The organism is Anaerostipes hominis (ex Lee et al. 2021), assembly GCF_002270485.1.
Classification (GTDB): Bacteria; Bacillota; Clostridia; order Lachnospirales; family Lachnospiraceae; genus Anaerostipes; species Anaerostipes hominis.
In genome coordinates this window covers 173,014-230,684 of record NZ_NQOG01000002.1, presented here as the reverse complement: position 1 = coordinate 230,684, position 57,671 = coordinate 173,014, and the positions used below count along the sequence as shown (strand labels likewise).

60 protein-coding genes and 1 pseudogene (2 of these 61 only partly in view) are annotated in these 57,671 nt (G+C 44.7%); 11 read left to right on the top strand and 50 right to left on the bottom strand.

Annotation, left to right across the window (positions count from 1 at the left end; genetic code table 11):
- The 6 genes from CI597_RS03600 to CI597_RS03575 all read right to left on the bottom strand — a co-directional run.
- Positions 1-89, bottom strand: partial view of a calcium/sodium antiporter gene (locus CI597_RS03600; protein WP_009288779.1) — the start only. 847 nt of this gene lie to the left of the window's left edge; the window shows 89 of its 936 coding nt (coding positions 1-89); the start codon lies at positions 87-89; its stop codon lies beyond the left edge, outside the window.
- 16 nt (positions 90-105) lie between these two features.
- A complete protein-coding gene (locus tag CI597_RS03595) occupies positions 106-666 on the bottom strand; it encodes a manganese efflux pump MntP family protein (RefSeq protein ID WP_006568826.1) in 561 nt (186 codons plus the stop codon).
- 100 nt (positions 667-766) lie between these two features.
- Positions 767-1,537, bottom strand: a complete 771-nt coding sequence (locus tag CI597_RS03590) for a polysaccharide deacetylase family protein (protein WP_024728058.1) — start codon at positions 1,535-1,537, stop codon at positions 767-769.
- Between the two features lie 145 nt (positions 1,538-1,682).
- A complete protein-coding gene (locus CI597_RS03585) occupies positions 1,683-3,803 on the bottom strand; it encodes a glutamine synthetase III (RefSeq protein WP_024728059.1) in 2,121 nt (706 codons plus the stop codon).
- Between the two features lie 203 nt (positions 3,804-4,006).
- Positions 4,007-5,650, bottom strand: coding sequence for a hypothetical protein (locus tag CI597_RS03580; protein ID WP_034549632.1), 1,644 nt, complete (start codon positions 5,648-5,650; stop codon positions 4,007-4,009).
- 85 nt (positions 5,651-5,735) lie between these two features.
- The gene (locus tag CI597_RS03575; protein WP_095142878.1) at positions 5,736-6,518 is read right to left on the bottom strand and encodes a polysaccharide deacetylase family protein; all 783 of its coding nucleotides are present in this window, start codon (positions 6,516-6,518) and stop codon (positions 5,736-5,738) included.
- A 272-nt stretch (positions 6,519-6,790) separates the two neighbouring features.
- Here CI597_RS03575 and mgtE point away from each other — a divergent pair, with 272 nt between their 5' ends.
- On the top strand, positions 6,791-7,834 hold the full coding sequence (mgtE, locus tag CI597_RS03570) for a magnesium transporter (RefSeq protein WP_024728104.1): 1,044 nt from the start codon (positions 6,791-6,793) through the stop codon (positions 7,832-7,834).
- Positions 7,835-7,923: 89 nt separating this feature from the next.
- Here the strand turns inward: mgtE and CI597_RS03565 are convergent, their stop codons facing one another.
- The 9 genes and pseudogenes from CI597_RS03565 to CI597_RS03525 form a co-directional block, all read right to left on the bottom strand.
- On the bottom strand, positions 7,924-8,727 hold the full coding sequence (locus tag CI597_RS03565; RefSeq protein WP_081723872.1) for an alpha/beta fold hydrolase: 804 nt from the start codon (positions 8,725-8,727) through the stop codon (positions 7,924-7,926).
- A 21-nt stretch (positions 8,728-8,748) separates the two neighbouring features.
- A complete protein-coding gene (locus CI597_RS03560) occupies positions 8,749-9,510 on the bottom strand; it encodes an N-acetylmuramoyl-L-alanine amidase (RefSeq protein ID WP_024728106.1) in 762 nt (253 codons plus the stop codon).
- A gap of 71 nt (positions 9,511-9,581) precedes the next feature.
- Positions 9,582-10,385 (bottom strand): annotated as a pseudogene (locus CI597_RS03555) (DUF6179 domain-containing protein).
- Positions 10,386-10,582: 197 nt separating this feature from the next.
- Positions 10,583-10,852, bottom strand: coding sequence for a hypothetical protein (locus CI597_RS03550; protein ID WP_235824533.1), 270 nt, complete (start codon positions 10,850-10,852; stop codon positions 10,583-10,585).
- 19 nt (positions 10,853-10,871) lie between these two features.
- The gene (locus CI597_RS03545) at positions 10,872-11,273 is read right to left on the bottom strand and encodes a HEPN domain-containing protein (RefSeq protein ID WP_024728107.1); all 402 of its coding nucleotides are present in this window, start codon (positions 11,271-11,273) and stop codon (positions 10,872-10,874) included.
- On the bottom strand, positions 11,270-11,638 hold the full coding sequence (locus tag CI597_RS03540; RefSeq protein ID WP_024728108.1) for a nucleotidyltransferase domain-containing protein: 369 nt from the start codon (positions 11,636-11,638) through the stop codon (positions 11,270-11,272). The genes CI597_RS03545 and CI597_RS03540 overlap by 4 nt, the downstream gene beginning before the upstream one ends.
- On the bottom strand, positions 11,638-13,026 hold the full coding sequence (locus CI597_RS03535; RefSeq protein ID WP_034549638.1) for an MATE family efflux transporter: 1,389 nt from the start codon (positions 13,024-13,026) through the stop codon (positions 11,638-11,640). Before CI597_RS03535 ends, CI597_RS03540 begins: the two co-directional genes overlap by 1 nt.
- Before the next feature lie 10 nt (positions 13,027-13,036).
- Complete coding sequence (locus tag CI597_RS03530; protein WP_024728110.1) at positions 13,037-14,203, bottom strand: cation diffusion facilitator family transporter; 1,167 nt, start codon at positions 14,201-14,203, stop codon at positions 13,037-13,039.
- A 38-nt stretch (positions 14,204-14,241) separates the two neighbouring features.
- Positions 14,242-15,135 carry a LysR family transcriptional regulator gene (locus CI597_RS03525; protein ID WP_024728111.1) on the bottom strand — a complete coding sequence of 298 codons (894 nt, stop codon included), beginning with the start codon at positions 15,133-15,135 and terminating at the stop codon, positions 14,242-14,244.
- Positions 15,136-15,241: 106 nt separating this feature from the next.
- Between CI597_RS03525 and CI597_RS03520 the strand changes: the two genes are divergently transcribed.
- Both CI597_RS03520 and CI597_RS03515 read left to right on the top strand, forming a co-directional pair.
- On the top strand, positions 15,242-15,820 hold the full coding sequence (locus CI597_RS03520; RefSeq protein ID WP_024728112.1) for a chromate transporter: 579 nt from the start codon (positions 15,242-15,244) through the stop codon (positions 15,818-15,820).
- Entirely contained in the window at positions 15,811-16,368 is a 558-nt protein-coding gene (locus CI597_RS03515) for a chromate transporter (protein WP_024728113.1), read from the top strand. The genes CI597_RS03520 and CI597_RS03515 overlap by 10 nt, the downstream gene beginning before the upstream one ends.
- 531 nt (positions 16,369-16,899) lie before the next feature.
- Here CI597_RS03515 and CI597_RS03505 read toward each other — a convergent pair.
- The 5 genes from CI597_RS03505 to CI597_RS03485 form a co-directional block, all read right to left on the bottom strand.
- Complete coding sequence (locus CI597_RS03505) at positions 16,900-17,541, bottom strand: hypothetical protein (RefSeq protein ID WP_024728115.1); 642 nt, start codon at positions 17,539-17,541, stop codon at positions 16,900-16,902.
- Between the two features lie 184 nt (positions 17,542-17,725).
- The gene (locus tag CI597_RS03500) at positions 17,726-18,970 is read right to left on the bottom strand and encodes a 3-isopropylmalate dehydratase large subunit (protein ID WP_024728116.1); all 1,245 of its coding nucleotides are present in this window, start codon (positions 18,968-18,970) and stop codon (positions 17,726-17,728) included.
- Position 18,971: 1 nt separating this feature from the next.
- Entirely contained in the window at positions 18,972-19,463 is a 492-nt protein-coding gene (locus CI597_RS03495; RefSeq protein ID WP_024728117.1) for a 3-isopropylmalate dehydratase, read from the bottom strand.
- Positions 19,464-19,475: 12 nt separating this feature from the next.
- The gene (locus CI597_RS03490) at positions 19,476-20,717 is read right to left on the bottom strand and encodes a 3-isopropylmalate dehydratase large subunit (protein WP_024728118.1); all 1,242 of its coding nucleotides are present in this window, start codon (positions 20,715-20,717) and stop codon (positions 19,476-19,478) included.
- 3 nt (positions 20,718-20,720) lie between these two features.
- Positions 20,721-21,197, bottom strand: a complete 477-nt coding sequence (locus tag CI597_RS03485) for a 3-isopropylmalate dehydratase small subunit (RefSeq protein WP_024728119.1) — start codon at positions 21,195-21,197, stop codon at positions 20,721-20,723.
- Positions 21,198-21,287: 90 nt separating this feature from the next.
- Here CI597_RS03485 and CI597_RS03480 point away from each other — a divergent pair, with 90 nt between their 5' ends.
- Positions 21,288-21,998, top strand: a complete 711-nt coding sequence (locus CI597_RS03480; protein ID WP_024728120.1) for a lysoplasmalogenase family protein — start codon at positions 21,288-21,290, stop codon at positions 21,996-21,998.
- Here CI597_RS03480 and CI597_RS03475 read toward each other — a convergent pair.
- The 5 genes from CI597_RS03475 to CI597_RS03460 form a co-directional block, all read right to left on the bottom strand.
- Complete coding sequence (locus CI597_RS03475; protein WP_024728121.1) at positions 21,955-23,442, bottom strand: TrkH family potassium uptake protein; 1,488 nt, start codon at positions 23,440-23,442, stop codon at positions 21,955-21,957. The genes CI597_RS03480 and CI597_RS03475 overlap by 44 nt on opposite strands.
- Positions 23,443-23,464: 22 nt before the next feature.
- The gene (trkA, locus tag CI597_RS03470) at positions 23,465-24,826 is read right to left on the bottom strand and encodes a Trk system potassium transporter TrkA (RefSeq protein WP_034549644.1); all 1,362 of its coding nucleotides are present in this window, start codon (positions 24,824-24,826) and stop codon (positions 23,465-23,467) included.
- Between the two features lie 115 nt (positions 24,827-24,941).
- Positions 24,942-25,076 (bottom strand): hypothetical protein, encoded by a 135-nt coding sequence (locus CI597_RS18910; protein ID WP_268876101.1) that lies wholly within the window; start codon positions 25,074-25,076, stop codon positions 24,942-24,944.
- 201 nt (positions 25,077-25,277) lie between these two features.
- Entirely contained in the window at positions 25,278-27,425 is a 2,148-nt protein-coding gene (gene feoB / locus CI597_RS03465; protein ID WP_095142877.1) for a ferrous iron transport protein B, read from the bottom strand.
- Positions 27,426-27,444: 19 nt separating this feature from the next.
- On the bottom strand, positions 27,445-27,678 hold the full coding sequence (locus CI597_RS03460; protein WP_024728123.1) for a FeoA family protein: 234 nt from the start codon (positions 27,676-27,678) through the stop codon (positions 27,445-27,447).
- 113 nt (positions 27,679-27,791) lie between these two features.
- Here CI597_RS03460 and CI597_RS03455 point away from each other — a divergent pair, with 113 nt between their 5' ends.
- Positions 27,792-28,244, top strand: coding sequence for a metal-dependent transcriptional regulator (locus CI597_RS03455; RefSeq protein WP_024728124.1), 453 nt, complete (start codon positions 27,792-27,794; stop codon positions 28,242-28,244).
- Between the two features lie 20 nt (positions 28,245-28,264).
- Here CI597_RS03455 and CI597_RS03450 read toward each other — a convergent pair whose 3' ends face one another.
- From CI597_RS03450 to CI597_RS03410, 9 genes are all read right to left on the bottom strand, one after another.
- Positions 28,265-28,870 carry a manganese catalase family protein gene (locus CI597_RS03450; RefSeq protein WP_024728125.1) on the bottom strand — a complete coding sequence of 202 codons (606 nt, stop codon included), beginning with the start codon at positions 28,868-28,870 and terminating at the stop codon, positions 28,265-28,267.
- Between the two features lie 3 nt (positions 28,871-28,873).
- Positions 28,874-29,134, bottom strand: a complete 261-nt coding sequence (locus CI597_RS03445; protein WP_006568793.1) for a spore coat protein CotJB — start codon at positions 29,132-29,134, stop codon at positions 28,874-28,876.
- Positions 29,131-29,397 carry a spore coat associated protein CotJA gene (locus CI597_RS03440; RefSeq protein ID WP_024728126.1) on the bottom strand — a complete coding sequence of 89 codons (267 nt, stop codon included), beginning with the start codon at positions 29,395-29,397 and terminating at the stop codon, positions 29,131-29,133. Before CI597_RS03440 ends, CI597_RS03445 begins: the two co-directional genes overlap by 4 nt.
- Positions 29,398-29,550: 153 nt before the next feature.
- Positions 29,551-30,066, bottom strand: coding sequence for a ferritin (locus CI597_RS03435; protein ID WP_024728127.1), 516 nt, complete (start codon positions 30,064-30,066; stop codon positions 29,551-29,553).
- A gap of 67 nt (positions 30,067-30,133) precedes the next feature.
- Positions 30,134-31,651 (bottom strand): sodium/proline symporter PutP, encoded by a 1,518-nt coding sequence (gene putP, locus CI597_RS03430; RefSeq protein WP_024728128.1) that lies wholly within the window; start codon positions 31,649-31,651, stop codon positions 30,134-30,136.
- A gap of 102 nt (positions 31,652-31,753) precedes the next feature.
- A complete protein-coding gene (locus tag CI597_RS03425; RefSeq protein WP_006568789.1) occupies positions 31,754-31,942 on the bottom strand; it encodes a PspC domain-containing protein in 189 nt (62 codons plus the stop codon).
- A 13-nt stretch (positions 31,943-31,955) separates the two neighbouring features.
- Positions 31,956-32,717 carry a DUF4097 family beta strand repeat-containing protein gene (locus CI597_RS03420; protein ID WP_024728129.1) on the bottom strand — a complete coding sequence of 254 codons (762 nt, stop codon included), beginning with the start codon at positions 32,715-32,717 and terminating at the stop codon, positions 31,956-31,958.
- Positions 32,714-33,394, bottom strand: coding sequence for a DUF1700 domain-containing protein (locus CI597_RS03415; RefSeq protein ID WP_024728130.1), 681 nt, complete (start codon positions 33,392-33,394; stop codon positions 32,714-32,716). The genes CI597_RS03420 and CI597_RS03415 overlap by 4 nt, the downstream gene beginning before the upstream one ends.
- The gene (locus tag CI597_RS03410; protein WP_024728131.1) at positions 33,387-33,713 is read right to left on the bottom strand and encodes a PadR family transcriptional regulator; all 327 of its coding nucleotides are present in this window, start codon (positions 33,711-33,713) and stop codon (positions 33,387-33,389) included. The genes CI597_RS03415 and CI597_RS03410 overlap by 8 nt, the downstream gene beginning before the upstream one ends.
- Before the next feature lie 482 nt (positions 33,714-34,195).
- Here CI597_RS03410 and CI597_RS03400 point away from each other — a divergent pair, with 482 nt between their 5' ends.
- Positions 34,196-34,624, top strand: coding sequence for a helix-turn-helix domain-containing protein (locus tag CI597_RS03400; RefSeq protein ID WP_024728132.1), 429 nt, complete (start codon positions 34,196-34,198; stop codon positions 34,622-34,624).
- Positions 34,621-35,229 (top strand): ATP-dependent Clp protease proteolytic subunit, encoded by a 609-nt coding sequence (locus tag CI597_RS03395; RefSeq protein ID WP_024728133.1) that lies wholly within the window; start codon positions 34,621-34,623, stop codon positions 35,227-35,229. The genes CI597_RS03400 and CI597_RS03395 overlap by 4 nt, the downstream gene beginning before the upstream one ends.
- 98 nt (positions 35,230-35,327) lie before the next feature.
- Here CI597_RS03395 and CI597_RS03390 read toward each other — a convergent pair whose 3' ends face one another.
- The 3 genes from CI597_RS03390 to CI597_RS03380 form a co-directional block, all read right to left on the bottom strand.
- Positions 35,328-36,629 carry a glycoside hydrolase family 10 protein gene (locus CI597_RS03390; protein WP_034549655.1) on the bottom strand — a complete coding sequence of 434 codons (1,302 nt, stop codon included), beginning with the start codon at positions 36,627-36,629 and terminating at the stop codon, positions 35,328-35,330.
- Positions 36,630-36,729: 100 nt separating this feature from the next.
- The gene (gene aroA / locus CI597_RS03385) at positions 36,730-38,010 is read right to left on the bottom strand and encodes a 3-phosphoshikimate 1-carboxyvinyltransferase (RefSeq protein ID WP_024728135.1); all 1,281 of its coding nucleotides are present in this window, start codon (positions 38,008-38,010) and stop codon (positions 36,730-36,732) included.
- Positions 38,011-38,012: 2 nt separating this feature from the next.
- Positions 38,013-39,122, bottom strand: a complete 1,110-nt coding sequence (locus CI597_RS03380) for a prephenate dehydrogenase (RefSeq protein WP_024728136.1) — start codon at positions 39,120-39,122, stop codon at positions 38,013-38,015.
- Positions 39,123-39,292: 170 nt separating this feature from the next.
- Here CI597_RS03380 and CI597_RS03375 point away from each other — a divergent pair, with 170 nt between their 5' ends.
- Positions 39,293-39,874: an HD domain-containing protein gene (locus tag CI597_RS03375; protein ID WP_024728137.1), complete on the top strand. Its 582-nt coding sequence runs from the start codon at positions 39,293-39,295 to the stop codon at positions 39,872-39,874.
- A gap of 57 nt (positions 39,875-39,931) precedes the next feature.
- Here the strand turns inward: CI597_RS03375 and CI597_RS03370 are convergent, their stop codons facing one another.
- From CI597_RS03370 to CI597_RS03310, 12 genes are all read right to left on the bottom strand, one after another.
- Positions 39,932-40,717 (bottom strand): ZIP family metal transporter, encoded by a 786-nt coding sequence (locus CI597_RS03370; protein ID WP_024728138.1) that lies wholly within the window; start codon positions 40,715-40,717, stop codon positions 39,932-39,934.
- A 116-nt stretch (positions 40,718-40,833) separates the two neighbouring features.
- Positions 40,834-41,619 carry a phosphonoacetaldehyde hydrolase gene (gene phnX / locus CI597_RS03365; RefSeq protein ID WP_024728139.1) on the bottom strand — a complete coding sequence of 262 codons (786 nt, stop codon included), beginning with the start codon at positions 41,617-41,619 and terminating at the stop codon, positions 40,834-40,836.
- On the bottom strand, positions 41,616-42,713 hold the full coding sequence (gene phnW / locus CI597_RS03360; RefSeq protein ID WP_024728140.1) for a 2-aminoethylphosphonate--pyruvate transaminase: 1,098 nt from the start codon (positions 42,711-42,713) through the stop codon (positions 41,616-41,618). The genes phnX and phnW overlap by 4 nt, the downstream gene beginning before the upstream one ends.
- Before the next feature lie 15 nt (positions 42,714-42,728).
- A complete protein-coding gene (locus CI597_RS03355; RefSeq protein WP_034549660.1) occupies positions 42,729-43,736 on the bottom strand; it encodes an extracellular solute-binding protein in 1,008 nt (335 codons plus the stop codon).
- The gene (locus CI597_RS03350) at positions 43,733-45,415 is read right to left on the bottom strand and encodes an ABC transporter permease subunit (protein WP_034549664.1); all 1,683 of its coding nucleotides are present in this window, start codon (positions 45,413-45,415) and stop codon (positions 43,733-43,735) included. Before CI597_RS03350 ends, CI597_RS03355 begins: the two co-directional genes overlap by 4 nt.
- 15 nt (positions 45,416-45,430) lie before the next feature.
- Complete coding sequence (locus tag CI597_RS03345) at positions 45,431-46,213, bottom strand: ABC transporter ATP-binding protein (RefSeq protein WP_024728141.1); 783 nt, start codon at positions 46,211-46,213, stop codon at positions 45,431-45,433.
- A 160-nt stretch (positions 46,214-46,373) separates the two neighbouring features.
- On the bottom strand, positions 46,374-47,966 hold the full coding sequence (gene hcp, locus CI597_RS03340) for a hydroxylamine reductase (protein WP_024728142.1): 1,593 nt from the start codon (positions 47,964-47,966) through the stop codon (positions 46,374-46,376).
- 92 nt (positions 47,967-48,058) lie between these two features.
- A complete protein-coding gene (locus CI597_RS03335) occupies positions 48,059-48,736 on the bottom strand; it encodes a YoaK family protein (RefSeq protein ID WP_024728143.1) in 678 nt (225 codons plus the stop codon).
- A 14-nt stretch (positions 48,737-48,750) separates the two neighbouring features.
- Positions 48,751-50,019, bottom strand: coding sequence for a M18 family aminopeptidase (locus CI597_RS03330; protein ID WP_024728144.1), 1,269 nt, complete (start codon positions 50,017-50,019; stop codon positions 48,751-48,753).
- A 26-nt stretch (positions 50,020-50,045) separates the two neighbouring features.
- A complete protein-coding gene (locus tag CI597_RS03325; RefSeq protein WP_024728145.1) occupies positions 50,046-50,531 on the bottom strand; it encodes a hypothetical protein in 486 nt (161 codons plus the stop codon).
- A 502-nt stretch (positions 50,532-51,033) separates the two neighbouring features.
- The gene (locus CI597_RS03315) at positions 51,034-51,447 is read right to left on the bottom strand and encodes a MarR family winged helix-turn-helix transcriptional regulator (protein ID WP_024728147.1); all 414 of its coding nucleotides are present in this window, start codon (positions 51,445-51,447) and stop codon (positions 51,034-51,036) included.
- Positions 51,448-51,663: 216 nt separating this feature from the next.
- Positions 51,664-52,806 (bottom strand): acyl-CoA dehydrogenase family protein, encoded by a 1,143-nt coding sequence (locus CI597_RS03310; RefSeq protein ID WP_024728148.1) that lies wholly within the window; start codon positions 52,804-52,806, stop codon positions 51,664-51,666.
- A 308-nt stretch (positions 52,807-53,114) separates the two neighbouring features.
- On the opposite strand from CI597_RS03310, the gene CI597_RS03305 reads away from it, so the two are divergent.
- From CI597_RS03305 to CI597_RS03295, 3 genes are read left to right on the top strand one after another with little or no spacing between them, the layout of a single operon-like run.
- Positions 53,115-53,891, top strand: coding sequence for an enoyl-CoA hydratase-related protein (locus CI597_RS03305; protein WP_009288832.1), 777 nt, complete (start codon positions 53,115-53,117; stop codon positions 53,889-53,891).
- A gap of 21 nt (positions 53,892-53,912) precedes the next feature.
- A complete protein-coding gene (locus CI597_RS03300; RefSeq protein ID WP_009288833.1) occupies positions 53,913-55,472 on the top strand; it encodes an acyl CoA:acetate/3-ketoacid CoA transferase in 1,560 nt (519 codons plus the stop codon).
- Between the two features lie 26 nt (positions 55,473-55,498).
- The gene (locus tag CI597_RS03295) at positions 55,499-56,806 is read left to right on the top strand and encodes a GntP family permease (RefSeq protein WP_024728149.1); all 1,308 of its coding nucleotides are present in this window, start codon (positions 55,499-55,501) and stop codon (positions 56,804-56,806) included.
- A gap of 40 nt (positions 56,807-56,846) precedes the next feature.
- Here CI597_RS03295 and CI597_RS03290 read toward each other — a convergent pair whose 3' ends face one another.
- On the bottom strand, positions 56,847-57,671 hold the 3' portion of the coding sequence (locus CI597_RS03290) for an electron transfer flavoprotein subunit alpha/FixB family protein (RefSeq protein ID WP_034549674.1). Its footprint extends 156 nt past the window's final position; the window shows 825 of its 981 coding nt (coding positions 157-981); its start codon lies off the right edge, out of view; the stop codon is at positions 56,847-56,849.

Genomic DNA, 57,671 nt, shown 5'->3' with positions numbered 1-57,671 from the left:
ATAGATGCCCCTTCTACAAAATAATCCGCGCCCTTCATCAGCAGAATAAAGCCTGCCGCTAAAAAGGCTATGTGTGGCAATAAATTCATAAGTGTTCCTCTTTTCTCAAAAAAATAAATGCTGTATTAAAATTTTACATCCGAGGATGATTAAAATCAACCCTCCCATAATCTCTGCTTTTTCTTTCAGTTTGTCCCCAAATCTGCTTCCGATGGCAACTCCTGCCAGTGATATGGCAAAGGTAACACTCCCTATGACCGTTACAGCTTCTAAAAGATTGACGCTCAAAAATGAAAACGTGACTCCTACCGCCAGTGCATCGATGCTGGTCGCGACCGCCAAAATAAAAAGCTCCCGGAAAGAAAATCCGCAGTCCTGTGTTTCCTCTTCATCATCGGATATCCCTTCTTTTACCATATTGAAGCCGATCATCACCAGCAGGAAAAATGCGATCCAATGATCAATCTGCATGATCTTTCCCGCAAACTGCTTGCCTGCCAGGTATCCTGCCACTGGCATCAGAGCCTGGAATCCCCCGAAAAACAAAGCGATCCAAAACATTTCATTTTTCCGGATCTTTCCCATATTGAGACCTTTTCCTATAGACACAGCAAACGCATCCATGGAAAGGCCCACACCTATCATCACTACTTCAATTATGTTCATTTTTTAACCCCATTATGTACATTATCGCGTCAGATGGACCAGAGGCCCGACGCCTCCGGTCCATTTTCCACACTTGATACTCATTCTAAATTACCTGCATTTATTTGTCAACGGACACATGGTGTATCTGCTGCGTATATTTTGTAATCGGCAGAATCTGATAGCCCTCTTTTTTCAAAGTCTTGATCAGAGAGTCCAAACTTTTTACCGTGTTTTCTGCCTCCGCCAGGTCATGCATCAGTACAATGCTGACCTTTTGTTTTTTTACATCTGCTAAAATATTCTGGTTCAGCCTTTCAGGACTCAGGTTAAAATTCACTGCATCTCCGCTTAACGCATTCCAGTCAAAGTATAAAAGCCCTTCTTTGTCGATATACTGAATATAAGGTTTGATATCTCCGGCACAGGAATTACTGCTTCCACCCGGAAAACGGTATATGGTGGGCTTTACATCTGTTATCTCATACAGCATCTCCTGCAGCTTCTTGATGTCCTTTCCGAAGGCTTCTACGGAAGAATAAATCTGGTCATAGTTATGGCTGTAAGAATGCATTGCCAGGGTATGTCCTTCAAGTACGATCCTTTGATACTGCTTCCTGGCCTTCTCCGTCTTCTTTCCCACTACGAAGAACGTCGCTTTCACCTTGTTCTTTTTCAGAATATCCAGGATCTCATCGGTATTTTCAGACGGCCCGTCATCAAATGTCAGATATACCTTTTTATTTGTAATCTTGCTGCCGGCCATCAGTCCGCCTTCTCCTTCTTTCTGGCTCGCTATAAAAAGTCCGTCAGAATGATCCGCCGCATACCGCAGGATGAAACCGATAAAAAATAATGCGCACACAACTGCAAAATAGGTTTTTCGTTTCATAAACTCGCTCCCTCGCTTTCAAATATAGGATGTGAGGAAGCAAAAAAACTATGCTGGCATTTTATAGATAATTAAAAAAATCCTGCAGACGTGTTTGAGGTGTGAGATGTCCCCAATTCCGTCCGCGGGATTTTTATTTTAATATTTAAACTTCAAAGATCAGATCTCCGTAGCTTGGCATCGGCCAGTCTTCTTTCGCCACAAGCATTTCAAGCTTATCCGCCGGTTCACGGACAGCATTCATGCATCCGAACACTACATCGTGATAGAAACGTGCCTGTTCGTTTACTTCTCCGATGGACTGTGCTTTGACAGTTTCACTATCCAGAATACCGATTGCCGTGTATAATTTCTTCAGATTCTCTGTGATTTCGCCGAGCAGGGATTCCTGTACACCCGTATCCATTCCTGTAGCCTTTAAAACAGCGACTGAATCGGCCAGCGTCTTCTGATATTTCATCACAGCAGGAACGATCTGTTTTTTAGCAATATCCAGCGTTGCCAACGCTTCGATATTGATCGTCTGAGCATACTGTTCAAACAGGATTTCTACACGGGATTCCAGCTCTGCCTTCGTAAATACACCGAACTTTTCAAACATCTTGACTGATTTTTCCGTGATCAAAGCCGGAATTGCCTCAACCATGGACCTGATGTTCGGAAGGCCTCTTCTCTCTGCTTCCTTTACCCACGCTTCAGAGTATCCGTCTCCGTTAAATATGACTCTCTGATGATCTGTAAGCATCTTTTTCGTCAGCTCATGGGCTTCCATCATCACATCCTGCAGATCTCCGTCTACCTTCTCCAATTCATCGCAGACCTCTGAGAGTGCATCTGCAACGATAGTATTCAGCACCACATTCGGGTCAGAGATAGACTGGGTAGAGCCAACCATGCGGAACTCAAATTTGTTTCCGGTAAACGCAAACGGGGATGTCCTGTTACGGTCCGTGGCATCTTTTTCAAAGTCCGGAAGGGTATGTACGCCTGATGCGAGCTTATCCCCGTGTTTGGATCTGGTAGCCTCTCCTCTTGTGACCAGCTGTTTTACCACGTCCTCAAGCTGCTCTCCGAGGAAGATAGAAATGATGGCAGGAGGTGCCTCATTGGCTCCCAGGCGGTGGTCATTTCCAGGTGTAGATGCGGCCATACGGAGCAGATCTGCATGCTCATCTACAGCCTTGATAATGGCTGACAGAATCAGAAGGAACTGCTGATTGTCATGCGGGGTATCGCCCGGTTCCAAAAGATTCTTTCCTGTATTTGTCACGATGGACCAGTTATTATGTTTCCCGGAACCGTTGATTCCCTGGAACGGCTTTTCGTGGAGAAGGCATTTCAATCCCTGGCGTTCTGCCACACGCCGCATCGTTTCCATCAGAAGCTGATTGTGGTCCGTCGCTATATTATTGCTTGCATAGATCGGCGCCAGTTCGTGCTGGGCAGGAGCCACCTCATTGTGCTGGGTCTTTGCTGTGATGCCCAGTTTCCAGCTCTCCTCATTGAGCTCTTTCATGAACTTTCCGATCCTCTCACGGATGATTCCGAAATAGTGGTCATCCATCTCCTGTCCTTTCGGAGGCATTGCCCCGAACAATGTCCGTCCTGTAAAGATCAGGTCTTTTCTCTGCAGATATTTTTCTTTGTCTACAAGGAAGTATTCCTGTTCCGGTCCCACAGAGGTATTGACATTTTTTACATTCTTCTTTCCAAGCAGGTGTAAAAGCCTTGTAGCCTGGATATCCAGCGCCTGCATAGATCTCAAAAGAGGAGTCTTTTTGTCCAGCGCTTCTCCGGTATAGGAACAAAATGCCGTAGGGATACAGAGAATCGTAGAATCCGGTGTCTCTTTAATAAAAGCAGGTGAAGTACAGTCCCACGCAGTGTATCCTCTGGCCTCAAATGTTGCCCTCAGTCCTCCTGACGGGAAGGAAGAAGCATCCGGCTCACCCTTAATCAGCTCCTTTCCGGAAAATTCCAGGAGCACTTTTCCGTTTTCCGTCGGAGCGATAAAAGCATCGTGCTTCTCCGCCGTCACACCGGTCATCGGCTGGAACCAGTGGGTGAAGTGGGTTGCACCTTTTTCAAGAGCCCATTCCTTCATCTCGTTGGCAACTACGTCTGCGATGGCAGGGTTTAATTCTGTTCCCTCTTCGATCGTCTTCTTAAGGTCTTTGTAAACTGCCTTCGGAAGCCTCTCCCGCATAACACTGTCGTTAAACACGTTACATCCGAACATTTCTGACACACTTCTTTTTTCGCTCATAAGATATTTCTTCCTTTCCTGATTTGGACTTCAAATTATAAGAATTTAACCTGCCGGAAACCTGTGACAGATTAAAAAAATAGACGCCAAACAATCCTCGAATCGTTTGACGCCTTTGTCATTACTTCGCTAGGTATAAGATACAATGATTCTTTCTAAAAATCAAGTACTTTTTTGTATTTTGTCAAATACAAAGCCGCCAGCTATTGTGTTATCTGATAAATGCCGCTCTCGTCTTCTTCGTAGGAAATCTTGATCTTATCCCCGGCATTCCATCTGATCGCACCTTCATTTTTTGAAAATTCTTCTTTATAGACATTGCCTTCCTTGTCGGTGATATACACGTAAGTATTGCCTTCGATCGGTATAAAATCAACCTTTTTGATCGTGATCTCCTTTGTCTTCATTGACTCTGCCGTGGCAGCTTCTTTGGCAGAGATAATCCCCTGCTCCTTTAGAAGTCTCTTATATTCCTTCTGGACTCCATTTTGAGTGGGAGAAGTTGCCACAATGTTATACTTTCTTACATTGACCATGGCAAACATCTTCACAAGCCCGCCTTTATCCTTCAGAATCATGACATACGTCGGCTCTCCGTTTACATTGATCAGAGCCGGAAATGCCGCAGAATACCTGAGGTTCTGTACCTGCCCCTCGGCCGCTTTCATGGCCGACTGCTCATTGGCTCCGGAAACCGTGTAGTATTTGGATTCGGAAGTTCTCATGTTCATAAGAACAAATGCGATATTAGACTGATCTCCATTTACGGATGTGACACCGGTATAAGCCCAGATGTCTCCGTCTATGGCCCTGTATCCGTAGTCGTCAGTTGCGATCTTACAGCCCTTCTTGCCGAATACACTGTTAATATAGCCGTTGGAGAGGAGTCCTTTCCAATTATATTTTTGGAGGAGCAGCCTGCCGTCATATACATGATCCACCCATCTCGGAATATTTTTTGCGTCATAGTATGTGCTCTTCCCGGTGACCGGATCACTGATCACGGCTCCTTTGACATCTTTAGCCCCGAAAAATCCTGCGTTTGCCTTCAGCACCGGACAGATATAATAGGGATTTCCTTTATTGTCGATCTCAAAATAGTAGCCCTGGAAAATTGCTGTGGGATACTGGAATCTCAGATGTCTTTGAAGGTTCCTGGAAAAGTATGCGGATGTAGAATACTGCATCGGCTTTTTGAGCTTTACATACTTTGCCTCATTGCTGATAGGATCTACCTGTACATAACCCGGAATCCCTGCTTTGCGGTTTGTCATATACCGGATGAAGCTGGCGTAATTAAGAGGTGCCACTTTCATCGGCTGCCCGTTATAATCAATCTGGGTGTAGTCGTCACTGACCTCATACTGGCTGACCACATCGGACAGAGAGCCAATGGCGCGGTCGCCGATGATCCTTGCCCCTTCCGTGTCCATCAGGGCGATATCTGTGATCTTTTCCGTCTCTTTCATGTCTGTCTCAAATTTCTTATTTTCTATCTTCAGCCTGCCTGCATATTTTTTAGAGGATACCAGCTGGCTTGAAAGAATCATCCCTCCAAGAAAACCGACAATTACAAGGACCAGCAGAGCAGAAAACAGCGAAAACAGTTTCGTCTTCTGTCCCATCCCCCTCAATGCGGCCCACGCCGTCAGCACTCCTAAAACTGCGATTAGAACCATCCATATGCCGGTCTCCTGAAAATTAATTGCAGGCAGCGCCACATAATAGTACAGTCCCACTAAAATCAATGCAATGAGGATTCCCACTGCCGCCGTTTTCTTTTTCATCTTACCGACTTTAAAATTTTTGACCCGGTTCAGATCGTTCATATCAAACCGAAATATCATCTAAGTCACCTTCTAATCTTGTATTTCACAGTGTTTCTGCGATACCTAGATGTTATCATATTTCGCATAAAATTGGTATAAAAATTTATTTTCTGCGCTGTTTGCCCTCCGGGTCTATATAAAAGTTTTTGGTCAGGATCATCTTGGAGACCGGCACAAAGGTATATCCCTCGGACTTTAACCGTCTTATGATTACCGGAAGGGCCTGTTTCGTGTAGACAGTTCCAGTGTGCATCAGGATGATTGCACCGTTTTCCAGCTTTTTGTTATCGCAGACACGGTCAATGATGTCCTGCCTGGAAATGTCCTTCCAGTCCAGGCTGTCTACGGACCACTGAATGACTTCATAGTTTAACTGTCTGGCCGTTTTTACCACATTTTCATCATAGTCTCCGTAGGGAGGCCGGAAAAGTTCCATCTGCTCTCCTGTCACGGCCTGGACTTTGCTGTGAGCCCCCAGAATCTCTTTTTTCTGCTCATCAGAAGACAATCTGGTCATATATTTGTGGTTATCCCCATGGTTGCCAATGTCATGGCCTGCTTTGGCAATCTTCTTTACATCCACAGGAAACCGCTGTACCCAGTCGCCGGAAAAAAAGAAGGTTGCTTTCACATTTTCTTTTTTTAAGATTTTGAGAACCTGGTTGATGTCCTCATTTCCCCACGCTGTATCAAAGGTGAGGCTGATTTCCTTCTTTTTTGTATCCACACAGTAAATCGGAAGTTCCTTATTCTCTGCAGGATTTAAGATCCTCACATTTTGATTCCAGACAGAAAGGGCTGCATTGCCCCCGCCGAGCAATGACAGCCCTAAAACAACAATGCAGATAAAACCCGTGATCAGATTTTTCTTATTCACTCTGTCCATCCCCTGTTCATCTTCTATGTACTATTTATATGGAATGAAAGATTGTCTCATTCTGATTTCCTTGACATGTTCTTTGCTTAAAGGTATTCTGATAAAAGCGTTGAAACCTGTAAACTGTAAAAAAGAAAGGATGTGAGAGTATGGATTCGCCCCGAAGTCAATACAGCATGAATGAAAAATCCAAACCTCCTTCACATTATTTCATAAATACAGGGAAGGGTTTTTTATTCATGTTTTAATCTTCAAATTTCTATATAAAAGGAGAAAGAAACATGAGAGAAAAAAATATCAAAGCTTTGCTTTTACGGCGGGAATATCCTGTTTTAAAAGTTATGCTCAATTCTATGAATAACGTCGATCTGGCATCATTGCTGGAAAATTTCACCGAAAAAGAATACACAATTTTATTTCGTTTAATCCAAAAAGAAAAGGCAGCGGAAGTATTTACCGAAATGTCCTCTTCCATGCAGGAGACCTTGATCAATGCCTTTACCCGGACCGAGATCAAAGAACTGTTCGACGACATGTATATGGATGATACGGTCGATATCATTGAAGAAATGCCTGCCAACGTTGTTGAGCAGATTTTAGATGTGACTGACAAAGAAACACGCCAGACCATCAACCGTCTCTTAAACTATCCGGAAGACAGTGCCGGGAGCATCATGACGGTGGAGTATGTGGATTTGAAAAAAGAAATGACTGTGGAGCAGGCGCTGAAAAAGATCAAGCGGGTAGGCATTGATCAGGAGACCATTTATACATGCTATGCGATCGAACAAAAACGGCTCATCGGGATTGTGACAGCTAAAAGCCTTTTGCTCAGCGAAAGCCATGTGCTCATAAAGGATATCATGGAGACCAATCTGATCTATGTGAACACTCACGAGGACAAAGAAAATGTCAGCAAGCTGTTCCATAGATACGGCCTCCTGGCAATCCCTGTAGTAGACTTTGAACACTGCATGGTAGGCATTGTAACCTTCGACGATGCCATGGAAGTCTGGCAGGATGAGGTGGAAGAAGATATGTCCATCATGGCGGCTATGCAGCCCAATGAGGAATCCTATTTCGGCACCTCTGTCATCAGCCACGCCAAACACAGAATCTTATGGCTGCTTTTCCTTATGCTGTCCGCCACCATTACCGGAGCCATTATCACCAAATATGAGAATGCATTTCAGACTCTGCCTCTGCTGGCAAAAAAGATCGGTCTGGACCCGGCCATCATGGCGGCTCCCCTGATCACCACCCTGGTAGACACCTGCTCCATCTTGATATATTTTAATATTGCAACCCATCTGTTTTCGCTCTGAACACAGATACATAAACGGCTGCGAGACCGCCCGATTAAACTGTGGTCCCGCAGCCGTTCCGATTCTTCTCTTCTTTTGCTGCTTTTCATTTATGCTCTGACAGCTTTTAAAAAGTACTTATTAAATAACTCCAGCTGATCGTACACAATGCCGTGTCCGCTTTCGTCCAGCTGAATCAGCTTGGAACCGCAGATTTCATCATGCTGTATCCTCACCAGATCATTCGACACCACTACATCCTTTTTCCCGTGAATGATCCATGTCGGCACATGGACGGCCTGCAAGTCCTCTCTTCCGTCTTCATCTCTCAGGGAAACTGCAGCCCGGACCGTTCCAAGTCCAGAAGCGGAAAGTGCGATCTGTTCAAACCAATTCACTGCCGGTTCAGACTGAGGACCTGCAAACAGCTGCTCATGACTGAAATTAAAGCAGAGCTGAGGCCTGTCAGTTTCCGCCAGTTCGATCAGTTCATTGACATATTCTCTTGTCAGTCCATACGGAAAGTCTCTTCTTTTTGTCCATGATGGAGCTGCGGCTGCCAAAAGAATCAGTTTTTTAACTCCAAACCCTTTAAATTTTCTCATATATCTAAGGACAATCGCGCCGCCCATTGAAAAACCTGTAAGAGTAAAATTCTTAAGTTTCAGTCTTCTGATCACCTGATAGATATCCTGGGACATTTGATCATATGAATAGCCGAAGGCCGGGGCGTCAGAATTTCCAAAGCCTCTCAGATCCAGTGTCACCACCCGGTAACCCTGCCTACATAAAAGTTCCGTCTGGTATTCATACATCAGATGGGATAAAGGCCATCCGTGAATTAAAACGACAGTCTCCTCCCCAAAGGGATTGTAGTCATAGACTGCAATCTTTATTCCATCCGTTGATCTCACATAAAACAAATCACAGCCTCCTTATTTTTTGACCACCAGGGTATCATAGCCTCGCTGCTTCAGCTCATTTTCCAATTGGACTGCTTCATCCAGCGTTCTGAATTCTCCAAGCTGTACGGCATAATATGGCTCCTCATACACGATATCTCCGTCAAAGCCCTGAGCCAGCGCTTCATTCAGCGCGTACTGCGCATTGGAGAAATTGCGGTACAGTCCGATCTGCACCCGGTAGGTGCTGCCAAGCTCCTGTTGTCCTGATCCAATCGTGTCAACAATCCCGTCTGCAATGGCATTTGCAATGTCGTTAAATCTTGAATCGAAAAGCTCATTATCTTTTACCGTATTGATGAAGCCAGCCTCGATCAATATTGCAGGGATATTCGTCCGTCTGAGAACCGCAAGTCCCGGCCGCTCCTTGACTCCCAGGTCATTAAATCCAACCTCGCTTAATCTGCGGTTTACATTCCTGGCCATCTCGGCCTTAATACCGCTGTCGTTGTAAACCAGAGTCTCCACTCCGCTGTATGTGTTGGGAAGCGGGCTTGAGTTTCTGTGTATAGAGACAAAGTAATCGGCCCCGCTCTCATTTCCGATTCTGGCCTTCTCAATCGGAGACTGATAGACATCGGTCTGTCTCGTATACTGTACCGGGACTCCCTTATCTCTCAGCGCCTGACCCACTGCCAGAGTCAGTCTTAATGTATCGTCTTTTTCCCTTCTTCCATTAAACTGGGCACCATTGTCATAACCGCCGTGCCCGGCATCCAAAATTACGCCTGCCATAAAATTCCTCAAATCAACTTTCTTTTGCTAATATATGCAGACAGTCATAAAAAGTGTCCTGAAAAATACAATCAAACATAAAATAATGCATCCAGTGCGTCATATTTGATGGCATTATAAATCCGAACAGCGAATTCTTTCCCCTCTCTTTGAAAATATTGTTTCCAAGGCTCCATTCCGGCCCTTTGTACGATAAACCCGATCATTTCCTGTAATTTATCCTCTATCGTTTCTGCCGGGTCACCTGAAAAATATTTCCGTACCTCTTCTGTATCTGTTCCCGTCAAGGTTAAATCCGTAAGCTGTTTTTTTGAAATCAGACATCCGAGAGATTGGAGCAGGACCAGAGAACATATATTTTCCATATAATCAACGTCCTGCTTTCTTTCCACATGCCTTAGGAGAGCTGTGATGATGCGGCTGTCGAAACATCTTAAAAGTCTCTGTTCTCACTCTGCGCCACATAAATATTCATAAATAAGCCTTATCCCGCTTTTCTTCCCATACCTGTTCATCGTTGGATAATCCAGTGTCAGGATATGATCCTGAGGACAGAATCTGGCATCATAGCGCAGAAAAAACTGCGGCATGCCGCTGACTATTGTATCCCTGTAATTGACGCATCCATAATCTTCAAAATCCATGGCCAGACGATCATAGACAGCCTTTGCCTCATATGTTTTTTCTATTACCTTTTCATACCCAATGCTGTACGCCTCCTCCGCACGAAGGCCCCTTTTGGACCGCAGCGCTCCTCCGTAAGATTCTTCGCACAGGCCGATACAATATATAACTGCCTCCATCAGCATCTGTGCCGTCTCATAGGTGACAGAACTGCTTTCTTTTTTTAGACTTTCATTCCTCCCCGCGATCAATTCTCTCGCCTGTTCTTTTGACAGACTCAGCCCAAATCTCCCATCTGTCTTCTCGCTGCACGCTTCAATGACTCTTAGTTCCTCTACTGCCGCCGCTTTAGGATCACAAGTCTTGAAAAATTCGTCATTTTATGGTAATATAATATTAGAAAAAGGAGCAGATATGCGTATATCTGCTCCTTTTTGATTCTTTCATCTTATTCCTTATTCGAAAATTCCTCCAATTCCAGCCTGCGGATCTGGCTTCGTTTGAGTCTCTTCATTTCTTTTATCTCCGGGTCTGAACTTCCCTTTAAATATCCGATCTGTTCAATCAGAAGTTCCCCCTCCGTCAGTGTCAGAACATAATCATTGGCCAGCCGCTCGCCGGAAGGATCAGACAACAGATGAGAGACCGCATTAGAAATGGCATTTGCGATCGCCTGTTTGTTTGAAATCTCTTGATAAGCTTTTAACACAATCGGCATATAATTCACCTCACGCCATTTAAAAATTTTTAATTGGAATCTCTTTCAGTTTTGAAATAGTATCGTACATAATTTTCTTACATTTATCAAATTCTTCTTTCGTCACTGTATAAAAATCGTCGCCGGGATATCTGGCATCATAATAAAAATCTGTCAAATAGGCCAGACCCACTGTATCCAGCTTTAAATCCGGCTTCCACTGATTCATTCTGACTGCAATCTTTTTCATATTATGCTTTCTTAATAAGTCCGAAACATCTTCATCTAAAAAGCACAATTCCAGGTAGCCTTTCAGAAATTTCTCTGTTACCTGCTGACACTGTACTGCAAGCTGATTATAGAAAGTACTCCCCACAGCGAGGATAGATTCAAGATACTCCAAGTCATTTTTTGCAATGTCCAGGTAGTTATTTTTAATCATTTCATCACCTCCAGTATTAACTTTTTATCTCTGTTCAATATTCTCTTAAAAATAGTATTTTCCTTTATGGACTCCTCGTTGGTATAGACTACATCCGTGGATATACCGGATATCTCATCATCTAAGGTCCATCTGATATCCGCCGCCAATGCCCTGTCTTCCAATTTTTGTTCTGTAAATATAAGCAGGTCTATATCACTGCCATTTCGGATATTTCCCCGCGCACAGCTGCCGAATAAGTACACTCCTTTTAAACCGGGAATATCAGCTTTTATCAAATAGTCAAGATCCGATTCAATTTTATCAACAAAACGCTTGGGCAAATGCTCATAATTTTCCCGGTAAATCTTTATCTTTGTCATCATTATATACTTTCCCCCGTCTCTTTACAATCTTTCTCCCGCTCCACAATTCCTTTTTCCTTCCACTTGCCGCTTCGATATCTCAAGGTTCCGATCGTAAATGCCGCAGCCCATCCGATCGGGATAGACCACCAGATTCCGGACGCTCCCAGAAAATGAGCCAGGATATAAGCAAATATTACCCTGCATCCGAAATTGCAGAGGGTGCCCGCCATAAATACACCCACATCTCCTGATCCACGGAGAACCGCATTTACCACATTCATAAGTCCCATCAGTGCATAAAACACAGATACGACCCTTAAATAATCCACACCTATGGCAATGACTCCGGCATTGGACGTCTCATCCACAAACTGGGCAACCAGCACATCCCCCTTAAAAAACAGAATTCCCGTAATGACAGCCGCGATGCCTGCTGCCATGAGCCTTCCCGCTCTCAGCCCTTCTCTGATCCGTTCCGGTTTTTTCGCCCCGATATTCTGCGCCGTAAACGTAGACACTGCATTCCCCACATTTACCATCGGCATGATCGCAATCGAGTCAATCTTCGTAGCCGCCGTATATCCTGCAAGCACCACAGATCCGAAACTGTTGACAAGACTTTGTACAAACACCATGCCGAACGAGACGATAGACTGCTGCACCATAGACGGTACTGCAATCCGTCCCATCTGGACAAGGATCTTTCGGTCAAATAAAACCGGCTTTTTTTCTGTCTCTATCTTCTTAAGACGGAACAGCAGATTGATAAACGAAATGACTGCCGCCAGCCCCTGTGCGATCAGAGTTGCCCATGCAACCCCGGTCACTCCCATCTGAAGCCGGATCACAAAATACAAATCCAGCACAATATTCAAAATTGAAGAGCCTGCCAGAAAATAAAGAGGAATTTTTGACGCGCCAAGTGCATTATAAACCGCATTTAAAGTATTATACATAAATAAAAACACAAGGCCGAACATATAGATTCTCAGATAATTGGCGGCATCCCGGTAAATATCCGCCGGTGTCCTCATCAATACGAGGATTCCTCCTGTACCGGCCACACCGATAATCATTAAAATCAGTCCCAACACAAATGTGGAAATTAAGGCCGTATAGATCGCCGTCATCATCCGGTCCTGATCCTTTGCCCCGAACAGCTGAGAAATGACAACAGAATAACCGATGCTGGAACCGGTCGCAACTGCTACAAATAAAAAAACAATGGCCGTCGATGCTCCGACGGCGGCAAGTGCCTGTGCACCGACGAATCTTCCCACTACCATAGAATCAATAATATTATAAAGCTGCTGAAATAAATTGCCCAGCACAATGGGAACCGCAAAGAAAAATAACTTCTTTGCGGGATTTCCTACACTCATGTCATTGGTCAGCTGTTCCTTCATCTTTCATTGTTCAGATATAACTCCGGTCCACTTTGATCACTGCAAAGTAATTTTCCCGGTGCCTTCTGATCTCCTTTCTGATATAAGTCGTAATATCCCCCACTTCCTGGTCACATTCATAGGGCACCACCAGGTCAAAGATCAAGTTGTTGTGCGTTTTTCCCTCTACCATTCTGAAATCATGGATAGACAGTTCGGTTCCGCATTCTTTTACGATCTTTTCCACCATCATTCTTGCCTCGTTTGTCTCCTCATCATCCGTGACAACCGGATCCATATGAATGGTGGCGTCACAATTAAACTTATGCATCAGATGATATTCAATGTTGTCAATCACGTCATGTGCCTCCAAAATATCAACATTGTACGGCACCTCGGCGTGAAGAGAGATCATCCGCCGGCCCGGGCCGTAGTCATGTACGATGATATCATGCACCCCTACGATCAGCTCATTATTTAAAACCTCATTTTGTATGTTCTCCACCAGTTCCACATCGGGAGCGGTTCCAAGCAGAGGCGAGAGAGTATCCTTTGCCGCTCCGAATCCGGCCCACATAACAAATCCGGCCACTAAAATACCTACATATCCGTCCACGTTGATCCCGGCAAACCTGAAAATCAGCATCCCGCCCAGAACTGCCGTTGTAGCGATACAGTCGCTTAAGCTGTCTGTGGCTGTGGCCTTCATGGCCTCTGAGTCGATCAGATTTCCGACCTTTTTATTGAAAGCTGACATCCAGAATTTCACCAGAATGGATACAATAAGAATCCCTATGGACACCGGACGGAACATAATGTCTTCCGGGCTGAAGATTTTATTAACAGAAGATTTTAATAATTCAAATCCCATTAACAGTATAGCCAAAGAAACCAGGAGTCCTGAAATATATTCGATTCTTCCATGTCCGAACGGGTGATTCTTGTCCGCCGGACGCCCTGCCATGTGGAAACCAACCAGTGTGATGATGGAAGATGCCGCGTCAGAAAGGTTATTGAAGGCATCTGCGGTGATGGAAATGGCCCCTGTGAGAATCCCCGCAGTCAGTTTCCCTGCAAAGAGAAATATATTGCAGAATATACCCACTGCTCCTCCCATTGTGCCATAGGCCTGACGGACTTTATGGTTTTTTAAATCATCCTTATTCTTAATAAATGCCGATATCAATAATTCTGTCATAATTTTTCATCCCCTTGTGTCAAATATTTTCCATTGTATCACAAATCACTTATATTTTCATTTCCCTCAAGCAAAATATTGATGAATTCTTTCATAGGCCCTGTCCGGTATTTATCCTTATGGACAACGATATGATTCTCATTCTTGAGTTCTATGCCCCTGATTTCTATTTTCTTTAATTTTCCTTTTGAGACTTCCTCTGCCGCAAGGCGTTCCGGCAGCACGGTGATTCCGAGCCCTTCCTCTGCCGCACGAATCAATACCTGAGAGTTTACACTGGTCCAAAAAGGATCGGCCCTCAGATCATGTAAAAGAAGTACGCTATCCAGCACGTCCCTGGTCGCACTTCCCTTTTCACGAAGCAGAAGCGGCTGTTCCAGAAGTCTTTCAAGTTCAATGTCCTTAACGTTTGCCCATGGATGGTCCGGAGAACAAAAAGCAAACAGACGAAACGAAGAAAAGACCGTGCTGTCCAGCGTACTGTCTGAGACAGCGCCCTCGATCAGCGCCAGATCGATCTCATTATTGTGGAGCATGGAAAGGACATCCGAAGCCTTGCATACCTGAACACTGACCGGCGTTCCGGGATATGTATCCTGAAATCGTTTCATAGCCCCGGGCAGCCAGAAGCTTGATATGGTTATGCTGGCCCCTACACGGAGTACAGCCTGGTTCTCCAAGTCATACACTCCTTTTTCCAGATCCTCATAAAGCTCCAGGATGCGGACTGTCTTTTTTAATAATAATTTGCCCGTCTGGTTTAAAAATACTTTCTTTGATATACGGTCAAACAGCACAGTGCCAAGTTCTTCTTCCAGTTCATGGATCACATGTGATACTGCCGGCTGGGTCATATAGAGCTTCTTCGCAGCCCCGGTGACACTTCCTTCCTCGCATACTGTTTTAAAAATATATAAACGCCTTATCGTCATGGCTTTCCCTCCTATCATTACTATTTTAACATGTTATATATAAAATAATATAATTTTCTTTATGTTTCGAAAAAACGTATACTGTTAAAAAAAGGGGAAATCCGTTATGAATAAAGATATACTAAAACAATATGCCTGGCTGTTCCGTGTCAATTTGATTGTCAGTGCTTTTACTTTTGGCGGCGGCTATGTGGTCGTTCCCATGTTAAAAAAACATTTTGTGACAAACCGTCATGTTTTATCCGAGAAGGAGCTTTTTGATATCGCAGCAATTGCCCAGTCTTCTCCTGGAGCCATCGCGATTAATCTTTCGGCTCTCACAGGATACAGGATAGCCAGATTAAAAGGAGCAGTCATAAGCTGTATCGCGGCCATCCTGCCGCCGCTGATCCTGCTTTCCATAATTTCCGCAGGATATCAGGCTTTCAGGAGCAGTCACATCGTATCCGCCGTTCTCCTTGGCATGCAGGCAGGAGCGGCGGCACTGATCGTTGACTATATCACAGATATGTGCCGCATAATTCTGAAAAAGAAGTCTCTTTTTCTTACCCTCATGGTTCCTGCTGCTTTTTTATCCAACCTCGTCTTCCACATCAATGCCATGCTGATTTTAATCTTATGTTCTGTGCTTTGCCTGTTTAAAGTATGGCTCCATAAAAAAAGGAGGTGTCAGACATGCTCTTAAATCTGGTCCGTTTGTTCAGTACATTCTTTAAAATCGGCCTGTTCAGCATCGGCGGAGGCTATGCGATCCTCCCGATGATCAAAGAACAGGTCGTACTGGCAAAGCATTGGCTTACCAGTCAGGATTTTACCGATATCATTACGATCTCACAGATGACGCCCGGTCCTATTGCAGTCAACACTTCCTCCTTCGTGGGTATCCGCGTAGCCGGAATCCCCGGCGCAGTGGTGGCAACCGTAGGATGTGTGATCTCAGGATTTACCATCTCCATCCTTCTATACCGGTTTTTCCAGAAGAAAAGTGATTCATCCTATATGTCCGCTGTACTGGACGGTCTGAAGGCATCTTCCTCAGGGCTTGTACTTTCCGCTGCTTTTTCCATCTTGCTGCTTACCCTGTTTGGTACGGATGAGCATGTCGTCCTTTCATCTTTTCAGCTTCCTGCGGCCATTTTATTCGGGACCGCTGTACTTCTACTGAGAAAGTTTAAAAAGCCTCCTGTATTTGTAATTGTGTTTACGGGAATTGTTGGGTTGCTTATCTATTGATCTTTTTATACAAAAAAGCTCCTGTAAAGACAGGATTTTGTATTCCTTCTGTCTTTGCAGGAGTTATAATATCATTGTTGAATCTCTCTATGAATGTCTTAAATACAAGTAAATCTTACGGATCAGTAAACTACATGCTATTATAATTAAAATTGATTCTAATGTATAAGTACTAGTGTCTATGTATTTTGCAAAATACAGCAAGCTACTTCTGATCAATACAATATAGCATCCACACAATGCACAGATTATGATAAAAATATTTGAAATAATGGTTAGCTTCGTTTTATCCCTGATAACCCACAAAATATAAATAAGCACTCCAATTGCCCATATTCCATTGGTCACAAAATCTTTTACGAGATAATATATAGCATCTCCATCCAGATATCCGGTATAATAATGTTGGCTCAAAAACAATATCTTAAGGAAAGGAATAGCCAAAGTTAGCAGCACCGGAAGAAACAAACCACATAATATAGCTGAAATTTTATTTAGTTTTTTGTTCAAAATTTGTTCTCCTCTTATGGATTACTTTAGATTGTCTAAAATATCGCTCCCACTAATTTTTAATTCAATCTGAGCTTTTGAATTCATTCCACCAACTCTGCCTACTGCGTTCATAATCATGCCTGTTCCTGATAAACTGGATTGAGGTACATAAGGCTTATATCCCCATTTAGTATTATAACTAAAAGAATTTTTACTAGGTCTTTTTTTCATATGTTGTCCATCTCCGCCATGAAGAACTACTTCACGATTTGTTACATATACTCCCTGCAGTTTGGGTTTCCATGATCCTGAACAGCTAGACACCTTTACTTTATCTGGATATTGGGTTGTATAGTTAAATTTTCCTGTAACTTTAACCTCTTTTTTGGTTGCAGTTTTACTAATACTATCACTTGCTAAAGTAGTAGCCTCTGTGTTAGGTATCTCAATTACCACCTCATAACTCTTTTCTATCTCCCCTTGTTTTGATTTCTGTTGTAAAGTTGTTGAACAAATTCTTTTTGGAATAACTACAGTTTTCTCTCCTGATTCTAGATTTGTTATTACTGCCAATGTTTTGTCATTTTCGTTTGTCGTACTAGCATTGGGCGATGCATAAACATGCCCTTGAATTGTAAAAATCATTACCAAACTTAAAAATAAACAGTTGATTTTCCTCATATCTTCCTCCTTATCAAATTTTTGTTATTCACTATCTATATAGTTATATTATACTATGTAGAATTATTTGTCAATAACTATTTTTATAATTTGTTTTTAAACAATAAAAAACTTGCTCGAAATACTTCTTTCATAACGTATTTCGAACAAGTTTTAACTTTTATTTTAATATCAAATGAGCTTTCTACTCAGCCGCCACAATCTTCCCAGCCACAGCAGATGCCGCAGCCGTCTTCGGTGACCCGAGATAAATCTCAACCTTCGATGTTCCCATTCTTCCAAGAAAATTTCTGTTATTGGTGGCTAGAATCTTCTCCCCGTCGGTGAGGATTCCCCCAGCTCTTCCACAGCAAAGCCCGCATCCCGGCTGGGTGATAATGGCTCCTGCCTCAGCAAGAATTTTCAGATAGCCGGCTTTAGATGCCTCCATATAAATTTTCCTGCTGGCAGGGGTCACGATCAGCTTCACAAAATCAGCAACCTTTTTCCCATCGAGGATTTCTGCCGCTGCTTTCAAATCTTCCAATCTTCCGTTGGTACAGGAACCGATGAATACCTGGTCAAGTTCTGTACCTCCAACCTCAGATACTGGTTTGATCTTATCCACCTGAGACGGACATGCGACCACTGGAACCAGCTCCTCTGCCTTATAGACAACCGTCCTGCAATACTCGGCATCCTCATCTCCGTAAATCCAATCCACATCGGAAAACTCTACTTCAGAATACTCTGCTGTCTTCTCATCCGGCGCAAACAAAGCCGCCTTTGCCCCAGCCTCGATGGCCATATTGGAAATTGTCATCCTGGAAGCCACACTCATCTCTTCCACTGTGCTCCCGGAAAACTCCAGAGCCTTGTAAGTAGCCCCGTCGGCCCCGAGGTCTCCGATCAGTCTGAGGATAATATCTTTCGAAGATACATTGTCCGGAAGTTTGCCGTCGATGACAACCTTGATCGTTTCCGGTACTCTGACCCACATCTCTCCGGTCCCTAAGATCGAAGCCATCTCCGTGTACCCGATGCCTGACGAAAAGCAGCCAACGCATCCGTAAGTGGTCGTATGAGAGTCAGTTCCGAATACAATGTCTCCTGGTTTGGCATACCCGCACTCTGTCATGAGCTGATGGCAGATCCCATCGTTTCTGTGAATGTTTTTCAGTCCGTATTTCTTTACAAACGCATCACCAATCTTAAAATGCCGGATATCTTCCACCGCACTGGCCGGAACCAGATGATCATAAATCAAAACCACCCTGTCCGAATCCCACAGCTTTGTAAATCCCATCTCCTCAAACTTTTCTGCAACAAACGGGATAAAAATATCATGGATCATCACGCGGTCCACATTGACTGTCACGATCTGTCCCGGGGAGACTGTCGGGGCCCCTGTATTTCTTTTAATAATCTTTTCGATAATTGTATTTCCCATGCTATTTCACCCCATTTCTTTTTTTCATTGCTTCCACCAGTCCTCCGGCTTCTATAATGTCCATCAGATTCTGAGGCAGCGGCTGGATCGGATACTCCCTGCCGTCATACACAACAGACTCGCCCAGCGTTACATCAAGAGTATCCCCTTCCTTCACCTTCTCCTGAATCTGGTCATTTTCGATGAGCAAAAGCCCGTTATTGATGGAGTTGCGGAAGAAAATCCGCGCGAAGGATTTGGCAATGACACATTTGACGTTCAGTGCCTTAATGATCTCAGGAGCCTGCTCTCTGGAGGAGCCGCAGCCAAAGTTTTTTCCGGCCACGATGATATCGCCTTCCTTTATCTGAGATGCCAGCTCCGGACGCAGCGGAGAAAATCCATACTGCTTCATGTCTTCCACGGTCGGAAGCGCCAGATACTCTGTAGGAATGATGATATCCGTATCGATATCATCGCCCAGCACCCATACTTTTCCAGTAAACTTTTCCATATGTAAACTCCTTTATCTTTTCACGATTTTCCCTGCGATGGCAGACGCTGTGACGGTCGCCGCAGATCCCAGATAGACATAAGAATCCGGATGTCCCGCACGTCCTTTGAAATTTCTAGTACCGGTGGAGATCAAAACTTCCCCTTCACCGATCACACCCTGACAGCTTCCCCAGCACACACTGCAGTTGCTGTTCATGACCATGGCTCCGGCTTCCATGAAGATGTCGATCAGTCCCTCGTCCAACGCCTGCATATAAACTTCATTGGAAGCAGGTGCGATCAGGAATCTGACGTCCTCATGAACCTTCTTTCCTTTCAGTATCTCAGCCGCCAGACGCAGCTCATCAATCCGTCCGTTGTTGCAGGAACCTAAAAATGCCTCGTCAATTTTAACGTCTCCGGCTTCTTCAACCGGCACGACATCATCGATCAAATGCGGCCTCGCAACCACCGGCTCTATCTCATCCAGGTTGATATGGTAAACTTTTTCAAAACGGGCGTCCTCATCGCTCACAAACAGGTTTTCTGCCTTACGGCCCCTGGATTCCACATATTCCACAACCTTTTCGTCAGGCTCCACGATTCCGGTTTTAGCTCCTGCCTCCACCGCAAGGTTACACAATACCAGACGCTCATTAATACTTAAGTTGTGTGCCCCTTCTCCTGCAAATTCCATGATCTTATAGTTACATCCATTGGCTCCTACCATGCCGATGATTGAAAGGATCAGATCTCTGGCATATACGCCTTCTCTTAATTTTCCGGTCAGCTCAAAGCGGATCGTCTCAGGTACCATGACCCAGGAGGTCCCTGTGACCATGCCGTATAAAAAGTCCGTACATCCGATCCCTGTTCCGAAGGCGCCAAGCGCACCGTATGTACAAGTATGGGAATCGGCTCCCATGATCAGCTCTCCCGGACATACATAATCCTCCACCATGATCTGGTGGCAGACTCCCTTTCCTTCATAAAAGGCGATGTCATGTTCCCTGGCGAAGTTCCTCATTTTCCTGTGGGCCTCCGCAGTTTTTGGATTCTCCGCCGGAATATTGTGGTCAATAATGAAGACCAGTTTGTCTTTATCTGCAATCTTTGGATGTTTTAAATCATTGTGATACATATCGATCGTCAAATGTGTCGTCCCGTCATTGCTCATCAGGCGGTCAAGCTCCACTGTATGGATTTCTCCCGCTTTCACTTCCGGCACCTTTGCCGCCCTCGCGATAATCTTTTCTCCGATTGTCATTCCCATAATCTACACCTCGCCTTCATTCAGAAAATTAATTAATCCGCCGTGATCCAAAATATTCTGCATATAAGGCGGCAGTTTTGTGCAGGGCAACGTCTCATCTTTCGTCTTGATCACGCCTTCAGACAGATCCAGTTCGATCTCGTCAAGCTGCTCTACTTTGTCATAGAGTTCCCCGCTTACAACGACCGGAAGTCCGATATTGATGGCGTTGCGGTAAAATATCCTGGCAAAGGATTTGGCAACGATGGCTTTTACCCCCAGGGCCTTTAACACACTCGGCGCCTGCTCTCTGGAGGAGCCGCATCCAAAATTCTCCCCGGCAACAACGATGTCGCCTTCCTGCACCTTCTTTGAAAAATCCGGATCGATAGATTCAAAGGCATATACTTTCATTTCCTCAATATTCGGCAGCAGTAAATACTGGGATGCTATAATCTGGTCCGTATCCACATCATTGTGGAACTTAAATACTCGACTCATAATCAACCTCCTTGTATAAATTCTCATTTTAATAAGAATACTATAAAACAGGCAAAAAATCCATGGCGTTTTCAGAAAGGAAGGTGCAAAATGAAAAAAACAGACCCCGCAGGGTCCGCTGTACTTCTTTTCGTTTTAACAGAATGTATTCTTTATGTTTCCTTCTTAGTGCTGGATCTCACATCTTCCTCAGGCCTTTTAAGCACCATTCTGAAATACTGCTCCATCCTGCTGTGCTTCTTCTTCGGTTTAATGTATGGCAAAACTAAGGACCGCATACTGGTAATATCCGCCCTCGGACTGACCGCCGCTGCCGATGTATTTCTCCTGGTCCTTGACACAAATTATCCGGCCGGTGTCCTGTGTTTCTGCGGAGTCCAGATGCTGTATTACTGCCGTCTCCTCCGGGCCGGAGGCTTTGCCTTTCTTCCGTTTCTGCCCGTTCGTTTTCTTCTCACAGGATGTATGTTTGTGTTTTTAGGAATTCTCCATACATGGAATCTTCTCACGGCGGCCGGAGTCTTCTACTTCACCCAGTTACTCTTCAATGCGGCAGAAAGCCTTGCCGTACGCCGTATAAATCTTCAACACAGATTGTTTAGTGCAGGACTCATTTTATTTCTCTGCTGTGATATCTGCGTAGGACTTTTCAATCTTTCCCCCGCAGCTCCCTTTTCTGTACCGGAATCGGTTTTATCCTTTGCACAAAACGGAATGTGGTTCTTTTACCTGCCATCCCAGGTTCTGATTACACTTTCTATACTCCAGGACTATCCTTCCTGTACTTCGGAATCTTCTTAAACACCTTGGTATCTCTCCATGTAATCGGACTTATGAGGACCAGCATCGGGAACAGCTCAAGTCTTCCTGCCAGCATATCAAACATCAGGACCACTTTGGAAAAATCAGAAAACATACCAAAATTGCTGGTTGGTCCCACCAGCTCAAGCCCCGGTCCGATATTGTTCAGAGTCGCCACGACCGCAGTAAAATCTGTGATCAGGTCAAATCCATCCAAAGCGATCAGCAGTGTAGAAAATGCCAGAATCATCATATAGGTGATCAGAAAAATATTGATGGAACGTATTACCTCATGCTCGACTACATGCTGATTAAATTTTATTTTCCGGATACTTCTGGGGTGTATGTAAAAATACATCTCTTTTTTTACCGTCTTCAGCATCAGAATCACTCTGGACACTTTAATCCCTCCCCCGGTGCTTCCGGCACAGGCTCCGATAAACATCAGCATTACCAGAATCACCTTGGAAAATTCCGGCCAGACATTAAAATCTACGGAGGAATAACCGGTAGTCGTAATAATGGAGCCTACCTGAAAGAAGGCATGGCGGAATGAAGATTCCAGGGTTGGAAACAGGTCCCTGATATTGTAGGTAATACATATGACAGCAGCCGCAATGACAAACAGATAGTATTTCAGTTCTTCAAACTTCCATGCGTCTTTAAACTTTCGGATCAGAATAAAATAATATACATTGAAATTTACACCGAACAAAATCATAAAGACTGTCACCGTATATTGAATATAGGGAGAATAGTCGGCCAATCCGGAGTTAAGAATAGAAAAGCCTCCGGTACCGGCACTTCCGAAAGAAAGCAGCATGGAATCAAACAGAGGAAGTCCTCCAAACATGAGCAAAACGATCTCTATCAGCGTCATAAAACAGTAGATTCCATAGAGGATCTTGGCGGTCTGCCTTACCTTCGGCACCAGCTTTCCTACGGACGGGCCCGGACTCTCCGCTTTCATCAGGTGCAGATTTTGTCCTCCTCCCATCGGAAGGATTGCCAGGATAAATACAAGAACACCCATACCCCCGATCCAGTGGCTGAAGCTTCTCCAAAACAGACTGCACTTTGCCAGCACTTCGACATCGGACAAAATACTGGCTCCCGTGGTGGTAAATCCTGAAATCATCTCAAACATTGCATTTGTAAAGGATGGGATGTCTCCGTTAAATACAAAAGGAAGACACCCGAAAAAACTCAGCAGAATCCAGCTCAATGCAACGGCCGCAAATCCCTCTTTGGCATAGTACTGCATATTTTTGGGTTTCTTATGGCTCAGTAAAAATCCGACAAAGAAACAGAGGAGCATAACTGCAAAGAAAGGGATGCCTCTGGCTTCCCTGTAAATCATGGCTACAATGCACGGCAGTGACAGAAAGGCACCCTCAAACAGGATGACCAATCCTAATATGTATCGGATAACAGCGTAATTCATTTTCTTTTTTCTCCAATCATCTCTATTCTTTTTTCAGTATATCACTGATGTCGTGCAGGCCTGTCTTCGTGGTCACAACGATCACGGTGTCTCCCACCTGTATCATATCCTGTCCTGTTGGAATCTTCACCGTTCCGTTCCGGTTAATACTGCAGATCAGGATCTGGTCCCTCAGCGGCAGTATCTGGAGCGGAATACCGATGACCGGTGCATGTTCTTCAATATGAAACTCCAGGGCCTCTGCCTTTCCGTCCACAATCTTATACAGATTCTCTATATTGCTCCCGATAGAATTCTGTTTTGCCCTGACATACTGAACGATATACTGAGCCGTGATATATTCCGGATATATAAGACTTCCCAGGTCAAGACCGTCGATAATATGATTATAGCTGACACGTTTCACCTTTGTGATCAGCTTTGCGGGTGTCTGCCCTTTTACAAAGAGAGATAAAAACACGTTCTCCTCGTCAAAATTTGTCAGTGCCACAAAGGCATCTGTCTCCAGGAGCCCCTCTTCCAGCAGGACTTCCTGGTCACTTCCGTTTCCGTGGATAATGACCGCTTTGGGAAGCAGTACGCTCAGTTCCTCACACCGATCAAAGTCCTTGTCTATGATCTTTACCGATATCCCTATTCTGAGCAGCTTTTTAGAAAGATAATACGCTGTTTTGCTGCCTCCTACGATCATGACGTTCCTGACAGGGTTCATCTGGACACCGATTTTCTGAAAAAACTTGCTGGCACTCCTCGGGGAAGCCACAATCGAAATCCTGTCGTTTTCCTGTAAAACAAAATCCCCGGAAGGAATGAAAACATCCTTCTGCCGTTCCACTGCACAGACGAGAACCTCACCGCGCATTCTCTCGCCTATTTCTTTCATCTTCATTCCATTTAGGATGGAACTCTTTCTCAGAACAAATTTTAACAGTTCTACTTTCCCTTTTGCAAAGGAGTTGATCTCCATAGCCGTGGGAATCCTTAAAATTCTGGACATCTCGGAAGCGGCTGCGAGCTCCGGATTAATGATCATGGAAATCCCCATCTCTTCTTTGATAAAATTGATCTCATCAAAATAAACCGGATTGCTGACTCTTGCGATGGTGGCACATTTTCCGGCTTTTTTAGCGATCAGGCAGCACAGCAGGTTTAATTCATCCGAATTCGTCACCGCAATCAAAAGATCGGCCTCTTCCACTCCGACTTCCGTTAAAACATTATAGCTTGCCCCGTTTCCCACAATTCCAAATACATCATACATATCTACCATTGACTGAACGACGTATGCCTTTGGATCTACAATGGATATATCATGATTCTCGCTGCTTAACTGTTCTACCAAAGAACGGCCGACTTTTCCGCAGCCTACGATAATGATGTTCATATTCCCCTCATCTTTCCCATACTTCTTTCTTTTTCGCTAAGATAACAGTATCGTAACAAGAATTCACCAGAGAAGCAACAAAGAAATGCCATGAAAACCAAATATTTGTTAGTTTCTATTTCTTATTGCTTTTCAGTGTCACTGCATAAGTATAGACATTCAAAGGATAAGTACCATTTCGAATGGTCTCTTTAGAGGGCTTGACCCCATTGACAGAAAGCATTTCGATGTGTGGATTCACAACCAACATCAAGTCTTCCTCCTCCATAAACCAAAACAAAAGCTCCGGCAATCAAGTAATCAAAAAATCGGAAAAAAGCTGTATGGTGCAGCTGCTATGCGAATCATAGAACCCAGACACCATACAACCCATCCCGCAAATCCCCAGACTTCTGTCATGATCAGATTAAATCCAGCTCAGAAAAGCTATTTTAAGGCCTGGTTATATTTATCATAAAATATAATGAACAAGCTGAGTCATATTCTTTACGAAAAAGCAGCACAGACAGCCGGCTGCGGTGGGGAGCAGAAAAGCAGCAAACGTCCACTTGAGACTTCCTGTTTCCTTTTTAATGGTGAGGAGCGTCGTGGAACACGGCCAGTGCATCAGAGAAAACAGCATCATACACAGGGCCGTCGTCTGTGTCCAGCCGTTATGTATCAGAAGCTGACGGATCGTCTCCACACTTCCGGGTTCTGTAATTATCCCCTGAGACAAATATGCCATGATCATCACCGGCACGACAATTTCATTGGCTGGAAACCCGAGGATAAACGCAGCCAGGATCACTCCGTCCAGTCCGATCATTCTCGCGAACGGGTCCAGCAGCTCCGTAAATCCGCAAAGCAAGGTTGTTTCCCCTATTGAAATATTGGCCAGAATCCAGATCAGCAGTCCTGCCGGTGCAGCCACTGCCGCCGCACGGCCCAGGACAAATAAAGTCCGGTCAAAAATAGATCTTACGATGACTTTCCCGATCTGAGGCCTCCGAAACGGCGGAAGTTCCAGCGTAAAAGATGCCGGCATTCCTTTGAGCACCGTTTTTGACAACAGTCTTGAAACTGCAAGGGTCATAAATACCCCCAGCAGAATCAACAGCGTCAGCAGCACCGCCGAGCCGATGGAGGCGGGCAGTCCGTCTCCTGTCCCTACAAAAAACAGGGTGATCATAAGGATCAGCGTCGGAAATCTGCCATTGCACGGTACGAATGAGTTTGTGAGGATCGCTATGAGCCTTTCCCTGGGCGAATCAATGATACGGCACCCAACGATCCCTGCGGCATTGCATCCAAAGCCCATACACATAGTAAGTGCCTGTTTTCCGCATGTACAGCATCTTTTAAAGGACCGGTCCAGATTATATGCGACTCTCGGAAGATATCCTGCGTCCTCCAGAAGTGTAAAAAGAGGAAAAAAGATTGCCATGGGCGGCAGCATGACGGATACGACCCAGGCTAAAACCCGGTAAACTCCTGAGAACAGCATACTGCAAAGCCATGCAGGCAGTCCCGCATTAAGAAACAGCCCGGCAAGGCGGTCTTCCGCCCAAAACAGAACCTTTGACAGCAGTTCTGAAGGATAGTTGGCTCCAACGATCGTAACCCACAGTACCATGGCCAAAAGTCCGATCATCACCGGATATCCGGTTTTCCTGCTGGTCAGAATATCATCCAGCTTCCGGTCCCTTTTTATATAATCTTTTGTCCCGAACAGGACTGTATCGGCACAAATGTCCTGAGCTGTTTTTACCAGCCCTGAGACAATCCTGTCTTCCAGATCCTCTGTTCCGTCTTCTGAAAGAATCTGTTCTGCTTTTTTAACAGCCTGTTTCATATCCGGATCTTCTCTTAGCTCGGTGCCCAGCCGCTGTTCTATCTCCAGAAGCAGAAAAGGATCTGACTCCAGAAGCATAAGTGCAGACCAGCGGCCCGGAAACCTGCCCGATACCTTTTGGTCCACCACCGGCTTGAGATTTTTCAGTGCTTCCTCTAAACAAGAATCATACAATGGTTTTACAGGCTTTTGATCCCATCTGCCGTCGGCAACGGCATCGACGGCATTCATCAGTTCCGCAAGGCCCTCTCCGCTTCTGGCAGCCGCTGCCACCACCGGAACCCCCAATTTGTCTGAGATCGCCCGGACATCGATCGAGATTCCCTTCTTTCCCGCCTCATCCATCAGGTTGATACAGACTACGACCCGGTCTGTGATCTCCATAGTCTGGAGTACCAGGTTTAGGTTTCTCTCCAGACAGCAGGCATCACATACAACGATGACCGCATCCGGTTCTTCAAAACAAATAAAATCTCTGGCAACTTCCTCTTCCGCGGAATGTGCCATCAGAGAGTAGGTGCCGGGTATATCGATCATGACATAGGAATTCTTCTCTGTTTTGCAGTACCCCTGTGCATTTGCCACTGTCTTTCCCGGCCAGTTCCCTGTGTGCTGTCTCATTCCCGTCAAATTGTTGAACACCGTACTTTTCCCCACATTGGGATTCCCCGCTATGGCAACAATTTTGTCCTTTGGATTCTGTTTTTTTACGTTCAGCCCCGAATCTACGGATTTCATTCCGGTGGAATGACTGGTCAGTCCCATCGCATTATGTCCTCCTGTTTTAAATCCTTACTACAATATCTTTCATATCTTCAGACCGTATCGCGATCACCGCACCCCTGATCAAAAAGGCCGCCGGGTCTCCTGCCGGGCTCTTCCCGACGCACTCTACCTTAGTGTCCTTCACCAGTCCAATGTCCAGAAGCCTCCTGCGGATGCTCCCCCTGATCTTAAGTTCTTTTACCACCGCGATTTCACCCGGATTTAATTCATTTAAACTGCAATTCTGACTCATAAAACGATTCACTCCTTAATATCCATTAGGATAGGGAAACTTTATTTCTCAATGCTATTATATTGAGGGACAAAATAAGGCGTTACAATATTTTTATGAAAAGGAAGCGGCTCATGGAAAAAAAAGAAGGATTTTATACACTGAAAGGGTATCAGAACGGAGAGGCCCACAATATGACGGCCTCTATGGAAGACTATCTGGAAATGATCTGCCGCCTGCTCCTGACAGAAGAAGTCGTCAGGGTAAACCAGCTGGCCCACATGCTCCATGTCAAGCCTTCCTCTGCATCAAAGATGGTAAAAAATTTAAAGGACCTGGGATATCTGTTATCTGAAAAATACGGATATATCCGGCTCACCGACAAAGGCAGAAAAGCCGGGGATTATCTTTTATTCCGGCATGATATCCTGAACCGGTTCCTGTGCATGATCAATGAAAGCGAAGATGAACTGGAACAGGTAGAAAAAATAGAACACTTTATAAATGAAAAGACCATTTATAATATAGAGAATTTCTTAAAAATTCACGAAAAAGAAAAACGGCAGAACAAAGGTCCTGCCGATTAAAACGAGAAAAAACTTCGTAATTATTTGGTTTTGCAGTCGAAAGCGGGGTTGAAAGCGTAGAAGTTTTTAGAATCAAGATGATCCTGAACTCTCCTCAGAGCTTCACCAAACCGCTGGAAGTGGACAATTTCTCTCTCTCTGAGGAAAGCAATCGGATCTCTGACATCCGGATCTTTAATCAGACGGAGCAGGTTGTCATACGTTGTTCTTGCTTTCTGCTCAGCAGCCAAATCTTCTGTCAAGTCTGTAATTGGGTCTCCCACAGACTGGAAGAAATCTGCGGTAAATGGTTCTCCGCTGGCTGCCTGTGGCCAGATACCGGTTGTGTGATCTACATAATACTGGTCAAACCCGGCTGCCTGTATTTGCTCGGGCGTAAGGTCACGTGTAAGCTGATGAACAATGGAACAAACCATCTCCAGATGGGCAAGTTCTTCTGTTCCCACATCTGTAAGCACGCCGCATACTTCTTTATAGGGCATCGCAAATCTCTGTGACAGATAGCGCATAGAAGCGCCCAGTTCACCGTTCGGTCCGCCGTATTGAGTGATGATCACTTTCGCAAGCATCGGATCACATTTTCTGATGTTGACTTTATATTCCAAACGTTTTTCATAATTCCACATAGGCTAACATCCCTCCTTCTGCCAAGGCCATTTCGTGGTTGCCCAGGTGAAAGTGTCAGTAATCTCTGCAGAATCAATTGTTAATGGCTCAAAGTATTGGGAATACTCTTTAACAGCCTTATTTCTGGCACACTGGTACTGATTAAAGTGACTGATTGCCTCCTGGTCATCCGGATGGGTATCCAGGTACAGTGTCGTATCAATCAAGGCAAAGCTGACTGCATCAATATATCTCAATAATTTTTCCTGATCATATTTATTCATCGTCTGCACCCCGCTTTCCCATAAAATGGTTTGTTAAGTTCCGGGAAAATGGTACCGCATGCCAATCCCTCTTCAGGGCAATAGATCTGATCCCAATGCTGCCACGGCACATATGCCATTGCGAGTGCCATGGAATCCACGCCGTCGTGGCGGTGACCGTAATTACCATTTCTCTTCATTTTTGAATTGTACCCGCAGGTACGTTCCATCTCATATGGTGCCGGCTGTCCGCATGAGCATCTATGCTGATTGTATTTTTCCAACGAAATATCTCCTTTCATTTCTGTTAATATCAGTTTATGTGAACATCCATAGAATGTGCAGATCAGCTTTTATTTATATTATGGAATCAGAGTCATGAACGCCAAAAAAAGGATTGCCTAACAAAAAGGCAATCCCGGAAAATTTTATGAAATTTATAAAACAGTCAGTGACGGAGCGGCATAGACTCTTGTCTGAAGCTCTGCGTCCAGCATATATAAGCCTTTCGGATCAGTCCCAAACATTTCAAATTTTTGAACGAGGGAATCGGTATTATTCTCCTCTTCCATCTGTTCTTTCACAAACCAGTCCAGGAACTGCATACTCCTGAAGTCCTTGCACTGATATGCCGCATCATAAATATTGTTGATCAGAGAAGTAACATACTGCTCATGCTCCAATGCTGCTTTGAGCGGGTCCATCGGTTCTTCAAAGCTCTTATCCGGTTTTGCGACTGCCTCCAGTGTTACTTTGCAGCTGTTTGCCTGAAGATATTCCATAAATAAAATGGCATGATCTCTTTCTTCCTGTGCCTGAATCTTAAACCAGTTGGCAAATCCGTCCAGATTTTTGTCCACATAGTAATTGGACATATCTAAATACAGATAGGAAGAATAAAACTCCTTATTGATCTGATCGTTCATCAATTGTGCTACTTTTTCATTTAACATACTGCTTTTTCCCCTTTCTTTATGTAAAACTTACCATATCCATATCATAACGCATAATTTTCAAACTTTAAAGAGGCTTTCTTGCTTCTTCAAATTCTTCCTGCATTTCTTTGGTCGGTTCTTCTGTCAAAAGGCTGACAACGATGATCATCAGAGAAGACACGATAAATGCAGGCAGCAGGCAGTAAATTTCAAAAATCCCGCCAAGCTTTGCAAACGTATACGGCCAAACAAGGGCGATGACACCGCCGCTGACCATTCCTGCAACTGCTCCTTTTAAATTGGTGCGTTTCCAGAACAGTGCAAATAAGATCAACGGACCAAACGCTCCGCCAAATCCTGCCCATGCATTTTCCACCAGCTTAAATACGGAGCTGTTTTCATCCAGTGCAATGATAACTCCGATGGCCGCGATGACAACTGTGGTAGCCCTGGAAATGATAAGAATTTTTTTCTCGGAAGCTTTTCTCTTAAAGAATCCCTGATACATATTCTTCGCGACACAGGAAGAAGCGATCAATAGCTGGGAATCTGATGTACTCATGGTTGCTGCCAGAATTCCTGACAAAATAATACCTGCAAAAAGCAAAGGAATAATTCCTTTAAACAGGTGCATCGTCATATAGATAAAAATCCTCTGGTTTCCGCTGCCTGCAAGCTCCGCTACGTTCGGATAAAGAGCCGCTCCGGTAAATCCGATGCACACAGCCACAGTCAGTGAGATCATCACCCATACCATAGCAATCCTTCTGGATTTCTTGATCTCATTTACATTCTTGATGGCCATAAAACGTACCAGGATATGCGGTACGCCGAAGTATCCAAGTCCCCATGCAAGTCCTGAAAGGATGGGAATTACACCCTGGGATACGGCATGTCCGGTGGCCGGATCATGATATTTCATGACATCAAAGAATCCTTCCATAGCCTTGCCGTGTTCCACAACATTTCCGACGCCTCCCACAGCCGCAACTCCCACGATCAGGACTGTGACGATCGCAAAGGACATTAAAAGCCCCTGGATCAGGTCTGTAGTACTGGCGGCAAGGAATCCGCCGATCGATGTATAGATGACGATAACTGCCGCGCAGGCGATCATGCTTGCCTGGTAATTGAGCCCGAATACTGAATTAAACAGAGTTCCGCAGGCCGCAAATCCGGATGCTGTATATACCGTAAAACAGATCAGGATCATGATGGATGAGACAAACATTAAAATCTTCTTCTCATCTTTGAAACGGTTGCTGAAAAAGTCGGGAACCGTGATAGAGTTGTTGGAAACTTCCGTATAGCGGCGGAGACGTTTTGCAACGATCTTCCAGTTTAAATAGGTTCCTAAAATCAGGCCGATGGCAGTCCATCCCGCCTGGCTGAAGCCGGATGCATAAGCCAGTCCCGGAAGCCCCATCAACAGCCAGCTGCTCATGTCGGAAGCCTCGGCGCTCATTGCCGTAACCCAGGGACCGAGTCCTCTTCCTCCCAGAAAATAGTCTTCAGAAGTCTTATTCTTCTTGCTGTAAATCACTCCGATGTACACAACCATTGCCATGTAGGCAATCATGGCGATCAAAATTGGTGTTTTCATATGATTTCTCCTCTTTGTCAAAATATAAGACCAAGCCTTTTGACTTGGTCTTTTTCGGATAATATTATATCATAGCTTTGACAACAGATGCAATTACTATTTTTAATACCTTCTCTCGGGTATGATGACTGCCGCCACGATGTAAACCAATATTCCGGTTCCTGAACAGCCCAACAGTACGGCGCCCAATCGTACCAAGGTCGGGTCCACATCGAAATATTCTGCGATTCCTCCGCATACGCCGCAGACCATTTTGTCCTCTCTTGATTTATATAATCGTTTACTGCTCATGAAAATCTCCTCCTTATACATTGTTCAAAAAGTTGATGTCGATATCTCCGCTTCCACATTCAACACCTATGAATTTCGTCCCATTTCCCCAGGAACCCTCTTTATTGCTGTGTTCCAGTTCGTGTCCGTCAAAGACCACATCTCCGCTTCCCACACTAATATTATATTTGTAGTTCTCTCTGCCGTCCCATATATCTGCGTCCACATCCCCGCTTCCACACTGGATATCAATATTATCAGACCTGAGACCAGACAATTTGATGTCTCCGCTTCCGCACTGGATCTTCATGTTTTTGGAAGACAACTCCTCTGATGAAAAATCTCCGCTTCCTACATCCACACTGAAAACATCCAGATTCATATCTTTTGGTATGCTCAAAACTGCCTGTTCATATCCATAATCAAAGAAAAAGGGACGGTGAACCGAAGATTTTGACCGGATGGTCAGTTCATTGAGACCTTCATCAAGCCGGGATTGAAACAATTTTCGGCTTCCTTTTGTTGTGAACACAATTTGACTCCCCTCTCCTCTGACGATGGACAAATCCCTGCTTCCAACCGCTATTTTTATCTTCTTTACTTTGGCTTTCGGAAATTCCAGCCGCTCTGCCTCATCATTTTCATATCTGCCTGTGTACCCGTTTATTTTGTCTCTGACATAGTCATAAGTATCCGTGAAGGAAAAACCCATAGCCGCCGCTGCGATAATGCAGCCAGCTCCTGCAACAGTAAATACCAGACAGATGATCAGGCAGATCTTATAAAATTTTTTCATGCTTCTTCTCCCCCTTTATGAAACAGCCTCCGGATCAGATCTACGACTCCTCTGATCAAAGGAGGAAATACTTTTACGAGTATCCAGACAAAAAGTACACAGAACAAGAGGCCCACTGCCATCATGATCAAACCGCCGCCGCACATCATAAATCCTGTGGGAAGCTTCGTGAACATCTTTACGATTCCGGCAGCGAATACACCGAACCCTCCTGCCAGAAGCCCCACACTGATTCCGGCAACCCCGGATATGAAGCCGAAAAATATACCGACGATCCCGACCGCAGTTCCTCCAATCACACCGATCAGGGGAAGACCGAGTACCACTGTGCCCACAACGATCAAAACGATAAGGATCAGATTCCGGTCCCGGTTCCCTTTGAAATGAAATCCTGATTCTTTCTTTGCCTTCTCAGGCATTTTCGTGTTCTCATCATATCTCTGGTTGTGATATCCGTTTTCTGTATATTCTTCTTCTCCGGTCGTCCCGTTCAGTGAGTCCCGGATCATGGCGGCAATTTTTTCAGGGCTCCCCAATTCCTCGATCACCTGCTGCTCACGTTCCGGTCCCGCCTCCTCAAAATAATCCACATAATATCCAATTGCATCATCCCGTTCTTCCGGCGCAATGTCCTGAAGCAAATATGCCAGTTGGTCCAGAAATTCTTTTTTACTCATGGACTGCCCCTCCTTCAAATATTTTCGTAATTTTAAATGAGTAAGATTTCCACTCTGTCCTATATAAGTTCAGTTGAATCATACCCTGACTGGTCACTTTATAGTACCTTCGGTTTCTCCCGTCGCACTGCCTGTCGTAAACCTCCATGCAGCCTTCTTTTCTGAGTCTGCGCAACACGGGATACAAAGTAGACTCTGATACATCCAGGACTTTTCTTACATCCTGGGTAATCTTATACCCATAGGATCCTTCTTCTTCTTTTGAGACTACTGCCAGGACAATGGCGTCCAGCAAAGCAGCTCCTGTATTAAATACCATAGACACGCTCCCATATTATACTTTTATTAATACTATATGATATATAATATACTCTTTCTTATAATATGTCAATGCAAATACTTTTTTGTCCGTGAAAAAGGAGCATATCACACAGGTTATTTTATGTGATATGCCCCTTTTAGATGTTGTCTTCCAATCATACGGCAGTCCATTTTTTAGTTTTCCAGCATTCTAAGCACTGTTTTATCTTTCCGTGTCCCTGTTATAAATGATGTTACGTTGATAACCGGACAAGGGACTTCACAAAGCATTTCAGGGAAATCCGGTCCGTGACGTTGACCTGCTGATCACAGATTCCGATATTTTGGCTGAGGATGCCAAAAGTATTCAAAACAGTGCGAAAGAGATGATTGTTGCAGACTTGTGACATATCATGAAAAAGTAAAGTGGGCAGTAAAACAGCATTTTTTATTAAGACACGGAAACTCATACTAATTATAATGATAGAAGGAGGTGAAACTATGAAACAGCAAAAAGAGGTTGTAGAAAAAGTCGTGAATTACATTGAGGATAATATCAAAAGAGAAATTAGTGTAGATATAATTGCTAAAAATGTTGGTTACTCAAAATTTTATCTGAATCGCATATTTTCTGAACGTACCGGAATTACCATTTATAAATACCTGCAAAGCCGCAGGCTTACCATTGCTGCGGAAAAACTGATAAAAACAAACGAGCCTATTACAGAAATTGCTTATGAAGCCGGATATGACTCTCAGCAGGCATTTTCACTTGCATTTAAGCAGTTATATGTATATCCGCCCAAAATTTATAGAAATAAAAGGGTTTTTGTGCCAAAGCAAAATAGAATATTCTTGTGTGGAAATTTCTATTTTGCACAAAATATTAGATTTATCAGTAGGATTAAAGAGAAGGAGCTGGCTGCATGAGTACAATTCCTTATGTCATTGAGCAAACGAACCGGGGAGAACGAAGCTATGATATTTTCTCACGTTTGCTGTCAGACAGAATTATTTTTCTAGGTGAAGAAGTAAGTGATACTTCTGCCAGTTTAATTGTAGCACAAATGCTCTTTCTGGAAGCCCAGGACCCAGGCAGAGATATTCAATTCTATATTAACAGTCCGGGAGGTTCCGTAACTGCCGGCTTTGCAATCTATGACACCATGAAATACATTAAATGTGATGTTGCCACAATATGCGTTGGTTTAGCTGCAAGTTTTGGAGCTTTTTTGTTAGCCGGAGGCACACAGGGCAAGCGCATGGCGTTACCCAATGCTGAAATTATGATACATCAGCCGGCTATACATGGTAATGGTATTCAAGGACAAGCAAGCGATATAAAAATAATGTCTGATTATATGCAAAAAAACAAACAAAGATTAAACAGAATATTAGCTGAAAATACAGGACGCAGTATCGAAGAAATTGAAAGAGATACTGACAGGGATCATTTTATGAGTGCTGAAGAAGCACTAAAATATGGTCTGATTGATTCTGTTATTTCCAGAAGGCAGAAAAAACAGCACCGCTGATCTTTGTGAAGAAGACCGGGCACAGCATCGATCTATATTACAAAAAAAGAGATTATTCAGAATTTTATAATTCTGAATAATCTCTGAAAATTTTTTCTTTACTTTAATACTGTCTTCAGCTGGTTCACTGCCTTTCTGCTTGCCTTGCTCTTAAGGTCCTGGTAATCAAAAAATGCGAATCCGTCCACTTTGTACTTGCGGCCATACTGTACCTGTTTTTTCAGCACCTTCGTGTCACTCTTCCATTCTTTTCTCTCTGCCCGGTTCTGTCCCGCATTGTGGCCTGCCCGGTAGACTCCGATCCCAATATAGAGCTTCACTTTTTTCTTCTTTGCAGCCTTCACCCATCGTCTCGTCACTTTGTCAAATGCAGCCGTCGGATGTTTGAATCCCCAGTAGATCTGAGGACAGATATAATCCACATAAGCCGTGGAGTTCAGCCACTTATAAATATCTACATAGTAAGAATACTTGCTGGTCAGATTGTCAATGTTTCCAGCCGGACTGATGCCGTAGGTCACGTTCGGGTCCACGCTTTTGATCGTCTTTTTCATCCTCTTGACCAGGTTATTTACCTGAGCCCTTCGGTATGTATAAATGCTTTTTTTCTTCTTTTTGTAGGAAGACTTGTTGTATTCTTTTGCATCGAATGCTTTCTTGACATTCTTCTTTGTAAAACTCGGATAGAAGTAGTCATCCATATGGATACCGTCCACATCATACTTCTGGACGATCTCCTTTGCCCCGTTCACGATCAGGTTCTGAACGCCCTTTTTGGATGGGTTGTAATAAAGGCTTCCTCCGTAGGAAAGTACATTCCTCCTTGTAGATTTTTTTGCATTCCACTTTCTGGCCGGGTTGTTCTTTGACAGCTTTTTATAGCTGGTGCTGCCCTTGGTCACCCTGTAAGGATTCACCCATGCCTCAATAGCCATTCCTTTGGAATGTGCCACGGATACCATAATCTTCAACGGATCATATCCCGGGCTTCTGCCCTGTTTTCCTGAAATATATTTGGACCATGGGAAGTACTTGGACTTGTAGATGGCATCACCGAACGGCCTTACCTGAACGATCACACGGTTCATGCCAAGGCTCTTTCCCTTGTTTACAACTTTTGTAAAATACTTTTTGAAATTTGATGCGTTATTCTTTTTATAGGTGTCACGATATTCATCGTAATCATAAAACGAGAACCAAAAAGCCTTATATTCTTCTGATGCTTTTGTTGTCTTTGCCTTCTGTTCTGTTTCTGTCACAGCGGTCTTTGGCTGTACTTTTGCGATCCTGTTTCTTCTCTGGGCAGCCCGCACCACTGCCTCACTGCTTAAACTGACAAACATGGCACTGGCAACCAGCCACGCTGTCAGACGCAGGATCTTCACTCTTGATTCTTTCATACTCTGCGATCCTTCCCTTCCCACTATTTGATTCTGTCAATTTTCTGTCACTGCTGTCTCCATTGTATGAAGAATTTTCCAGCTTGTCAATGGAAGAATCCTATTGTCCGGCGAGCATATGTAACTGCTCATAAAAGTTGGGATATGACACGTCCACACACTCTGCATCCTCAATGACCGTCGTTCCCTGTGCATTGATCCCTGCGACAGAAAATGTCATGGCGATCCGGTGGTCATATTTGCAGTGGATAGACACTCCCCTCAGTGGATTTCCGCCGCGGATGATCATTCCGTCATCGGTGGCCTCGGCATTGACTCCCATTTTCACCAGGTTATCCACGGTCAGATCAATCCGGTTAGATTCTTTCACTTTAAGTTCTGCCGCATCTTTGATGACGGTCTCGCCTTCTGCAAAAGCCGCCATCAATGCAATGACAGGGATTTCATCAATCAGTGTGGGAATCAGCTCTCCGCCGATCTCCGTGCCTTTCAGCCTGCTTGTTTTTACTGTAATATCTGCCGTCGGTTCTCCGTTATCGTCTTTTACATTGGACATCGTAAGATCTGCCCCCATAGCTTCACAGACTTTGATGATGCCGTTCCTGGTCGGGTTAATGCCGACCTGTTTCAAGGTAATACAGGAATCCGGAGTCACAAGTCCCGCGGCAATGAAAAACGCTGCAGATGAAATATCCCCCGGCACTGCAATGTCCGTGGCCGTCATCTCTTTTGGCGGCATCACGGATGCCGTTGTACCCTCCGACAATACCTGAACTCCGAAAGACTTAAGCATCAGTTCCGTATGGTTCCTGGACAGGGCAGGCTCTGTGACACTCGTTCTGCCGTCCGCATAAAGTCCGGCGAGAAGAACTGCGGATTTCACCTGGGCAGATGCCACCGGTGATTCATAGTGGACCGCCTTCAGCGGTTTTCCGTTAATCCTTAACGGAGCACATCCATTTCCGCTGACACTCTCAATTTCTGCTCCCATCACAGAGAGCGGTATCATGATGCGCCCCATGGGGCGTTTGTTTAAAGATGCATCGCCTGAAAGCGTAACTTCAAAATCCTGTCCGCAGAGAATCCCGGAGATCAGCCGGGTCGTCGTCCCGCTGTTTCCCACATCCAGCTGTTTCTCAGGTTTTTTAAGTCCGTGGAGGCCGTTGCCGTGTACCGTAACCTCTGTGCCGTCCTGTTCTATCCTGACTCCCATTGCCCGAAAACAGTCTATGGTAGCCAGGCAGTCCGCACCGGATAAGAAGTTTGTGATATGTGTCGTTCCCTTTGCCAGAGAGCCGAACATGACCGCCCTGTGGCTGATGGATTTATCTCCCGGTATGGATATCGTGCCTTTTAGTCCTTCTACTTTCTTAAGTTTCATTTCTAGTTCCTTTCATATACACTGTAATTTTTATCCTGCAGTATCTCTCTGGCGCGTTTGGCGGAGACATCATCATAGAGCATAATCTTTAAGACACCTTCCTCAAACTCCCGGTTATGGATGATTCCGATATTTTTAATACTGATGTTATTAAGCGCCAGCAGGGTCGTAGTCGTAGACAATGTTCCCGGCTCATCCGGAATATCTACAAATATCTCATAAGATTTTTCCATCAGTCCCACGGCACTGTCCGGAACGGTCTCCCGGTACTCCCCTGCCTCTCTAAAATACTCGTTCAGATAACTGTGGTCGTCTCTGTCCAGCGCATGGATCATTTCGGAAATGCTGTCTTTGATCTGCACTAAAAGCTCTCTTATGTTTTCCTTATTGGAAAGACTGATCTGCTCCCAGACAACAGGAGAGGATGATGCAATCCTTGTGATATCTTTAAACCCGCCGGCTGCCAGCTGTTTTAAGATGCCGTCTTCGGTGTCCATATTTCTCACCGTATGTACCAGTTCTGCCGCCATAATATGCGGAACATGGCTGATCGCGGCAGTAAAAGCGTCGTGGCGCTTTGCATCCAGCAGGATCGTCAATGCACCCAGTTCTTCTATGAAAGATGTAAATTCTTTTACCTTCTCGGTATTTACTTTTTCTGTCGGCGTAATAAAATAATAGGCATTTTCAATCAAACGGTCAGAGCTGTAAGAAAATCCGGCTTTTTCTGAACCAACCATGGGATGTCCCCCGATAAAGCAGGTCTCCATGTCCAGATCTTTTACTTTTTTATGAATCCCACCTTTTACGCTTCCCACATCCGTCACGATGCATCCCTCTTTCAAATATGGCTTCAGCTGCTCTAAAAACTGGAGGTTATGCTGCACCGGCGCACATAGAAAAATATAGCTGCATTCGGAAAAATCACTGTTAAGTTCCGCCGCCGGGCGGTCGAGAACTCCTTCCTCCACAGCCTTTTTCAGGGCTTCTTTATCTGTGTCATATCCGATCACCGTATAGTTCGGAAATACACGGCGTACATTTTTGGCAATGGACCCTCCGATGAGTCCAAGCCCGATAAATCCTATTGTAAAATTCGTCTCTGTTGACATATAGATCGCTCTCCTTGTGTTGATTGATATGGTTCATTTTACCGTGGCGATGGGGAAAAGTCAACACATCGTCACTTTAAAGCATCAAAGCAGAGAATTCCTTCATTGACCGCATCATAAAAATGATTTATGATAAGTATGTAAAAATGTCCGCAAAAAAGGAGAAACCCATGTTTGAGAAAGCAATTATCTTTGCAGCGAAAGCCCATTCCGGCCAGAAGCGAAAGGGAACCGATATCCCATTTATGATCCATCCCCTGGAAGTCACCTCGATCGTTGCCGGCATTACGCCGGATGAAGAGATGATGTGCGCCGCGGTCCTCCACGATGTCATCGAAGACTGCAAAGATGTGACCGGAGAGGATATACGGAGGGAATTTGGGGACAAAGTAGCGGATTATGTCCTGATGGAGAGTGAGGACAAGAGCAGATCCTGGATTGAGAGAAAACGTCATACTGTGGACTTCTTAAAACACCGCGCCAAACGTCCTGCCAAAGTCATTGCCCTTGGGGACAAGCTTGCCAACGTCCGTTCTCTGGCCAGAGACTACAAGCTTCTGGGAGACGAGCTGTGGCAGCGCTTTAATATGAAAGATAAGAATATGCAGGGCTGGTATTACAAAAGCATGATCGAGTGTTTTGAAGAGTTTTCTGATTATCACGAATACAAAGAGTACTGCTGTCTGGTAGAACAGGTATTTAAAGATACCATTGATATCGATATAGAGAACGAAAAAACAGGCGTGAGATAAATATCTCGCGCCTGTTTTCGTTCTCTGAGCCCGATCCGTAAAGCAGCTATGCACTGGCTATCCCAAAGCCACATCCAGTACCATCATGATCAGGAATCCAACCATGACGCCCAGGGTTCCCGTGTGGGAGTGTTCCCCAAGGTGTGCCTCGGGGATCAGTTCTTCCACTACCACATAGATCATAGCTCCCGCGGCAAAAGACAAAAGCCACGGCATATAAGTTCCAAGTCCTTCCGCTGCCAGCACGGCCAGCACACCGAACACAAATTCCACCGCACCGGACAGTGCCCCGAACAAAAATGCCTTTCCTTTAGAAAAACCTTCTCTCCTTAGCGGAAGAGAAATTGCCGCCCCTTCCGGGAAATTCTGAATCCCGATCCCGATGGCCAGGGCCACAGCACCGCTGAATCCCACTCCTCCGTGTCCGCTTGCCACGGCGAAAGCCACACCGACAGCCATACCCTCCGGAATGTTGTGTAAAGTGACGGCAAGGACGAGCAGGGTCGTCCTTTTAAACGAGGAGGAAAGTCCCTCCGGATGTTTCTCCCCCAGATGCAGATGAGGCATCAGCCGGTCCATCAAAAGCAGGAAAACTCCCCCGAGGATAAAGCCTCCGGCAGCCGGTATCCAGCCTATCTGCCCATTAGCTTCTGCCTCTTCGATAGCAGGAATGAGCAGGGACCATACAGACGCTGCGACCATAACTCCTGCGGCAAACCCCAAAAAGACCCTCTGCATATTTTCCTGCACATCTTTCTTTAAGAAAAAAACAGTGGCTGAGCCGAGGGCTGTCATCAAAAATGTAAATCCCGTACCTCCGGCCGCCCACTTTAAAGCTTCCATATATCCCACTCCTTTATTGCTTTTTGTTAAAACTAAATAAGCCATATCTTAAATGATATGACTTATTATTTCATATTTCTATATTATATGCAATCTTATCGAAAACATAAAGACCTTTATTGAGTCAGTTTTTTCAGCAGCTCCTCCAGTTCGGACAAATTTTGTATTACATAATGGGCACCGGCATTTTTAAAGGTTTCCTTTACTTTCCTGCACACAGCTTCCTTCTGTGAATCTGTCATATTTTCGTATTCCTCTTTGGTCAGTCCCATCTCTGAGCTTCCTTCCACCACACCCACAGAAATGACACCCGCATGCCGTGCTTCTTTGATATCGGAAACCGTATCTCCGATCTTCACCACATTTTTTACCGTGGAAACCTTCAAAGCTTCCAGATTTTTAAATATCATATATGGATAAGGCCGCCCGATTCCTTCTGTGGAATCCGGTGAAAACCATGCGTCAGGCTCATATCCCTGTTCCTTTGCACCTTTCGTCACGACTTCCATCATAGTATCCGTATAGCCGGTCGTGGAGCCGATCTTAATGTTCTTCTGCCTGAGAAACTCCACCGTTTCCGTCACATACGGCTTGAGCGTTGTAAACTGGTCTAAAATACTCATAAGTTTGGATTCAAATAAATCATACATCTGAAGCACGTGATCCTCGGAAGGTTCAGATCCATGTTCCTTCACCCACAGATCATGAATCCGCGGCATGGAAAGCATCGTCCTGATATGATCGATCTTCAGCATTCCCATAGGTTCTCTCACCTCATCCATCGTCGGTTCGATCCCAAAATGTTTAAACACTTCCACGAAAGCCTGCACCGGTGCAAAACATCCATAATCTACCGTTGTACCGGCCCAGTCAAAAATGACTGCTTCTATACATCTGCTCATTGTTTCTTCTCCTTTAAAAATTGCTCCATGATTTCTGAGAGTTTCTCAATATCCTCCGGGTATATTTCTCCGATGGTGCCGATGCGGAACGTCTCGGCTTCCGTCACCTTTCCCGGATATATCGCATACCCGCGCTCTTTGATATAATGATACATCTCACTGAACGTAAAATCTGCATCTTCCGGATACAAAAACGTAGTGATGACCGGACCCTGATGAGTGCCGTCAATATAAGGCAGCATGCCCATTGAGCGAAACCGTTCGATCAAAATACGGTTATTTTCCCGATATCGGGCCGCTCTTTTTGGGATTCCGCCTTCTGATTCCAGCTCTTTAAGCGCTTTTGCAAAGGCCAGGATAGTATGGGTAGGGGAAGTGAACCTCCATTTTCCATCCTTCTCCATCGTTTCCCACTGGTCATATAAGTCAAGAGACAGGCTTCTGGCGTTTCCTTTACTGTCTGACAGCTTCTTTTTATCGGCAATAATAAAAGAAAAGCCTGGGACACCCTGAATACATTTATTTGCGCTGCTTATGAGAAAATCAATGCCTAATTGTCCGACTTCAATGTCCACGCCTCCGAAACTGCTCATAGCATCGACAATCAATATCTTATTGTGTTTCTTCACCACAGAAGCAATGGCCTCAATATCATTGAGAATGCCGGAAGTCGTCTCACTGTGCACCATAGCCGCATGAGTGATTGCAGGATCTTCTCTCAGTATCTTCTCAACAACTGCTGCCCGGGGAACCTTTCTATAATCTTCCCGATAAATTTCATAAGGTATCCCTGCATGCTCTGCAATGTCCGCCATGCGCTCCCCATATGCACCGTTGGCAATGATCAACAGCTTTCCGTTTTCATTTATCACGCTGGTGATCACGGATTCTACACCGAAGGTCCCGTTGCCCTGCATGAGGACGGCCGTATAGTCGTCCTCTGACACGTGAGCAAGGGAAAGCAGCTGCTTCCTTATCTTCTGGGTGATGTTTTTATAATCTTCATCCCAGGTGCAGTGATCAAAAAGCATCTCTTGTTTTACAGTGTCCGTGGTTGTAAGCGGACCGGGGGTTAATAGCTTATACTGGTTCATTTTTATACCTTTCTCTTATTTTGCGCTTTCTGATAATCTCTGATGTTTTTCCAGAAGATCCAAAGTCAGCTTTTCTTTAAATACTTTTGGATTTCCGGATTTATTTTCACCTGATTCGTCTTCGCCATTATAAATCGGGATCGGATAAGTCCTGATCAAGTCTGTTCTTCCCTTTTTGATAATACACTCTGCCATCTCAAGGGCAAGTTCTTTCTTGTCGCTGTCTTTTTTGTCCACTACGGAAACACACTCTGTCAGAGAAAAGTTTCCTTCTTTCGGGTCTACATAATCAATCGGAAGACCGTCCTTTTTGTCTGCCACCGCCTGCTGTCTTAAACCGAATCCGATGGCCACTTCCCCTGCCCGGACCTTCTTGATCGGAGCAGAGCCTGAATCTTCGATGTGGTCTCCTGCATTCTGGTAAATGTCATGGAGGATACTTTTTGCCTCCTTCTCCCCATATTCAGACACAAGACCCTGGATTAAAAGCCATGCGGTGGAAGATGCTTTAATATCCGTCACAGAAATAGATCCTTTATACACAGGCTTTGCCAGGTCTTTGATAGACTCCGGTTTCGGAAGTTTCTTCTCCTTCATTACTTCCGTGTTCAGGATCAGCGTTCCTTCCTGTGCCGTGATCGGAGACTCATATTTCTGAAAATCAGATTCCTTCTTTAAGTTCCTGTCGAAACCAAGATCCGCAAACATCTTGTTTTTCTTCTGGGCACTCTCAATATAAAAAGTGCTCATCGTCACCATATCGGCCTCTATATTTTTGCCCTCTGCGATCAGCTTTCCTCCCAGTTCTGAGGTTCCAAACGTCTGAAGAATATATTTCCCTTTGTATCCGTTTCCGTCCAGTGCTTTTTTCATTGCCTCCACAGCTTCGTCGTCCGCGTTGGAATAGATTACTACCTGCTCATCCTGTTTTTTGGCGGAACACCCGGAAGTGAACACTCCGGTCGCTGTCAGAAGGGCAGCCATACACATCACTGATACTCTTTTTAACCATGTCTTTCTCATAAACTTCTCTCCTTGTTTTTTCTAATATGTAATTTAAAGAATTGTCCAGCCGCTCCTCCTTCTGTGACCCCTGCAAGCTTGGTAAATGCAAACTTACCGATAATATTTGTCGCAAGGATTAAAAGAGAAAGCACAAATACTTCGTTAAATTTGTTATAATACTGCAGTTCTTTGATCTTTGTCGTGATGACCATTGTCCTGGCCCCTGCGATAAAGATGACCGCACTGATCGTCACCATGGCATTGATAAAGTAATAGCTGAATACCTCGATGATCGTACTCAATGCGTTGGGCGTTACGATCCTCAAAATGGTTTTTGCCCAGCTGTCTCCCATGAGCATCGCCGTTGTCTCCCATGAGGCGTTCATTTTCCCCAGAGAACTCTTCATCATCAGATAAGGCGTGGAAAAAAAGTGGACCACGTTGCAGATAATGATCAGCAAAAATGTATTTTGAAGACCGGTGCCTGAAAATAAGAATAAAAATGCGAGGCCCAGCACCATTCCGGGTATCGTGTTTGTCACCAGGGCAATTCCTTCTATCATGTCTTTTGCCTTTTGGCTGATCTTGCTCCTGGCTGTCACCAGCGCGCTTCCATATGCGGCTATGGTTCCGAGGGCAGCCGTGGCCGCGGCTACAAACAATGAATTTGTGTAGACATTGAAAAGGTTCGGGTCCTCAAAGACATTTCTGAAATTGTCCAGTGTAAAACTAAGCCTGTAAGGCCATTCTTCCACAAATGGAATCACAAAAATGACTGCAAATACAGATAAGACGCTGACGATCAGAAGAATACTGACCCCGCCGCATAAACCATCTCTGACTCTGTTCTTTTTCAGTTCGATCTTGGAAATCTTGTTATACCGAATCTGGTATTTCTCCAATATTTTTAAAACCGTAATGCTGACGACAGACGGCACAAGCATTACAACAGCCACTACCGCGCCGTTTTGGAAATTCGGTATGCTGCCGAGCATCTCGCTGTAAAGCAGAGATGCGATGGTCTTAAACTTTCCTCCCACTGCCGCCGGAATACCGAAATCCGTAAAACTCAAGAAGAAAGACTGGATCACGGATGCGGCCAGCGTACCTAAAAGAGGACGAAGCACTGTCATTTTGAAATTTGCAAAGGCACTGTCACCCATAACTCTGGACACAATCATATATTTTTTATCTATGTAGCCCATCGTATTATTGATCAGCATAAATGAGATAGGCAGAGTATAAATGACGTAGCCCATCAAAAGGCCTCTGATCCCGTAGATTTCAAACAGCTGCTTCCCGAACAGACGGGTCAGAAGCCCCTGTTTCCCGAAAGAGTATATGATCGCAAAACCGTAGGTGATCGTCGGCAGAAACATGGGCAGCACAGCGGCTCCTTTTATCAATGTTTTGATCCAGTCCGGTATATTTGTATAGTGAATCGTACAGGCCAGGAAAAATGCCAGCAGGGTCGTAACTGCCGCGCTCAGTCCGGCAACGCCGAAGCTGTTTCTCAAAATCTCAAAAAAGTCTTCCCGCGCAAAAACAGACTGAAAATTCTGTAAGGTAAGTCCTCCTCCTTCTGTGGTAAACGACTTCATAAGAAGCTGTACCATCGGGACTGCTAAAAATGTAAGAAAGATCAGTGCGATCCCGGCAAATATGACTTTAATCTCTTTTTCTTTTCTATGTTTCATCTGATTTCTGCCGCCTTACGAAACAAGGCTTTCCTTTCCGGGCTGTATATTCAGCTGATTTTTAAACAGCGTAAAAATATTGTTTTTTTTGATCTCCAGCTGGTTCAGGATAAAATTCTTCACAAAGTCATTCCGGGGCGCGTTGACGATCTGTTCCGGCTCGCTGTACTGGGAAATCCGTCCCTCGTTTACAATCAGCACCCGGTCAGACAGAGTCAGCGCCTCTTCCGGGTCATGTGTCACGATGACAGTAGTCAGATGAAATTCCTTCGCGATCGTCTTAATTCTGTTTTTAATAGATTCCTTGATCACTCCGTCCAGTGCACTTAAAGGCTCATCTAAGAGAAGGATCTTAGGCTTCATGACCAAAGTTCTTGCCAGGGCCACTCTCTGCTTCTGTCCCCCTGAAAGCTGCTCAATCTTCTTCGGAAGATGTTCCTTCAGGCCAAGCAGGCCGATCAGTTCCTCCAGCTCCTCTTTTGAAGAGATGTCCGGCTTGTTTTTCAGTCCGTAAGTAATGTTCTGATATACATTCAGATTCGGAAACAGGGCATAATCCTGAAACACGATATTGAATCCCCGTTTTTCCATCGGTGAATCAGTGATATCCTTTCCGTTAAACTCAATGCTTCCGCTGTCCGGTTCCGTGATCCCAAGGATCATATTTAAAAGTGTTGTCTTTCCGCAGCCGGACGGCCCCAGGATGGAAACAATCTCTCCATCCGGAATCTCCAGAGATATTCCGTCCAACACCGTAGTGCCGTCATAGGATTTCTTTATATTTTGTAATTTCAGCATAAACTTCCATTCCTTTCTCAATCGATATCATTTCTTTGAACAAGACCAAGTCTATCACCGAAAGTTTGAATTCATTTGAACATCATGTTAAATGTTGGTAAAAAAACAGAAGGAAGATCCCTTGATAAAGATCTTCCTTCTGTGAAAAAGTATTGAATCATTAACCCAGTATTTCTCTCAGATCACTTTCCGGGTCTGAAACAGGATGTATCCGGTATTCCTTTACCAGCATATCCAGTACGCCCGGTGATAAAAATGCCGGCAGTTTCGGTCCAAGATAAATATCCTTCATGCCGAGATAAAGAAGAGTCAGCAAGATACATACCGCCTTTTGTTCATACCATGACAGTACCAGGGTCAGCGGCAGGTCGTTGATCCCGCAGGAAAAGGCTTCTGCCAGAGCCTGGGCTGTTTTGACGGCACTGTATGCGTCATTGCACTGTCCCATATCCATGATCCGGGGCAGTCCTCTGATCTCTCCCAGGTCCATATCATTGAACCGGTATTTTCCACAGGCCAGCGTCAGGATGATGCTGTCTTTCGGAGTCTGTTTTACGAATTCCGTGTAATAACTCCGCTCCTTGTGTGCCCCGTCGCAGCCTCCGACAAGAAAGAAATGACTGATCTCGCCCTTTTTCACCGCATCCACGACCGTATCTGCTACAGACAGTACTGTATTGTGCCCAAAGCCGGTCACCGTACTGCTGCCGCCGTTGATTCCTGTAAATTCTCTTTCTTCTGCATACCCTCCCAGTTCCAGCGCTTTTTCGATCACCGGGGTGAAATCTTTGTCCTCACCGATGTGAATCATTCCCGGATAGGAGACGACTTCCGTCGTAAAGACTCTGTCTGCATAGGACGGTTTTACCGGCATCAGGCAGTTGGTCGTAAACAGCACCGGAGCCGGGATATGGTCAAATTCTTTCTGCTGGTTCTGCCACGCAGTGCCGAAATTGCCTTTCAGATGAGGATACTTTTTAAGTTCCGGGTAAGCATGGGCCGGGAGCATTTCTCCATGAGTATAAATATTGATCCCCTTGTCTTCCGTCTGCTCCAAAAGAAGTTTCAGATCGTAAAGATCATGTCCCGTTATGACGATAAACGGTCCTTTTTCCACCTTAAAAGGAACGGATACAGGCTCTGGGTTCCCAAATGTTTCTGTGTTTGCCTTATCGAGAAGTTCCATACACTGTAAATTCACTTCTCCAAGCTTCAGTGCAAGTGATAAAAGCCGTTCTTTGGGAAGATCGTAGCCTATGGATGCCATGCCTTCATAGAAGAACCGGTTTACCGTCTGATCCGAATAGCCCAGCACCATGGCGTGATAAGCATAGGCTGCCATTCCCCTCAGTCCAAACAAGATCAGGGATTTTAAGGACCGTATATCTTCCTGCTCCTCCCAGAGCTGCTTCATCACATAGTCATCGTTTTTCCCACAGGGTGAAGAACACCCGCCGCAGGAAGGCACTAATTTTTCTTTCTCCCTGTGCACCAGACTGATCTGCTTCCTGATCGTCTCCGGGTTAAAATTCACATTGGTCACTGTCGTAAACAGACCTGACAGCATGGCTCTGTCCGTGCTGTCAAAAGTCCGGTTTCCTTCTGCGGAACGGGCAAGGCCGATCAAAGCGCCGGTCAGCCGGTCCTGGAGTTCTGAAGTCTCTGCATCTTTCCCGCAGACCCCTGCTGCTCCTGTACATCCGCTGCATCCTGCCGTCTGTTCACACTGAAAACAAAACATCTTTTTATCCATCGCTCTATCCTCCTGAAATTTCTTATATTTGAGTTTGTTCCTTGAGTATACAGGAGTGAGCCTTAAAAATCTGTTGGATATTCAACACTTTATCAATTAATTTTCTTTGTCTCCATAAACATCATGAAAAATACTGCCAGAAGAAGTGCAGAACAGATCAGAACGGCATTGTGAGAAAGCACATTTCCTGCCGCCGTGCCTGCTGCCGCACCTACTATGAAAAACAAAATAATCCCAAAGTATTTCAGGCTCCTGTTCAGCAGTTCCCGGTCTTTCGTCTGGAAGTATTTAAACAGTATTTCCATTCCGCTTCTTAAGTTTCCTGTGCACATGGTCGTCGCATAGACATTTCCGTGTACCTTCCGAAAGGTCTCCACCTGCATGGCACAGACAAAAGAAATGATAACATTGGCGATCATATCCGCTTCTCCCGAAGGGATAAAGGCAACCAGGCAGATCATCGCCGCTTCAATCATGACAATGATCTGTCTCCAATGGATTTTGGGATGCTGTTTAAAATACTTCTTGATGAGTTCCACCACAATGACTCCGGCCGCAAAGGCCAGAATAGGGATGGCGTAATGGACAGCCCCCTGCCACTTTCCTTTTTGCAGGCTGATGCCCAGCAGTACGATATTTCCTGTCTGGGCATTGGCGAACACCCCTCCCCTGAAAAGATAACTGTACGCATCCAGAAATCCCCCGACAACAGCCAAAACGGCACCCAGCTGAAAGGCCTCGGACATCTGGATCTTCTTATGCTGTTTCACTGAATCTGCCTCCCTTAACCGCGATAAAATTCCTGAAGGGCCCTGATCATATATTCTGTGTCTCTGGCTCCTGCCGTCTCATAGGCAGAATGCATGGCAAGCTGGGCAAGGCCGATATCCACGGCTTTTAACGATACACTGCCCGTCAGAATATTTCCGAGAGTTGAGCCTCCCGGCAAGTCTGAACGGTTGTGGAAGGTCTGATAAGGGACTCCGGCTATTTCGCAGATATGTTTCATCATCGCACCGGAGTATGCATCCGTCGTATATTTTTGATTGGCACTGTACTTGATCACAATTCCTTCATTCATATACGGCCGGTTTGTAAGATCTGCCTTGCCGGGCTGGTTTGGGTGCACCGCATGAGCATTGTCCGCAGAGATCATGAAGCTCTCCGCCACGGCCATCCGGTACTGCTCCCCGGTTCTCCCCAGCGCCTCATTTACCCGCCACAAGACATCTTCTAAAAATGTAGATCCGGCTCCCTGTTTTGTTCCGCTGCCGACCTCCTCATTGTCAAATGCACAAAAGACATTCATATACTCTTTTCCCTCACTGTTGACAAAAGCCTGCAAAGATGCGAATACACACTGAAGGTCATCGAGCCTCGGTGCCGACATGAACTCGCCGTTTGCTCCCCATACAGTTCCCGGCATCCGGTTGTATAGGTAAAGATCTGTACCGAGGATATCTTTTTCATTTACACCCGCCTCGGATGCAGCTGTCCGCATAAATGCCTTTTCGGCTGTCTGGTCTCCGAAGACGGGAAGCATATGAATCTGGGGATTCAGTGTGTCATCCTCTGCTCCTCTTTTCATATGGATTGCCAGCCCTGGGATCATTAAGAGATCTTTCTTTATATGAATTAGCTTTTCCGTAAGTTTTTCCCCGTCTCTCACGATGATCTTTCCTGCCACAGAAAGTGGACGGTCAAGCCAGGAATCCATCAGCATTCCCCCATATTTTTCAGTGTTCAGTTTTGTATAATGCTTTTCCGCCTGTAATTCCACATTCTCTTTTATCTTAAAAGCAGGTGAGTCCGTATGGGACGCGGTAATATGAAACCCTTTTAATTTTTTCTCCGGTACGCAGAAAGCAGCCAAAGAAGAACCGTTTCTGCTGGTAAAATACTTACCGCCCTTTTCTACTTCCCAGGCCTCCTGCTCTCTCAGTTCCAGAAATCCATTTTCGGTCAACTCTTTTTTGATCTGCTCCACAGCGTGATAACTGCACGGACTTTTTTCAATAAACTTAAACAGCTGCCGGTTAATCTGATCTGACATGTTCTGCCTCCTTCTCAACTTATCTGTCATATGAAATCTTTTCTATCTATTTTAGCAAAACAGTGAATGAAAAGAAAGGTGTGTCGAACCTTCATTATGACTGCACATCCATATAAAGAAAAAAGACCCTTATGAGTTATCATAATGGGTCTTAATAATATTGATGAAATACTTACTTTATAACTGCAAACAGCATTAATATCATTACCGTTTTTTTGAGCATATTTGTCAGTAATTTTAGGTGTCCCTTCTGACACCGTGACTACTCCAAACGAATCAGAACCTGATTCGGCATATCTTGCCCTTAATCCGTATTTTCCAATGGAATAATGAAATTTAAGATGAAGCTTAGAGTCCGGATAAAGTTTATGTTCAACAACAACAATTGCTGTAAACATCCTGTTTCCAAATTTTTTCGTTCGTATAGTATTTTTTGTATATGATCCCGTTGATAATAGTTCGTGTTCCTTTTCATCTTTAAGCGTAATCGTTGTAGCTCCCCCATCTTTCAAAGTGTACTTTCCTTCAAAAATGGTTTCAGTATTTATGATATGAAAAAATCCATATCAGGATATTGATAATACAGATAAATCCTAAAATTATAGATACAGGTAAACACTTCATTACGTCAAAACCATTTGTAATCCAAATAACAACGATAAATGCAATTAAAAGAAAGGGGATAATTCTCCCCTTTTTGATATTTTTTGAAGATATATGATACTGAAAATAAACACTCAAAAATAATACCAATATATAAATTACTGGAAATAATAGATTCTCTTTCATATTTTTATTATTTCCTCCTTTTTTATAATTTTTCAATATAATTCTATTTTTTATAATTTATGTTATTATATTCCTTCAAATTCATCTTGTCAATATATATAACTATATCAACTACCATTAAATCTAATCCTCATAAACATAATCTAATAATATTTTATAACAAAAAATAGCAGCCAGAAAGGCTCCTTTCTGCTGCATATTCTTTCGTTATAAAATCTTTAAAGCTCAGATCCCAGCCAGATGCCTTAAGGATGCCTTCAGCGCTTCCTGCTCCTGCTGTCCCATATCTTTCAACACGATCCTGTTGACCTCTTCCACTGTTTCCAGAATCGGTTCTTCCAAGTCATTCCCCTTATCAGTCAATATAATCTCTACAAAACGCCGGTCTTCTTTGCTGACTTTTCTCTTGATCAATCCCTTTTTCTCCATTCTCTCAAGAACACCTGAGATCGTAGAGTTTTCCAGCCTCAGTTCTTCTGCGATCTCCTTCGGGCTGTTTTTCTTCTTCACCCAAAGACAGTACATAACACCGTACTGTACCGGAGTCACGTCAAATTTAGAGAGCTGTGCGCTCATCTCCTGAAACACCGCGTGCTGGGCAGTGGTCAAAAGATAGTTGATACATTGATTCAATTCCATCCGTTCCTTTTCCCTCCTACACAAAACTACATGCAAACACTTCAAACTGTTTGCATACTATATATTTCATCATATCTGTTACAAAAACTTCTGTCAAGAAGACATACTATAATTTTAAGGCTTTTATCCTAAAGCAAAGTCATCCTTGTAAAGCATGAAAAGGGGATGCCATAATTGACATCCCTGAAAACTTAGGATTCATATTCCAAAAACAGACTATCTGAAAATCGCTCCGCTGACCACGAGTTTCTGGATCTCGTTGGTTCCCTCGTAGATCTGAGTGATCTTGGCATCTCTCATCATGCGCTCTACATGGTATCCCTTCATGTAACCGTTTCCTCCCAGCATCTGCACCGCCTCTGTTGTCACATGCATTGCCGCCTCTGTACAGAGGTATTTTGCCTTTGCGGCCGGAATAGAATATGGTCTTCCTTCCTGTTTGTCGGTAGCAGCTTTATAAAGCATGAGCTTTGCAGCGTCAATTTCCATTTCAAGTTCCGCCATCTTAAATGCAAGATACTGGTTCCTGTATAATGGTTTGCCGAACTGCTCTCTCGTCTTTAAGTATTCTTTTGCAATCTCAAATGCACCTTCTGCAATTCCAAGTCCCTGTGCGGCAACACCGATACGGCCTCCGTCCAGAGTCTTCATAGCCAGTTTAAATCCGTCTCCGGAAGGAACGATCATATTTTCTGCCGGCACCCGTACATTTTCCAGGATCATCTCTGAAACCTGCGCGGAACGGATTCCCATCTTGTCTTCCACTTTGCCCACTGAAAATCCGGGAGTTCCTTTCTTCACCACGAAACAGGACAGTCCCTTGGCTTTTTTCTCAGGTTCCGTCAGGGCATATACTGCCGTATAATCGGCTAAAGGTCCATTCGTATTGAAACACTTCATACCGTTTAATATGTACTCATCCCCGTCTTTTTCAGCAACGGTTACACATCCGCCCGCATCAGATCCCGCATTTGGTTCCGTGAGTCCGAAAGATCCGAAGTGCTGTCCGGACAATACCGGCGCCAGAAATTCATTCTTTTTCTCGACCGGAGCGTCAGAGTTCATGATGCTTCCTCCATATAAAGAAGTGGATACAGAATAAGAAATACCCACAGAAGCATCTACTTTAGAGATCTCCTCCACTGCCAATACATAAGACAGGTAATCGGCTCCCTGGCCTCCGACTTCTTTCGGATAAGGAAGTCCGATCAGTCCCAGTTCTCCCATCTTCTTATAGAGATCTACCGGAAATTCACTGTTGGCATCTCTCTCGAGCACTCCCGGCTGTAACTCTGTCTGAGCAAAGTTTCTTGCTGTCTCCTGAATGGCTGCCTGCTGTTCCGTTAATTCAAAATTCATAAATAATCACTCCTTTCACCAAACTTAACATAAATTTACCATTTTGTTTCCCTATATTTGCATACTAATATTTTGTAAGCTAAATATATCACCCCTTGTGCATATTGTCAATAAACTTTTATAATCTTTTATAGAATTATACAATTTAAATAAAATATATTGATAAACCATTGACAAACATGCAAATATAGTCCATATTAGAAGCATAAATAATATTTTGTATCCTAAATATTTGCACGCCAATATGTTAATTTTCTAACAAGAGCTGATTAAGTGTAATGTATATGTCATTTCAAGGAGGATTTAGAATGAACAATTTATTAATGGAAGTAGAAAACGAGATCGCAGTAGTTACAATCAACAGACCAAAATCTTTAAATGCCTTAAACAGTGAGACATTAGCAGAATTAGACCAGTGCTTTTCCGAGATCTCCCGCCGCAAGGACATCAGAGTCGTTATCCTTACAGGATCAGGAGAAAAATCATTTGTAGCCGGAGCCGATATTTCTGAAATGGTCAATGCCACTCCTGCGGAAGGAAGACAGATGGGTCTGCTGGCAAAGGAAGCATTCCTTAAATTAGAGACAATGCCTCAGGTAACGATCGCCGCTGTCAATGGATATGCTCTCGGAGGCGGATGTGAGATCTCCATGGCCTGTGATATCCGTGTAGCCGCAGAAAATGCAAGATTCGCACAGCCGGAAACAGGACTCGGAATCCTCCCGGGATTCGGAGGAACACAGCGTCTCTCCCGCTTAGTCGGAAAAGGACGTGCAAAAGAACTGATCTTTACCTGTGACCAGATTGACGCCGAAGAAGCTTACAGGATCGGACTTGCAAACAAGGTAGTTCCTCAGGCAGAACTGATTGATTACTGCAAAAAGATGGCAGCTAAGATCATGTCCAAAGGAAGCTATGCAATCTCTCTTGCAAAAGAAGCGATCAACACAGGCATGGACACCGATTTAAGCAGCGGACTTACATTAGAAGCAGATTTATTCGGACTCGCATTTTCTACGGAAGACAAAAAAGAAGGCATGACTGCATTTCTTGAAAAACGCAAAGCAGATTTAAAAGATTTCTAAAATAAATGAAGGAGAAAAACTATGGGAAAAGTTAAGATTATTACAGCAGATCAGGCCGCTGCCCTGGTAGAAGATAATACAACCGTCACTACCAGCGGATTTGTTGCCAGCGGAATGCCGGAAGCCCTTACAAAAGCTCTGGAAAAAAGATTTTTGGAAACCGGTTCTCCGAAAAACCTGACTTTATTTTACGCTGCTGCCCAGGGAAACCGTGACGGAAGCGGTGCGGATCATTTTGCCCACGAAGGAATGACCAAACGTGTCATCGGCGGACACTGGAACATGGTCCCGACGCTTGGACAGCTGGTCCTTGATAACAAAATTGAAGGATACAATCTGCCGCAGGGCACTCTGGCACAGCTCTACCGTGCCATCGCCGGTCACAAACCCGGCGTGATCACTCATGTGGGATTAAATACATTTGCCGACCCGCGCATTGAAGGCGGCAAATTAAATGACATTACGACCGAGGACATCGTAGATGTGGTAGAAATCTTAGGAGAAGATAAATTACTATATAAATCTTTTCCGCTGAACATCGGATTCATCCGGGGTACATATGCTGACGAGCACGGCAACGTGACACTTTCCCATGAATGCTGTACAACAGAAGTCACAACCATGGCTCAGGCAGTGAAGAACAGCGGCGGAAAAGTTGTGGTGCAGGTGGAAAAGGTCGTCGCAGACGGTACCTTAGATCCAAAATTAGTCAAGATCCCCGGAATCTATGTGGATGCAGTCGTGGAAGTGGAAAATATGCAAGACCACGAACAGTGTGTAGGATGTGACTATGACGGTGCAATGACCGGAGACTTCCGTATTCCTTTAAGCAGCCTTGAATATCCTCCTCTTTCCGCAAAAAAGATCATCGGCCGGAGAGCTGCCATGGAACTGACGGAAAATACCGTGGTCAACTTAGGAATCGGTATTCCTGAATATATCTCTATGGTTGCCAATGAGGAAGGCATCGGAGATTATATGACTCTGACCGTAGAGGCAGGGCCTGTCGGCGGCGTGCCTCAGGGAGGAGCCAAATTTGGAGGTTCCGTCAATCCCGAATGTATTTTAGACCAGCCGTACCAGTTTGATTTCTATGACGGAGGCGGAGTTGACTATGCATTCTTAGGCCTTGCACAGGCAGATAAAGACGGAAACATCAACGTCAGCAAGTTCGGTCCGAGGATTGCAGGCTGCGGCGGATTTGTAAACATTACTCAGAATGCAAAACGCTGCTACTTCTGCGGAACCTTTACTGCCGGCGGTTTAAAAACGTCTGTAAAAGATGGAAAGCTTATCATTGATCAGGAAGGAAAATCTAATAAGTTCCTGGACACGGTAGAACAGATCACATTCAGCGGCGAATACGCAAATAAAGTCGGCCAGCCGGTTCTCTATATCACAGAGCGCGCTGTCTTTGAACTCAGAAAAGACGGTGTCTATCTGACAGAGGTTGCACCCGGCATCGATATCCAGACACAGATCATCGACCATATGGGATTCACTCCTAAAATGGACGGTACGCCAAAACTCATGGATGAAAGAATTTTCAGAGATGAGCTGATGGGCCTGAAACACGATTAACAATCCACAAATAAAGGAGGGTTTTTGTGAATTTACAAATCTTAGTCTTAGTCCTGGCGATTGTCCTGTTCGGAGTTCTGGCATTTAAACAGATGAGTGCTTTGATCCTGGCTCCGCTTGTCACGATCTTCGTGGTCATCTGCTCCAGGCTTCCAATCCTGGACTCGCTGAAAAACGCATTTATGCCTGCAGCATCCGACTATGTGACAAAGTATTTCCTTGTCTTCTTTGTCGGCGCACTTTTTGGTTCTGTTTACCAGTATACTGGAGCCGCAGAATCGATTGCCAGAGCGATCGCAGGCCTCTGCCGCGGGAAGTTCGTGGCACCGATCATCATGATCATCACCGGTCTTTTGACTTTTGGAGGAGTCAGTGGCTTCGTTGTATTCTTTGTTATCTATCCAATCGCACTGAATCTTTTCAAAGAGGCGAACCTTACGAGAAGGCTCATTCCGGCGGCAATCTCTGCCGGATGCTGGACCTGGTCCATGAGCGGTCCCGGCTCTCCTTCTATTCAGAATGTCATTGCCATGGATAACCTCGGCACACCGGCAACAGCCGCATTTGTACCATCCCTGATTACGACCGTGGCTATGTTTGCCATGATCTTTGTCTGGCTGGAAATGCGCGCAAGAAAATTTACAAAAAGGGGATATCGTTTCATCGATAAGTCCTTAAAATATCAGCTGAGTGAAGAAGAGATGGCCATCGATGAAGATAAAAGTCTTCCTCACGTTGCCATCGCCGTTCTTCCGATCGTTCTCATTCTGGTGCTCTTCAACATCGTGAAGCTCCCTGTGGAAACATCTGTATTTGCAGGTGTGGCCCTGGCAACCATTCTGATGTTTAACAGGATCAAGGGAATCAACGAATGGATCAACGTTTTCAACAAAGGTGCTTCTGACTCCGGCGTTGCGATTCTGAATACCGCAATTGTTGTCGGTTTCGGAGGCGTAGTCCAGAAGACCCAGGGCTTTACCGACCTGGTTGCCGCTCTGAAAGATATGAGCATGCCGCCTCTGGTGTTTGTAATGATCACCGTGGCTGTCTGTGCAGGAGCCTGCGGTTCTGCTTCCGGCGGTATGGGGGTTGCCTTTAATGCTTTGAAGTCTACCTATATTAAAATGGGAATCCCTCTGCCTTATGTACACAGGATTTCTGCCATCGCAGCCGGTACTTTAGATACACTTCCTCATCAGGGAGCGCAGATCACACTGCTCGGCATCTGTAAAATGACCCACAAAGAAGCTTACTGGGATATTGCGGTTACGCAGATTATCATACCATTTATATCCTGCGGAATATTTATTGTTTTAGCTTCTTTTGGATTATAAACTTATCTATAGAAGATCCGTGAAATACCGGATCTTCTTTTTAATTTTCGAGAAATTCTTTTAGTATCTTTTGGGCATCCCCCACGATTCCATAGTCACAGTATTGAAAAATAGCAGCATTCGGGTTGTTATTGACTGCGATCACAGTCTTTGCCCGGACTCCGGTCATATGCTGGATTGCACCGGAAATCCCAAATGCCAGATAAAGATCCGGTTTCGTAATGGAACCGGTCTGGCCAATCTGCTGCTCCGGCAGGGTCCACCCTGCATCCACACACGGTCTTGTGGAGCCCATTTGAGCGCCGATGCGGTCGGCAAACCGTTTCAGAAGTTCAAACCCTTCCGGCCCTTTCAGCCCCCGTCCTCCGGCAGCAATGATCTTTGCATCCTCCAGACAAATCTTTTGATCTCCTTCAAAAATAAAATCCAGAGTTTTTTTCTGCTCTTTGATATCCTCCAGCCAGTCTGCCGGAATCATAGTAATGTTCCCTTTTTTATTGTCCGTCTCATCAGATTTCTGAAAGACTCCAGGCTTTACAGAAGCGATTTGTACCTCAGCCTCAGGCATTGACACTACTGACATCTGCTTCCCGTCAAAGGCCGGTTTTATGGCAAGTAACCTTCCTGTCTCTCTGTCGATATCCAGGCCGACGGCATCTGTCATAACTTCTGTTCCAAGAGCTGCTGCCACAGAGGGGATCAGCGTCTTTCCAAATAAGGTCCCTCCTCCCAGAACAATATCTGGTTTTTGTTCCCGGATCATGACTTCCATCACCTTGCCGTGGACCTCCAGCTGTGCAGGCTCCAATCTTGGATGATCCATCGCTATGATCCTGTCCACCGGATACCGAAGGAGATCCCTGCA

Bases quoted from the DNA above. Each gene is read 5' to 3' on its own strand.
- mgtE (WP_024728104.1), top strand. From the start codon at position 6,791: ATGAGAGAAAAAAATATCAAAGCTTTGCTTTTACGGCGGGAATATCCT.
- CI597_RS03595 (WP_006568826.1), bottom strand. From the start codon at position 666: ATGAACATAATTGAAGTAGTGATGATAGGTGTGGGCCTTTCCATGGAT.
- CI597_RS03355 (WP_034549660.1), bottom strand. From the start codon at position 43,736: ATGAGAAAGACATGGTTAAAAAGAGTATCAGTGATGTGTATGGCTGCC.
- phnW (WP_024728140.1), bottom strand. From the start codon at position 42,713: ATGAACCAGTATAAGCTATTAACCCCCGGTCCGCTTACAACCACGGAC.
- CI597_RS03445 (WP_006568793.1), bottom strand. From the start codon at position 29,134: ATGAATAAATATGATCAGGAAAAATTATTGAGATATATTGATGCAGTC.
- CI597_RS03540 (WP_024728108.1), bottom strand. From the start codon at position 11,638: ATGATGACAAAGATAAAGATTTACCGGGAAAATTATGAGCATTTGCCC.
- CI597_RS03370 (WP_024728138.1), bottom strand. From the start codon at position 40,717: ATGGAAGCTTTAAAGTGGGCGGCCGGAGGTACGGGATTTACATTTTTG.
- phnX (WP_024728139.1), bottom strand. From the start codon at position 41,619: ATGAGCAGATGTATAGAAGCAGTCATTTTTGACTGGGCCGGTACAACG.
- CI597_RS03425 (WP_006568789.1), bottom strand. From the start codon at position 31,942: ATGAGCAGTAAACGATTATATAAATCAAGAGAGGACAAAATGGTCTGC.
- CI597_RS03380 (WP_024728136.1), bottom strand. From the start codon at position 39,122: ATGTCAACAGAGACGAATTTTACAATAGGATTTATCGGGCTTGGACTC.
- hcp (WP_024728142.1), bottom strand. From the start codon at position 47,966: ATGGATAAAAAGATGTTTTGTTTTCAGTGTGAACAGACGGCAGGATGC.
- CI597_RS03435 (WP_024728127.1), bottom strand. From the start codon at position 30,066: ATGTTAAATGAAAAAGTAGCACAATTGATGAACGATCAGATCAATAAG.
- putP (WP_024728128.1), bottom strand. From the start codon at position 31,651: ATGAAAACACCAATTTTGATCGCCATGATTGCCTACATGGCAATGGTT.
- CI597_RS03520 (WP_024728112.1), top strand. From the start codon at position 15,242: ATGAATAAAGATATACTAAAACAATATGCCTGGCTGTTCCGTGTCAAT.
- CI597_RS03375 (WP_024728137.1), top strand. From the start codon at position 39,293: ATGTTTGAGAAAGCAATTATCTTTGCAGCGAAAGCCCATTCCGGCCAG.
- CI597_RS03505 (WP_024728115.1), bottom strand. From the start codon at position 17,541: ATGAGGAAAATCAACTGTTTATTTTTAAGTTTGGTAATGATTTTTACA.
- CI597_RS03525 (WP_024728111.1), bottom strand. From the start codon at position 15,135: ATGACGATAAGGCGTTTATATATTTTTAAAACAGTATGCGAGGAAGGA.
- CI597_RS03480 (WP_024728120.1), top strand. From the start codon at position 21,288: ATGAAAAAAACAGACCCCGCAGGGTCCGCTGTACTTCTTTTCGTTTTA.
- CI597_RS03495 (WP_024728117.1), bottom strand. From the start codon at position 19,463: ATGGAAAAGTTTACTGGAAAAGTATGGGTGCTGGGCGATGATATCGAT.
- aroA (WP_024728135.1), bottom strand. From the start codon at position 38,010: ATGAAACTTAAGAAAGTAGAAGGACTAAAAGGCACGATATCCATACCG.
- CI597_RS03310 (WP_024728148.1), bottom strand. From the start codon at position 52,806: ATGAATTTTGAATTAACGGAACAGCAGGCAGCCATTCAGGAGACAGCA.
- CI597_RS03390 (WP_034549655.1), bottom strand. From the start codon at position 36,629: ATGAAAGAATCAAGAGTGAAGATCCTGCGTCTGACAGCGTGGCTGGTT.
- CI597_RS03415 (WP_024728130.1), bottom strand. From the start codon at position 33,394: ATGAGTAAAAAAGAATTTCTGGACCAACTGGCATATTTGCTTCAGGAC.
- CI597_RS03485 (WP_024728119.1), bottom strand. From the start codon at position 21,197: ATGAGTCGAGTATTTAAGTTCCACAATGATGTGGATACGGACCAGATT.
- CI597_RS03400 (WP_024728132.1), top strand. From the start codon at position 34,196: ATGAAACAGCAAAAAGAGGTTGTAGAAAAAGTCGTGAATTACATTGAG.
- feoB (WP_095142877.1), bottom strand. From the start codon at position 27,425: ATGGGACTGACCAGTCATTCCACCGGAATGAAATCCGTAGATTCGGGG.
- CI597_RS03500 (WP_024728116.1), bottom strand. From the start codon at position 18,970: ATGGGAAATACAATTATCGAAAAGATTATTAAAAGAAATACAGGGGCC.
- CI597_RS03580 (WP_034549632.1), bottom strand. From the start codon at position 5,650: ATGATATTTCGGTTTGATATGAACGATCTGAACCGGGTCAAAAATTTT.
- CI597_RS03475 (WP_024728121.1), bottom strand. From the start codon at position 23,442: ATGAATTACGCTGTTATCCGATACATATTAGGATTGGTCATCCTGTTT.
- CI597_RS03550 (WP_235824533.1), bottom strand. From the start codon at position 10,852: ATGCCGATTGTGTTAAAAGCTTATCAAGAGATTTCAAACAAACAGGCG.
- CI597_RS03305 (WP_009288832.1), top strand. From the start codon at position 53,115: ATGAACAATTTATTAATGGAAGTAGAAAACGAGATCGCAGTAGTTACA.
- CI597_RS03350 (WP_034549664.1), bottom strand. From the start codon at position 45,415: ATGAAACATAGAAAAGAAAAAGAGATTAAAGTCATATTTGCCGGGATC.
- CI597_RS03585 (WP_024728059.1), bottom strand. From the start codon at position 3,803: ATGAGCGAAAAAAGAAGTGTGTCAGAAATGTTCGGATGTAACGTGTTT.
- CI597_RS03515 (WP_024728113.1), top strand. From the start codon at position 15,811: ATGCTCTTAAATCTGGTCCGTTTGTTCAGTACATTCTTTAAAATCGGC.
- CI597_RS03460 (WP_024728123.1), bottom strand. From the start codon at position 27,678: ATGAGTCAGAATTGCAGTTTAAATGAATTAAATCCGGGTGAAATCGCG.
- CI597_RS03455 (WP_024728124.1), top strand. From the start codon at position 27,792: ATGGAAAAAAAAGAAGGATTTTATACACTGAAAGGGTATCAGAACGGA.
- CI597_RS03300 (WP_009288833.1), top strand. From the start codon at position 53,913: ATGGGAAAAGTTAAGATTATTACAGCAGATCAGGCCGCTGCCCTGGTA.
- CI597_RS03410 (WP_024728131.1), bottom strand. From the start codon at position 33,713: ATGGTATTTAATACAGGAGCTGCTTTGCTGGACGCCATTGTCCTGGCA.
- CI597_RS18910 (WP_268876101.1), bottom strand. From the start codon at position 25,076: ATGTTGGTTGTGAATCCACACATCGAAATGCTTTCTGTCAATGGGGTC.
- CI597_RS03560 (WP_024728106.1), bottom strand. From the start codon at position 9,510: ATGGCAGGCGTAATTTTGGATGCCGGGCACGGCGGTTATGACAATGGT.
- CI597_RS03450 (WP_024728125.1), bottom strand. From the start codon at position 28,870: ATGTGGAATTATGAAAAACGTTTGGAATATAAAGTCAACATCAGAAAA.
- CI597_RS03530 (WP_024728110.1), bottom strand. From the start codon at position 14,203: ATGACAGAATTATTGATATCGGCATTTATTAAGAATAAGGATGATTTA.
- CI597_RS03545 (WP_024728107.1), bottom strand. From the start codon at position 11,273: ATGATTAAAAATAACTACCTGGACATTGCAAAAAATGACTTGGAGTAT.
- CI597_RS03330 (WP_024728144.1), bottom strand. From the start codon at position 50,019: ATGTCAGATCAGATTAACCGGCAGCTGTTTAAGTTTATTGAAAAAAGT.
- CI597_RS03345 (WP_024728141.1), bottom strand. From the start codon at position 46,213: ATGCTGAAATTACAAAATATAAAGAAATCCTATGACGGCACTACGGTG.
- CI597_RS03315 (WP_024728147.1), bottom strand. From the start codon at position 51,447: ATGGAATTGAATCAATGTATCAACTATCTTTTGACCACTGCCCAGCAC.
- CI597_RS03575 (WP_095142878.1), bottom strand. From the start codon at position 6,518: ATGGACAGAGTGAATAAGAAAAATCTGATCACGGGTTTTATCTGCATT.
- CI597_RS03420 (WP_024728129.1), bottom strand. From the start codon at position 32,717: ATGAAAAAATTTTATAAGATCTGCCTGATCATCTGTCTGGTATTTACT.
- CI597_RS03395 (WP_024728133.1), top strand. From the start codon at position 34,621: ATGAGTACAATTCCTTATGTCATTGAGCAAACGAACCGGGGAGAACGA.
- trkA (WP_034549644.1), bottom strand. From the start codon at position 24,826: ATGAACATCATTATCGTAGGCTGCGGAAAAGTCGGCCGTTCTTTGGTA.
- CI597_RS03490 (WP_024728118.1), bottom strand. From the start codon at position 20,717: ATGGGAATGACAATCGGAGAAAAGATTATCGCGAGGGCGGCAAAGGTG.
- CI597_RS03535 (WP_034549638.1), bottom strand. From the start codon at position 13,026: ATGAAGGAACAGCTGACCAATGACATGAGTGTAGGAAATCCCGCAAAG.
- CI597_RS03590 (WP_024728058.1), bottom strand. From the start codon at position 1,537: ATGAAACGAAAAACCTATTTTGCAGTTGTGTGCGCATTATTTTTTATC.